This is a genomic window from Pseudomonas sp. CJQ_9 (assembly GCF_043106615.1).
Classification (GTDB): Bacteria; Pseudomonadota; Gammaproteobacteria; order Pseudomonadales; family Pseudomonadaceae; genus Aquipseudomonas; species Aquipseudomonas juntendi.
Genome location: NZ_JBICMS010000056.1, coordinates 1 through 55,364, shown reverse-complemented (window position 1 = coordinate 55,364; position 55,364 = coordinate 1). Strand labels below are relative to the sequence as shown.

Here is a 55,364-nt window from a genome sequence, read left to right as displayed (position 1 = left end):
CCCTGTGGGAGCGGGCATGCCCGCGAACACCGGCGCAGCCGGTGCCAGACACCGCGTCGCCTGCTTCGCGGGCAAGCCCGCTCCCACAATGAATCGCGCAGGCTTTTCAAATTTGCAGAAAGACAGTTGCGCCTACCGGGGTAGGTGAGAGACCTGGTGCTGCAAGGCAGCCCCAGCGCTTTATTTGACCTGGCCCAGATTCGCCTCACTCATGTCCAGCTCGCCCAGCACCTGCCGCACCACTTCATCGCCTACCTCGTGCTGACGATGCAGGTTGTACAGTTCCAGCCGCTGCGCCCTTAGCGCCCGCAGGCGCAAGCGGCGCTCCAGCAAATCCATCTGCTCGGCCAGTGCCTTGGCTTCGGCCGTGTCGTTGTAACTGTCCAGCTCATCCCGGTACTCTGCCATCAGGCGCGCCTTCAGTTCCGTGGCCATGGTTGCCTGGTCTGCATCCTGCGGCGCATTGCTGTCGATCACTTCCTCCGCCTCCAGGGCATGGATCGCAGCTTCTGCCGTGCGCCGCCAGGCTTCCTGCACCTCCTGTTGCAAGCGCTCGTCAGCGCTTTTGGTCACCCCGCGCAGCAACAGCGGCAAGGCGATACAGGCGCTGACCAACGACAGCAGGATCACCCCTGCCGCGATGAAAATCAGCAGGTCCCGTTCCGGGAACGCCTTGCCTGCCCCCATCAGCAACGGGACCGACATCACACCCGCCAGGGTCACTGCACCCCGTACGCTGCCGAAGGTCAGCAGCCAGCAGGAGCGTGCCGTAGGTACCAGCACCAGCGCCGGCTTACCGCGCCAGCGGCGTACCACGCCGATCGCGCGCCAGATACTCTGCACCCAGATGAAACGCAGCAGGATCAGCACGGCAAAAATCGCCAGCACATCCAGGCAGCGGTAGGCTAGGGTAGGCCACACGGTGGTTTCGTGGCTGACCACGGCCTTGATGATGTCCGGTAACTGCAGGCCCAGCAGCAGGAAGATCAGGCCATTGAAGGCGAACTCCAGCAGCGACCAGACGCTGCGGTTGAGCAGGCGGGTGCTGGTCTGGCGTGGCAGCAGGTCGAGCCAGCTCTGCATCATGCCGGCGGCCACTGCCGACAAAATGCCCGACACGCCCAGGCGCTCGGCCAGTACATAAGCCGCGAACGGCAACAGCAGCATGAACACGACATGGGTCGCAGGGTCGTCCCAGCCCCGGGTGATCATCCACATGCGCAGGCGGCCGATCAGCCAGCTCAGGGCCACGCCCACTGCAAGGCCCCCCAGTGCTACCAGCACGAAGCTGAAGCTGGCGTCGGCCAGCGAGAAGACGCCGGTGATTGCCGCCGCCAGGGCGAACTTGAAGGTCACCAGGCCAGACGCGTCGTTCATCAGCGCCTCGCCCTGCAGCATGTGCATCAGCGGGCTGGGCAGGCGGTCCTGGGTAATGGCCGATACGGCAACGGCGTCGGTCGGCGACAACACGGCGGCCAAGGCGAAGGCCACCGGCAGCGGGATACTGGGCATCAGCCAGTGAATGAAGTAGCCGGCCCCGACCACGGTAAACAGCACCAGCCCTACCGCCAGCGCCACCACTGGCCCTCGAAGACGCCACAGCTCGCGCTTGGGAATACGCCAGCCATCGGCGAACAGCAGTGGCGGCAGGAACAGGAACAGGAACAGCTCGGGGTCCAGCGCCACATGCAGGCCCAGGGTAGGCCACGCCAGCAAGGCGCCAGCAGCGATCTGCACCAGCGGCAAGGGCAGCGGAATCAGGCGACCGACCAGTTTCGACAGGCTGACCAAGGTCAACAAGATGAGGACGGTGTAGGCGGACTGCATCCGGTAAGGCTTCCTTTATGAACCAGAAACGACAACAGGGCGAAACATCGCCATTGAAACAATATGTTAGCGGCGATCAGCGAACCGGGACCGCTGCACGATAGTCGCAGGTGGCGGATGAATATGTAACATGATGATACCCAGCAATCATGGCCGGCGTTACCCGAGCAACGTGCAGCGAAGCCCTTGAACTACCGCGATGAGGTCGTATAATCATGCTTAACGAATAACGTTATGCATTCAATCTCATGATTCAAAGCTTTAGCTGTGCCGACACGGAAGCACTCTTTGTTACTGGAAAAACGCGACGTTGGTCAGATATCAAATCAGTCGCGGAGCGCAAACTGGCCATGCTCGACGCCGCAGCAGAGCTGCGAGACCTGCGATCGCCACCTGGCAATCGCCTCGAGGCGTTGAGCGGCAACCGTGCCGGTCAGCACAGCATTCGCGTCAATGACCAATGGCGCTTGTGCTTCACCTGGACCGACAACGGGCCGGCCAACGTTGAAATTATCGATTACCACTGAGGTGCATCATGCTCAAGAACGGTATGCGTCCAATCCATCCCGGTGAAGTCCTGCGTGAGGACTTCCAGAAAGAAATGGGCTTCAGTGCTGCGGCATTGGCCAGGGCGCTGGGCGTCGCCACTCCAACCGTCAACAATATCCTGCGCGAACGGGGCGGTGTTTCCGCCGATATGGCGCTGCGTCTGTCCATTTGCCTGAATACTACCCCCGAGTTCTGGCTCAACCTGCAGACCGCCTTCGATCTGCGCACCGCCGAACAGCGACACGGTGAAGAGATCATCGGGGCGGTACAGCGCCTGGTCGCCTGAACACGCCTTGATCAATAGACATGGACGTCTCAGGCGTGGCGCCGCGAGGTTGCTTCCCGCATAATCCCGCGACTGAAATCGAAAAACGGAGAGGTTGGGGCAACCTGTGATCCCCAATGCACACAATGACCTACACGCTCTACGGCATCAAAGCCTGCGACACCATGAAAAAAGCGCGTACCTGGCTCGAAGACCAGTCCATCGCCTACGAATTCCACGACTACAAGACCCAAGGCATCGACCGTGACAGCCTGAACCGCTGGTGCGACGAACACGGCTGGGAAGTCATCCTCAACCGTGCCGGCACCACGTTCCGCAAGCTGGACGACGCCAGCAAGGCAGACCTCGACCAGGCCAAGGCCGTCGAGCTGATGCTGGCCCAGCCGTCGATGATCAAGCGCCCGGTGCTCGACCTTGGCCCGCGCACGTTGGTCGGCTTCAAGCCTGACCTGTACGCCGCAGCCTTCGCCTGAGCCCCTACCCTATTTCGCACGAGGTAATCACATGTCCAATACCCTGTTCAGCCTGGCCTTCGGTGTCGGCTCCCAGAACCGCCAGGGCGCCTGGCTGGAAGTGTTCTACGCACAACCCCTGCTCAACCCAAGCGCCGAACTGGTCGCCGCAGTCGCGCCTGTTCTTGGTTACCAGGGTGGCAACCAGGCCATCGCCTTCAGCAACGCCCAGGCCGCCCAACTGGCCGAAGCCGTGAAAGGCGTGGATGCCGCCCAGGCCGCGCTGCTGACCCGCCTGGCCGAAAGCCACAAGCCGCTGGTCGCCACCCTGCTGGCCGAAGATGCTGCGCTGGCTTCGACCCCAGAGGCGTACCTCAAGCTGCACCTGCTGTCGCACCGCCTGGTCAAGCCACACGGCGTGAGCCTGGCCGGCATCTTCCCGCTGCTGCCGAACGTGGCCTGGACCAACCAGGGTGCGGTCGACCTGAGCGAACTGGCCGAACTGCAACTCGAAGCACGCCTCAAAGGCGAGTTGCTGGAAGTGTTCTCGGTGGACAAGTTCCCGAAAATGACCGACTACGTGGTTCCCGCCGGCGTGCGTATCGCCGACACCGCTCGTGTGCGCCTGGGCGCCTACATTGGCGAAGGCACCACCATCATGCACGAAGGCTTCGTCAACTTTAACGCTGGCACCGAAGGCCCGGGCATGATCGAAGGCCGGGTTTCCGCTGGCGTATTCGTCGGCAAGGGCTCGGACCTGGGCGGCGGCTGCTCGACCATGGGCACCCTGTCCGGTGGCGGCAACATCGTCATCAAGGTCGGCGAAGGCTGCCTGATCGGCGCCAACGCCGGTATCGGTATCCCGCTGGGTGACCGCAACACCGTCGAAGCGGGCCTGTACATCACTGCCGGCACCAAGGTGAACCTGCTGGACGAGAACAACGAACTGGTCAAGGTGGTCAAGGCGCGTGACCTGGCAGGCCAGACCGACCTGCTGTTCCGCCGCAACTCGCTGAACGGTGCAGTGGAATGCAAGACCCACAAGTCGGCCATCGAGCTGAACGAAGCACTGCACGCCCATAACTGAGAACCTTGCACGGTTTGAGGTGTTAACATCGGGTCTGGCGCCAACACGCCAGACCCGTTTTTCATTCCAGGCCCCGCGATCATGTTCCAGCCCTCCCCCTGGCGTGCCGATTTCCCCGCCATCGACGCCCTGCAACGGCAGCACCAGACCTACCTGGACAGCGCCGCCACCACCCAGAAGCCGCAAGCCTTGCTGGATGCTCTGGGCCATTACTACGCCCATGGCGCAGCCAACGTGCACCGCGCCCAGCACTTGCCCGGTGCACTGGCGACCCAGGCCTTCGAAACCAGCCGCAACAAGGTGGCCGCCTGGCTCAACGCCGCCGATGCCCGGCAGATCGTGTTCACCCATGGCGCCACTTCGGCGTTGAACCTGCTGGCCTATGGGCTGGAACACCGCTTCGAGGCGGGCGACGAAATTGCCGTCAGCGCGCTGGAGCACCATGCCAACCTGCTGCCCTGGCAGCAACTGGCGCAGCGGCACAACCTGCGTCTGGTGGTACTGCCGCTGGACATTCACGGCCACATCGACCTGGACCAGGCCCTGCAGTTGGTTGGCCCACGCACCCGGGTACTGGCCGTTAGCCAGTTGTCCAACGTGCTGGGCACCTGGCAGCCCTTGCCTGCCCTGCTGGCCCATGCCCGTGCGCAAGGTGTGGTGACCGTGGTCGACGGTGCCCAGGGCGTGGTCCATGGGCGCCATGATGTGCAGCAGCTGGGCTGCGACTTCTATGTGTTTTCCAGCCACAAGCTGTATGGCCCGGACGGTGTCGGCGTGCTCTACGGCCGCAGCCAGGCTTTCGAGCTGCTGCACCATTGGCAGTTTGGCGGTGAGATGGTGCAACTGGCCGACTACCATAGCGCCAGCTTCCGCCCGGCGCCGTTGGGTTTCGAAGCGGGTACCCCGCCCATTGCCGGGGTGATCGGCCTGGGCGCGACCCTTGCCTACCTGGCCAGCCTCGATAGCCACGCGGTCGCCGCCCACGAAACCAGCCTGCATCAGCAACTGCTGCGCGGCCTGGCCGACCGCGAAGGTATCCGGGTGCTGGGCACGCCACAGGCGGCGCTGGCCAGCTTCGTCATCGAAGGCGTGCACAATGCCGATATCGCCCACTTGCTCACCGAGCAGGGCATTGCCGTGCGTGCCGGGCACCACTGCGCCATGCCGCTGCTCAAGGGGCTGAGCCTGGAGGGTGCGATCCGTGTGTCGTTGGGCTTGTACAACGACAGCAGCGACCTGCAGCGCTTCTTCGACGCGCTGGACCAAGGCCTGGAGTTGTTGCGATGAGCCTGTCGGAACAGGCGCTGCAGGCGCTGGCCGCGTTTGAACAGGGCAAGGGCTGGGAACAGCGTGCTCGCTTGCTGATGCAATGGGGCGACCAGCTGGAGCCGCTGGCTGCCAGCGAAAAAACCGAGGCCAACCGGGTGCACGGTTGCGAAAGCCTGGTGTGGCTGGTGGCCGAGCAGGCCGATGGCGCATGGCGGTTCAAGGCCGGTAGCGATGCCCGTTTGTTGCGCGGGCTGCTGGCTTTGTTGCTGGTGCGGGTGCAGGGTTTGACCAGCGGTGAACTGCTGGCGCTCGACCTGCGGGGGTGGTTCAGCCAGCTGGGGCTGGAGCGCCAACTGTCGCCATCGCGCAGCAACGGGCTGCATGCGGTGTTGCAGCGCATGGCAGAGCTGGTGGCCAACCGTTAATTGGCGGGGGCGCCAACATCGTCGGGGGCGCTGCGCGCCCCATCGCGACACGAGGCCGCTCCTACAGCGGATTTACACGGGCTTGACCCGCTCCGATGGCCGTCGCGCACCGGCCACCAGTTTCTCTATCGCCTTGCTCGCTGCCACCATGCCAAAGGTGGCGGTCACCATCATCACCGCGCCAAAGCCGCCGGCACAATCCAGCCGCACGCCTTCGCCAACGAAGCTTTTCTGCAGGCACACGCTGCCATCGCCCTTGGGGTAACGCAGCTGCTCACTGGAAAACACGCACGGCACGCCATAGTTGCGGCTGACATTGCGTGAGAAGTTGTAGTCACGCCGCAACGTGGAGCGGACCCGCGAGGCCAGCGGATCGTTGAAGGTCTTGTTGAGGTCGGCGATCTGGATCTGCGTGGGGTCGATCTGCCCGCCCGCCCCCCCGGTGGTGACGATGGCGATCTTGCGCCGGCGGCACCAGGCGATCAGCGCGGCCTTGGCCATGACGCTGTCGATGCAGTCAATCACGCAGTCCAGGTGTTCGGTGATGTACTCGACCATGGTGTCGCGGGTGACGAAATCGGCGACTGCATGCACCGTGCAGGCAGGGTTGATCGCCCGCAGGCGCTCGGCCATGACCTCGACCTTGGGGCGCCCCACCTGCCCTTCCAGGGCGTGGGCCTGGCGGTTGGTGTTGCTGACGCAGACATCGTCCAGGTCGAACAGGGTGATTTCGCCCACGCCACTGCGCGCCAGCGCTTCGGCCACCCACGAACCCACCCCGCCAATCCCGACTACCGCCACATGGGCCTGGCCCAGGCGTTGCAGGCCTTGGTCGCCGTATAGCCGGGCAACGCCGGCGAAGCGTGGATCTTCTGTACTCATGTTCATACCCCAAAAAACCGGCGCGCATTATATGCCAGCGAGCCCAAGGCCTGCACCGTTAGGAAATGGACTACTAACCCTGCTTTAATGTCCTATCACTTCGACAGAAATGGACGACAATGTCTTCACGTAAATTCGGCCTGAACCTGGTTGTGGTGCTGGCCATCGCTGCGTTGTTCACCGGCTTCTGGGCGCTGATCAATCGCCCGGTTTCCGCGCCCGCCTGGCCAGAACAAATCTCCGGCTTCTCGTATTCGCCGTTCCGCCTGGGTGAAAGCCCGCAAAAGGGCCAGTACCCCAGTGACGAAGAAATGCGTCAGGACCTGGAGCAACTGAGCAAACTGACCGACAGCATCCGCATCTACACCGTGGAAGGCACCCAGGCAGACATCCCACGGCTGGCCGAGGAGTTCGGCCTGCGCGTGACACTGGGCATCTGGATCAGCCCCGACCTCGAACGCAACGAACGGGAAATTGCCACCGCCATCGAGTTGGCCAATACCTCGCGCAGCGTGGTGCGCGTAGTGGTCGGTAACGAAGCGCTGTTCCGCGAAGAAGTGACCCCGGAAAACCTCATCAAGTACCTGGACAGGGTGCGTGCCGCGGTCAAGGTCCCGGTAACCACCAGTGAGCAGTGGCATATCTGGAAGGAACACCCGGAGCTGGCCAGGCACGTCGACCTGATTGCCGCGCACATCCTGCCCTACTGGGAATTCGTGCCGATGAAAGACTCGGTGGAGTTCGTGCTCGACCGTGCCCGCGAGCTGAAGCAGCAGTTCCCGCGCAAGCCGCTGTTGCTGTCGGAGGTCGGCTGGCCGAGCAATGGCCGCATGCGCGGGGGGGCCGATGCCACCCAGGCCGATCAGGCCATCTACCTGCGCACTTTGGTCAACACGCTCAACCGCCGCGGCTACAACTATTTTGTCATCGAAGCCTATGACCAGCCCTGGAAGGCCAGTGACGAAGGCTCGGTAGGCGCTTACTGGGGCGTTTACAACGCCGAGCGCCAGCAGAAGTTCAACTTCGAGGGGCCCGTGGTGGCGATTCCGCAGTGGCGCGCCCTGGCGGTCGCTTCGGTGGTGCTGGCCATGATCGCGCTGATGGTGCTGTTCATCGACGGCTCGGCCTTGCGCCAACGCGGCCGGACCTTCCTGACGTTCATCACCTTCCTGTGCGGGTCGGTGCTGGTGTGGATCGCCTACGACTACAGCCAGCAATACAGCACCTGGTTCAGCCTGACCGTCGGCGTGTTGCTGGCGCTCGGCGCATTGGGGGTGTTCATCGTGCTGCTCACCGAAGCGCATGAACTGGCCGAGGCGGTGTGGATCCACAAGCGCCGCCGCGAGTTCCTGCCGGTACAGGCCGACAGCGCCTACCGGCCCAAGGTGTCGGTGCATGTACCGTGCTACAACGAGCCCCCAGAAATGGTCAAGCAGACCCTCGACGCCCTGGCCGCGCTGGATTACCCCGATTATGAAGTGCTGGTGATCGACAACAACACCAAGGACCCGGCCGTATGGGAACCGCTCAAGGCCCATTGCGAAAAGCTCGGCGAACGGTTCAAGTTCTTCCACGTCGCGCCCTTGGCTGGCTTCAAGGGCGGCGCGCTGAACTACCTGATCCCGCACACCGCGCCAGACGCCGAAGTGATCGCGGTGATCGACTCGGACTACTGCGTCGACCGCAACTGGCTCAAGCACATGGTGCCGCACTTCGCCGACCCGAAAATTGCCGTGGTGCAATCGCCGCAGGACTACCGCGACCAACACGAAAGTGCATTCAAGAAGCTGTGCTACAGCGAATACAAAGGCTTCTTCCACATCGGCATGGTCACCCGCAACGACCGTGACGCGATCATTCAGCATGGCACCATGACCATGACCCGGCGCAGCGTGCTGCAAGAACTGGGCTGGGCCGAGTGGTGTATCTGCGAGGACGCCGAACTGGGCCTGCGCGTGTTCGAAAAAGGCCTGTCGGCCGCTTATGCCCACAACAGTTATGGCCAGGGCTTGATGCCCGACACGTTCATCGATTTCAAGAAACAGCGCTTCCGCTGGGCATACGGTGCCATCCAGATCATCAAACACCACGCCGGCGCCCTGCTGCGCGGCACGGGTAGCCAGCTGACGCGCGGCCAGCGCTACCACTTCCTGGCCGGCTGGCTGCCCTGGATCGCCGATGGCATGAACATTTTCTTCACCATCGGCGCGCTGCTGTGGTCGGCCGCGATGATCATCGTGCCGCATCGGGTCGACCCGCCACTGATGATTTTCGCAATCCCGCCGCTGGCGCTGTTCTTCTTCAAGGTCGGCAAGATCCTGTTCCTCTACCGGCGCGCGGTGGGGGTGAATATGAAGGATGCCTTCGCGGCGGCGCTGGCAGGGCTGGCGCTGTCGCATACCATCGCCAAAGCGGTGCTGTACGGGTTCTTCACCAGCAGCATGCCGTTCATCCGCACGCCAAAGCATGCTGACAGCCATGGCTTGCTGGTGGCGATTGCCGAGGCGCGCGAAGAAGTGTTCATCATGCTGCTGTTGTGGGGCGCGGCGCTGGGTATCTACCTGGTGCAGGGGCTGCCGAGTTCGGACATGCGCTTCTGGATGGCCATGCTGCTGGTGCAGTCGTTGCCGTACGTGGCGGCACTGGTGATGGCGCTGCTGTCGTCGCTGCCCAAGCCTGCGCACAAGGCTGCCGAGGCGCAGCAGGCTTGAGATGTTGGGGGCGCGTGGCGCCCCTTTCGCGACTGGTTTGCTATAAGATAACGCCCCTCAGATTTCCCCGCCTTGCCTTGCCCCGGAGTTCCCCATGACGGCCCCTGCCGAGCTCTCGCCTACCCTTCAACTGGCCTGCGACCTGATCCGTCGCCCCTCGGTCACCCCCGTCGACGCCGATTGCCAGGCGCAAATGATGAACCGCCTGGGCGCCGTGGGCTTCCAGCTCGAGCCCATGCGCATCGAAGACGTCGACAATTTCTGGGCGACCCATGGCCAGCAGGAAGGCCCGGTACTGTGCTTCGCCGGCCACACCGACGTGGTGCCCACCGGCCCCGTGCAGCAATGGCAGCATGAACCGTTCGATGCGCTGATCGACGCCGACGGCATGCTCTGCGGCCGCGGCGCAGCTGACATGAAAGGCAGCCTGGCCTGCATGGTGGTTGCCAGCGAACGTTTCGTGCAGGATTACCCCGACCACCGCGGCAAGGTCGCCTTCCTGATCACCAGCGACGAGGAAGGCCCGGCCCACCACGGCACCAAGGCTGTGGTCGAACGCCTGAAAGCACGTAACCAGCGCCTGGACTGGTGCATCGTCGGCGAACCGTCCAGCACCACCCTGCTGGGTGACGTGGTCAAGAACGGCCGCCGTGGCTCGCTGGGCGCCAAGCTGACCGTGCGCGGCAAACAGGGCCATGTGGCCTACCCGCACCTGGCGCGCAACCCCATTCACCTGGCCGCACCGGCCTTGGCGGAACTGGCAGCCGAGCACTGGGACGAAGGCAATGCATTCTTCCCGCCGACCAGCTTCCAGATCTCCAACCTCAACTCCGGCACCGGTGCCACCAACGTGGTCCCGGGCGAGCTGACTGCGCTGTTCAATTTCCGGTTCTCCACCGAGTCCACCGTCGAAGGCCTGCAGGCGCGGGTGTCGGCGATCCTCGACAAGCACGAACTGGACTGGTCGATCGACTGGGCGCTGTCAGGCCTGCCGTTCCTCACCGAGCCGGGCGAACTGCTGGATGCCGTTTCGGCCAGCATCAAAGGTGTCACCGGTCGCGACACCCAGCCGTCGACCAGCGGCGGCACGTCCGATGGCCGCTTCATCGCCACCCTGGGCACCCAGGTGGTTGAGCTGGGCCCGGTCAACGCCACCATCCACCAGGTGGACGAGCGGATTCTGGCCAGCGACCTCGACCTGCTGACCGAAATCTACTACCAGACCCTGGTCCGGTTGCTCGCCTGATGCTTGCCTGCCCCCTTTGCCAGGCGCCGCTGGCGCAAGTCGACAACAGCGTGGTCTGCCCGGCAGGCCACCGCTTCGACCGGGCCCGCCAGGGCTACCTGAACCTGCTGCCGGTGCAGCACAAGAACAGCCGTGACCCAGGTGATAACCAGGCCATGGTCGAGGCGCGTCGCGACTTTCTCGACGGCGGCCACTACGCACCAGTGGCCCGGCGCCTGGCCGAACTGGCCGCCGAGCGCCAGCCCGGTGCCTGGCTGGACATTGGCTGCGGCGAGGGCTACTACACCGCGCAGTTGGCCCAGGCCCTGCCCGCGGCCGACGGTTACGCCCTGGATATCTCCCGCGAGGCGGTCAAGCGTGCCTGCCGCCGCGCACCGGCTGTCACCTGGATGGTCGCCAGCATGGCCCGGGTGCCGCTGGCCGATGCCAGCTGCCAGTTCATCGCCAGCGTATTCAGCCCGCTGGACTGGGCCGAAGCCAAACGCCTGCTCAGCCCCGGCGGTGGCCTGATGCGGGTAGGCCCGACCAGCGGCCACCTGATGGAACTGCGTGAAGTGCTCTACGATGAAGTACGCCCTTACGCCGACGACAAGCACCTGGCCCTGGTCCCCGAGGGCATGGCCCATGCCCACAGCGAAACCCTGGCGTTGCGCCTGAGCCTGGCCGCCCCCAAGGCCCGCGCCGACCTGCTGGCCATGACCCCACACGGCTGGCGCGCCAGCGCCGAAAAACGTGCACGGGTGATCGACCAGCCCGAGCCGTTCGAGGTAACGGTGTCCATGCGTTATGACTATTTTGTGCGCCAAGACTGAGCACACCCGGAGCCCTTATGCGCCAACCTGATATCGAGATCTACCTGAAGGACGCCGACGTCGACCACAACCAGATTGCCGGGTGGCTTGCCCAGGCGATCGGCCCATGCAGCGAATGGAAGCAGAAAGGCCAGACGTTCAAATGCCAGGCCGGTAACATTCCGGTCACTTGGTTACCGAAGGCTGTAGGGAAATGGAACAGCCTGTACCTGGAAAGCGATCAGACCCCCTGGGCCGACGATATTGCCTGCGCCCGCGCTGCATTTGCCGCACTGGGGGTGGAAGTGCGCTGCGCACCGGGTGGCTGGGTCGAGGAAGACGGCGAGGAAGATGCCGACCGTTGGGTCCGCATCAGCGCCGACGGTGAAGAGGAAATCACCTGGCGTACGTCTTGAAACCAAAGCCTTGCTCATTTCTGTAGGAGCGGGTTTACCCGCGAACACGGGCTATGCCCGTGCCAACGATCGCGGTGGCTGCTTTCGCGGGTCAAGCCCGCTCCTACAGGCTCAGAGGCCTACCACGTCTTCGGCTTGCAGGCCCTTCTGGCCCTGCACGCACGCGTATTCCACCCGCTGCCCTTCGACCAGGGTACGATGCCCCTCACCGCGAATCGCCCGATAGTGGACGAATACATCCGCACCACCTTCGCGCTGAATGAAGCCATAACCCTTGGCATCGTTGAACCACTTTACATTCCCAGTCTCACGAGACGACATCTGAACTACTCCGGTTTTTTATTGTGAAGATCGCCGTGCAGGCATGGGCTTACCTGCCCCGTGCCAACGCCGCTTGCCGAAATAACCTGCAAGTGGCAGGCCGAGTATATGCCACAGCACAAAAAAATTTGATGACGGTCCCGTTGTTGGCCGATTTTTGCTGAACTTACGCACATACGGCAGACTAATTAACTGGATACTCATCTGAACATCACACCCAGGGCACACACCCCATGACCCGTTCCCCCCTGCGCCGCCTGATTTTCGGCGCCCTGCGTCGCCTGTTGTACCTGTGGGTGCGCTCCGAAACCATCAACCAGTCGGCCATGTCGTTGAACCTGGACCGCAGCCGGCCAGTGATCTATGCCTTGCCTACGCCAGCGCTCACCGACCTGGTCGTACTCGACCACGAGTGCACCAAGGCAGGGCTGCCGCGCCCGGTGCTGCCGGTAACGGTCGGTCCGCTGCAGGAACCCGCCGCGTTCTTCTACCTGACCCCCGACCCCGACTGGCTGGGCCGCCAGGACAAGCGTGGCGCCCCGCCCACCCTCGAGCGCCTGGTAGCTGCCGTTACCCAGCATGCCGAGGAAGATGCGCAGATCATTCCGGTCAGCGTGTTCTGGGGCCAGACCCCAGCCAGCGAGTCCAGCCCGTGGAAACTGCTGTTTGCCGACAGTTGGGCAGTGACCGGGCGTTTGCGGCGGCTGCTGACCGTACTGATACTCGGGCGCAAGACCCGCGTGCAGTTCTCTGCCCCCATCCACCTACGCGAACTGGTGCAGCACAACAAAGGCCACGAACGCACCGTGCGCATGGCCCAGCGCCTGATGCGCGTGCATTTTCGCAACCTCAAGACCGCGGTCATCGGCCCCGACCTTTCGCACCGCCGCAATCTGGTCAAAGGGCTGGTTCATGCACCGCTGGTGCGCCAGGCCATCGCCGAGGAGGCGCAACGCGAAAACCTGCCGCTGGCCAAGGCCGAAGCCCAGGCTTTGCGCTACGGCAACGAGATTGCCTCTGACTACACCTACACTGCCATCCGCTTCCTGGAGGTGGTGCTCAGCTGGTTCTGGAACAAGATCTACGACGGCATCAAGGTCAACCACATCGAGCAGGTGCAGGGCATCGCGCCCGGCCACGAAGTGATCTACGTGCCCTGCCACCGCAGCCATATCGACTACCTGCTGCTGTCGTACCTGCTGTTCCGCAACGGCCTCACGCCACCGCATGTGGCCGCGGGCATCAACCTCAACATGCCGGTGGTCGGCAACCTGCTGCGCCGTGGCGGGGCATTCTTCATGCGCCGCACCTTCAAGGGCAACCCACTCTATACCGCGGTATTCAACGAATACCTGCACACCCTGTTCACCAAGGGGTTCCCGGTGGAGTACTTCGTCGAAGGCGGCCGTTCCCGTACCGGGCGCATGCTGCAACCGCGCACCGGGATGCTGGCCATTACCCTGCGCAGCTTCCTGCGTTCGTCACGCACGCCCATCGTGTTCGTGCCGGTCTACATCGGCTATGAACGCGTGCTCGAAGGCCGCACCTACCTGGGCGAGCTGCGCGGTGCCAGCAAGAAGAAAGAGTCGGTATTCGATATCTTCAAGGTGTTCGGCGCGCTGAGGCAGCGCTTTGGCCAGGTGTCGGTCAACTTTGGCGAGCCGATCCGCCTGGCCGGCTTCCTCGACCAGCAACAACCCGGCTGGCGTGAGCAGGAGTATGGCCCGCAATACCGCCCGGATTGGCTCAACGCCACAACCCATCGCCTGGGTGAGACCGTGGCCCGCCACCTCAACGAGGCGGCGGCCATCAACCCGGTCAACCTGGTGGCCATGGCATTGCTGTCCACCAGCCGCCTGGCCCTGGATGAACGCGCCCTGGTCCGCGTGCTCGACCTGTACCTGGCCCTGCTGCGCCAGGTGCCCTACTCGCCGCACATCACCCTGCCCGAGGGTGACGGCCAGGCCTTGATCGAACACGTGCGCAGCATGAACCTGGTCGCCGAGCAGAAGGACGCCCTGGGCCGCATCCTGTACCTGGACGAAGGCAATGCGGTGCTGATGACCTACTACCGCAACAACGTGCTGCACATCTTCGCCCTGCCGGCGCTGCTGGCCAGCTTCTTCCTCAGCAGCTCGCGCATGAGCCGCGAACTGTTGGGGCAATATGTGCACGCGCTGTACCCGTATTTGCAGGCCGAACTGTTCCTGCGCTGGGCGCCGCAGCAATTGGACGACGTCATCGACCAGTGGCTGGCGGCGCTGGTCGAGCAAGGCCTGCTGCGCCAGGACAACGACATCTATGTGCGCCCGCCGCCCAGCTCGCGGCAGTTCGTGCTGCTGACCCTGCTCGCCCGTACCATCACCCAGACGCTGCAGCGTTTCTACATGGCCACGTCCTTGCTGCTCAATAGCGGGCAGAACAGCCTCAGCGCCGAAGCGCTGGAAGACCTGTGCGTGATGATGGCCCAGCGCCTGTCGATCCTGCATGGCTTGAACGCCCCGGAGTTTTTCGACAAGACGCTGTTCCGCCACTTCATCCAGACCTTGCTCCAGCAAGGCGTGCTGCATGCCGATGCCCAAGGCAAGCTGGGTTACCACGACAAGCTCGGCGAACTGGCCGAAGGCGTGGCCAAGCGCGTGCTGTCGGCCGAGCTGCGCCTGTCCATCCGCCAGGTGGCGCTGCATCGCGACGAGCCTTCAGACGTGGTGCAAGGGTAGCTTTTCTGTCTGCCGCCAGGCCTTGAGAGGGGACAGCATCGCCATGCTTTCCCCCTCTCAAGGAGTACCACCATGAACCAGATCAAATCGATCGACGTCGAAATCGTTTCTTCCAGCGACAACTACCTGCCAGCCTCCGCCCAGGTGCAACTGAGCCTGCTCGACGTGTCCCATGCCGACGCGCCGGCCGTCAGCCAGGCAGAGCTGCGCCTTCAGTGCGCCGGTGTAATGCCGATCAAGCTGCAACTGGCCTGCGACCTCAGCCAGCTCGACCCGCGCGGCAGCTACGTGCTGGCCGTGCGCATCGAGCAGAACGGGCAACTGCAGTTCATCAACACCACCCACCACGCCGTAAACCCTCACACCTTGTCTGGCACCGAACGCGTGGTGGTCGATAACGTGGCGACGCCCACGGTCGTACTCCATGATTGATTAGGGAAAATCCGCTAAAGTCCCTGGGGTTGGCCACAAGCCGGCTCCAAGGACAACGGAGATTCCATGAAAAAGCTCTTTATGCTGTGTTGCGCATCCCTGCTCGCAGCCTGCTCCAGCCAAACCCCGCCCGCCCAGGCCAGCCTGGATGGCGAAGTCTTCTACCTGCAGCGCATTGCCCTGCCGCCGGCCGCCACCCTGAGCGTCGAACTGCAGGACGTGTCGTTGATGGACGCCCCGGCCGTGACCCTGGCCCGCCAGGCAGGCCCGATCAAAGGCAACGTGCCGCTGCCGTTCCACCTCACCTACGATCCGCGCCAGGTCAAACCCGGCCACCGCTATGCGCTGAGCGCGCGCATCGAGCTGGGCGGCAAACTGCTGTTCATCAATACCGAACACCATGGCGTGCTGCTCGACGGCACCGCCCCGCAACCCCTGCGCGTCAAGCTCGACCAGGTTCGCTGATACCCGTATTCATCTGTTTACAAGGAACGCTTCATGATCCGCACTTCCCTGCGCTTCACCACTCTGTGCGCCGGCCTGCTGCTGTCGGCCAGCGCGCTGGCCCTGTCGCTGGGCGACTTGAGCCAGAAGGACGCCACCGGCGGCCTGAAAGATGCCCTCACCCAAGGCGCGCAACTGGCGGTCAAGCAACTGAGCGCCCCAGGCGGCTTCAGCAATAACCCGGACGTGCGTATCGAACTGCCGGGCAACCTGGGCAAGGCCGCCAAAGCGATGAAGATGTTCGGCAAGGGCGAGCAGGTCGAAACCCTGGAAACCAGCATGAACAAGGCCGCCGAAAAGGCCGTGCCGCAGGCTCAGGCGATTCTGGTAGATGCCGTGAAGAACATGAGCGTGACCGACGCCAAGGGCATTCTCAGCGGCGGTGACGACTCAGCCACCCAGTACCTGAACAAGAGCAGCCGCGAGCAGATTCGGGCCAAGTTCCTGCCGATCGTAAAGCAGGCCACCGACCAGGTTGGCGTGGCTCAGCAGTACAACGCCTTCGCCGCGCAGGCCAAAGGCCTGGGGCTGGTCAAGGATGACGCCAACATCGAGAACTACGTGACCGAGAAGGCGCTGGACGGCCTGTTCGAGATGATCGGCAAGCAAGAGCAGAACATTCGCCAGAACCCGGCCGCCGCAGCTACCAGCCTGGCCAAGAAGGTCTTCGGCACGCTCTGAACGCGTGGTGCCACGCCAGCGGCCTGCGTGAACCCGCGCGGCCGCTGCCTCTGCGTCGTTTTGCCTGTACCGCCTTTCCCCGCTCCCTCGGCCAACAGCAAGGTGCAGGATGGCGGCTCTTTTCGACGAGGAGTTTCCGCTATGCCCTGCACCCCACATTTCCAGATCTTCATCGACTGCGAAAGCCAAGACCGGATTACACCGGACGCTTCGGCGGGTTACGTATTGGTGCTGAGTGAAAAACTGGAGGGCTTCGGCGCTGCCAAAGGCAGTTCCGTCCTGCAGCCCGTGCTGACCATCGAGCAGCAAGGCGAACTGGCGCTGCCCCAGACCTTCAGTTTCATGATCGATGGGGCAACGCTCAAGGAAGGCCATGCTTACCAGGTGAGCCTGCGCTACCAGGCCACCAACGGTAACCCGCACGGCAAGCGCCTGGCCTGGAAAGAGACTTTCGTCGCTCAGGACCAGGCCCGCATTGCACCTGCCGCCGTCAGCGGCCATGGCCCGTGCAAAGGCCGCACCAACAGCTGCCTGAGCTGGTAAGGGCCGGCGCCTTCAACACCCAGGGCGCAAGCTGCCTGCATGCTCGCGCCTGGGTCTTCAACGCTGCTTTACCCTGAACCAGGCCGCGTACAACGCCGGCAGGAACAACAACGTCAGCACCGTGGCCACGATCAGGCCACCCATGATCGCAACCGCCATCGGCCCGTAGAATACGCTACGCGACAGCGGGATCATGGCCAGCACCGCGGCCAGGGCGGTCAGCACGATCGGCCGGAAGCGCCGCACCGTGGCCTCGATGATCGCTTGCCAGCGGTCCATCCCTGCCGCAATGTCCTGCTCGATCTGGTCAACCAGAATTACCGAGTTGCGCATGATCATCCCCGCCAGGGCAATGGTGCCGAGCATGGCGACAAAGCCGAACGGCTGGCCGAACACCAGCAGGAACAGCGTCACGCCGATCAACCCCAGCGGCGCGGTCAGGAACACCATCAGCGTGCGCGAGAAGCTGCGCAGCTGGATCATCAGCAAGCTCAACACCACCACGATGAACAGCGGCATGCCAGCGTTCACCGATTTCTGCCCGCGCTCGGCATCTTCCACTGTGCCGCCCACTTCCAGCAGGTAACCGTCGGGCAGCTTGGCGCGGATGCCCTGCAAAGAAGGCAGAATCTGCTTCACCAGTGTCGCAGGTTGCGCCTTGTCGTAGATGTCTGCCCGCACGGTCACTGTCGGCAAGCGGTTACGGTGCCAGATGATGCCCTCCTCAAAGCCATACTCCAGGGTCGCGACCTGCGACAGCGCCACGCTCTGGCCGTTGTCGGTCGGCAACGCCAGGCTGCCCAGGTTGCCCAGCTCGCTGCGCTCCTGCAGCGTACCGCGCAGCAGTATCTCGATCAGCTCGTTGTCTTCGCGGTACTGGCTGGCGGTGGTGCCGGTCAGCGAACTTTGCAGGAAACTCGCCAGGTGCGCGGTGCTCACGCCCAGCGCACGGGCACGGTCCTGGTCGATGCTCAGAAACACCGCCTTGCTCGGTTCCTCCCAGTCCAGGTGCACATTCACCACATGCGGGTTCTCGCGCACCTTGGCCGCCACCTCACGGGCCAGTGCCCGCGCCTTCTCGATATGCTCGCCCGTGACCCGGAACTGCACCGGGTAACCCACGGGCGGGCCGTTTTCCAGGCGGGTGACCCGGGCGCGCAACTCGGGGAACTGCTGGTCCACCGTGGCGATCAGCCAGTTGCGCAGGCGCTCGCGGTCGTCCATCGACTTGGCCAGTACCACGAACTGGGCGAAGCTGGCGGCCGGCAGCTGCTGGTCCAGTGGCAGGTAGAAGCGCGGCGAACCGGTACCCACGTAGGCCACATAGTTGTCGATGCCATCCTGCTGCGCGAGCAGCGCCTCCAATTGCTTGACGCGCTCGGCGGTATTGGCCAGCGATGCACCTTCGGCCAGCTTCAGGTCGACCATCAGTTCCGGGCGCCCGGACGCCGGGAAGAACTGCTGGGGCACGAAGCGGAACAGCAGGATGCTGCCGATGAAAGCCGCGATGGTCAGCAGGATCACCGTCTTGCGGCGCCGTACACACCACGCCACAACCCGCCGCACCCGCTGGTAGAACGGCGTGGCATAAGGGTCTGGCGCCTGGCCATGACGGGCGGCGTGCAGCCGGGCCAGGTCGGGCAACAGGCGCTCGCCCAGGTAAGGCACGAACACCACGGCGACCAGCCAGGATGCCAGCAAGGCAATGGTCACCACCTGGAAGATCGAGCGGGTGTATTCGCCGGTGCTTGAGGCCGCCGTAGCGATGGGCAAGAAGCCTGCTGCGGTGATCAGGGTGCCGGTGAGCATCGGGAACGCCGTGCTGCTCCAGGCGTAACTGGCCGCCTTGAGGCGGTCGTAGCCCTGCTCCATCTTGATAGCCATCATTTCCACGGCGATGATCGCATCGTCTACCAGCAAGCCCAGGGCCAGTACCAGCGCCCCCAGCGAGATCTTGTGCAGGCCGATGCCAAAGTAATGCATGGCCGCGAAGGTCATGGCCAGCACCAGGGGGATGGCCAGCGCCACCACCAGGCCGGTCCGCAGGCCCAGGGAGAAGAAGCTGACCAGCAGCACGATGACCAGCGCCTCGGCCAGCACCTGAACGAACTCGCCCACACCGGCCTTGACCGCCGCGGGCTGGTCCGAAACCTTGCGCAATTCCATGCCGGCCGGCAGGTTGTGCGCCAGGCGTTCGAACTCGCTTTCCAGCGCCTTGCCGAGCACCAGGATGTCGCCGCCATCCTTCATCGACACCGCCAGGCCAATGGCCTCTTCGCCCATGAAGCGCATGCGCGGTGCGGGTGGGTCATTGAAGCCACGGTACACTTCGGCGACATCGCCTATGCGGAAAGTGCGGTCGCCCACCCGAATCGGGAACTGGCGAATCTGCTCGACGCTGTCGAAGCGACCGCTTACCCGCAGTTGCAGGCGCTCGCTGGGGGTTTCGAAGAAGCCGGCGGTGCTGACTGCATTCTGTTCGCGCAGGGCGTTCTGCACCGCTTGCAGCGGCACCCCCAGGGTGGCCAGCTTGAGGTTGGACAGTTCGATCCAGACTTTCTCGTCCTGCAAGCCGATCAGCTCGACCTTGCCCACGTCCTTGACCCGCTGCAGCTGGATCTGGATCCGGTCGGCATAGTCCTTGAGCACGGCGTAGTCGAAGCCCTTGCCGGTCAGTGCATAGATATTGCCGAAGGTAGTGCCGAATTCGTCGTTGAAGAAGGGGCCCTGGATTTCCGGCGGCAAGGTATGGCGAATGTCCGCGACCTTCTTGCGGATCTGATACCACAGCTCGGGAATGTCCTTGGAGTGCAGCGAGTCGCGGGCCATGAACGTGACCTGCGATTCGCCAGGCCGGGAAAACGAGACAATCCGCTCGTACTCACCGGTTTCCATCAGCTTTTTCTCGATGCGCTCGGTTACCTGGCGCGACACTTCCTCGGCCGTGGCACCGGGCCACAGGGTACGAATGACCATGGCCTTGAAGGTGAACGGCGGGTCTTCACTTTGGCCCAGCTTGGTGTAGGACATGGCGCCAATGGCCGCCAGCAGGATCATCAGGAACAGGACGATCTGGCGGTTGCGCAGCGCCCAGGCAGAAAGGTTGAAACCCATCGGGACTTACTCCTTGGCCGTCAGGTTCACTATGCGGTTGCTGCGGTCGACGGGGCGTACCTGCTGCCCCTCACGCAATACATGACCACCGGCGGCCACCACCCAGTCATCGGCGGCCAGCCCATCGAGCACGGGCACGCTATCGTTGCCGTACGCACCCAGGCGCACCACAGCCCGCTCCAGGCGGCTGTCCTTGTTCAACCGCCACACATAGGCCTGGCCGTCTTCGGCGGTAACCGCCGACAGCGGTACAGACAGTGGGATCAGGCCTTCGGTCGCAATGAATACCCGGGCGCTCTGGCCCAGCTCGGCCGGGGCAGCCGACGTGGTGAAGGCGATGCGGGCGGCGAAGGTGCGCGAGCGCGGATCGGCCGCGGGTGACAGCTCGCGGATGCGCCCCTGGAAGCGCGCCTGCGGGTGCGACCACAGCTCCACACTCACCGGTTGGCCGATGGCGACCCGAGCGAACTGCTGCTCTGGCAGGGCGATGGCCACCTCGCGCTCACCATCGGCGGCGAGGGTGAAGGCGGTTTGCCCAGCGGCAACCACCTGGCCCACTTCCACCTGGCGCTTGGCAATCACCCCGGCCTGGGGCGCGCGCAATACGGCATAGGCTGCCTGGTTCCCGGCCACGTCGAACTGCGCCTTGGCCTGCTTCAGGCGCGCCAGGCCGGCACGGTAGAGGTTTTCGGCATTGTCATATTGAGAATGGCTGACCATCTGCCGGTCCAGCAGCTTCTGGTAGCGATCACGCTCGGTGCGCACCAGTGCCAGGTTGGCTTCGGCGGCGGCCAGTTGTGCGCGGTTAGCTTCCAGTTGCAAGCGTACGTCCTGCGGGTCCAGCTCGGCCAGCGGTTGCTCGGCCTTGACCCGCTGCCCTTCTTCGACCAGCCGCTTGCTGACCTTGCCGGCAATACGGAACGCCAGTTCCGGCTCGAAGCGCGCACGCACCTCACCGGGGTAACTGGCGGCCCCCGCTTCGGCTGGCTGCGGCTGCACCACCAACGCCGGGCGCGGGGCGGCAGGGGCGGCGGCTTCCTGTTCGCACGCCGCCAGAAGCACGGCGACGGCGGCGGGCAACGCGATGGACAAGGCCTGGCGCAACATGATGAATCCTTTCGCAGAGGGTACTTCGAATATTTGTACTGGCGGGTATATTAAGTCAGGGAACTGCTGCCGAGAAGCCAGCGTCGATAAGAAATCACCTGACGATGGCTACGATCACTGCTGGAAACCGCTCCAGCCGGTAATATGGGAGCTTGATCAACCACATGCAGACCACAATGCCCAACGACGCACCCATCGGCCCAGGCCGGCCCAAGGACCTGGCCAAGCGCGAGGCGATTCTCGAAGCTGCCAAGTCGCTGTTCTTAAGCCTTGGCTACGCCAACACCAGCATGGATGCGGTCGCTTCGGCGGCAGGTGTTTCTAAGCTCACCGTGTACAGCCACTTCACCGACAAGCAGACGCTGTTCTGTTCAGCGGTCATGGCCACGTGCCAGATCCAGCTGCCGGACCTGTTGTTCGAGTACCCCGCCGGTGCGCAGGTCGAAGACGTGCTGCTGAACATCGCCCGTGGTTTCCAGGCGCTGATCAGCAGTGACGAAGCGGTCAAGCTCAGCCGCCTGATCATGGCCCAGGGCAGCCTGGATGCAAGCTTTGGCGAGTATTTCTACGAGGCCGGGCCCAAGCGCGTGCTGGCAGGGATGGAAGCGCTGCTGCGCGAGGCGGATGAGCGTGGGCTGCTGCGTATCGACAACCCGCTGCGGGCAGCGGAGCACTTCTTCTGCCTGGTCAAGGGGGCGCCGGATTACCGGCTATTGCTCGGCTGTGCGGGGCCGCTGGAAGGTGATGCGGCAGAAGCGCATGTGCGCGAGGTGGTTGGGGTGTTCTTGCGCGCGTTTCAGCCTTGAAACAGACGCTGGCATTCGGCGGCAGCCATGTTGTCTCGAGTGCTGAATCTTGCTCAATGCCTGTGGGAGCGGGCAGGCCCGCGAACACGGGCGCAGCCCGTGCCAACCACTGCGGTGCCTGCTTCGCGGGCTCGCCCGCTCCCACATCGGCCGCACTAGCCGGTCAGATAAAGGTCAGGCTTTAAGCGCTTTCTTCGGGTAGATGTCGTACCGGCTCGACTTGCCCTCAAGGCTATGGCTCGGTTTCGGCCCGTCAATGATCGGCGCCTTGCGTGGGCGCTTCACCACCACCCGGTGGCTGGCCAACGCCAGGGCGGCTTCAAGCAGGGCCGGGGCATCCAGGTCATCGCCGACCAAGGGCCGGAACACGCGCATCTCCTTTTTCACCAGGGCGCTCTTGTCGCGGTGCGGGAACATTGGGTCGAGGTAGATCACCTGCGGCGCCTCGCCTTCCCAACTGCGCATGCGCTCGATGGCATTACCGGTCAGCAGGCGCATGCGCCCGACAATCGGCCCCACTTCTTCATCCAGCCGGGCGCGCGCCAGGCCATCTTCCAGCAGCGCGGCTATCAGCGGCTGGCGTTCGATCAAGGTCATCTGGCAGCCCAGGCTGGCCAGCACGAACGCGTCCTTGCCCAGCCCCGCCGTGGCATCCAGCACCTGCGGTCGCACGCCTTGGGCGATGCCCACGGCCTTGGCGATCATCTGCCCGTTGCCACCGCCAAACTGGCGCCGGTGCGCGGCCTGGCCTTCGACAAAGTCCACCCGCACCGGCCCCGGTGCCTGCGGGCCCAATTGCTGGATCTGCAAGCCATCAACGCCCACCTGCACGGCAAACCCGGCATCATCGTCCTGCAACGGCAGCGCCAGGCGCTCGGCCCATGCAGCGGCCTGCGCTGCGAATTCGGCCGTTAGCGCCTCGACCCGGATACCTGCGCCCTGCTCTTCCATCTTCAACACCTAGAAATTGAACCCGGCCCTTAAGGTATCGGCCGCCACGGCCGATACAGGCAATATCCCGCTATTCTGCCAGAGCACAACGCGCGCGACTGCCATGTCAGATACTCTTCCCATCGGCTTGACCTATTTGTCGCCTGTCGGCAACTACAGTCAGCACAACACCCAGGCACTCGGGGGCGTCAGCCACCTGTGGCAGGATTTTTTCGCCCGGGCCATGGCCGAGCGCCAGGAAGAGCCCGTAGACAGCATCAGCCAGTCGTTCGTGCAATACGACCAGGACAGCGGCGAACCGATCGGCGGCGCCCGCGCGCTGGCCATGATCGACGCCCAGCGCGCCTGCCCGGTGCAGGATACGCGCGTTGTCCCACCCGAGCCGCTGTTTCTGCCCAAGGCCGAGCTGGAAGCCAGCCTCTTGCCGCCGGCCCCCGAGCCTTTCAGTGCCATGGAACTGATCGAGCAGCAGCGCCAGCTCGACATCAACAACAGCTGGCTGCGCCCGGTGGTGATGAGCCAGGGTCAGCCGCTGCCCGACCCCGGACCGGGCCCTAGCCCGCGCCCGCTGTTCCTGCCCATCGCCGAACTGGAAAGCGACTTGTTGCCACCCGCCGCCGAACCGTTCGACGATGCCACGCTGAGCAAGCAGCAGACCGACCTGGCGTTCGACATCCACTGGGCGCGCCCAGTGGTGCTGAACAACGTGCGCGCCTACGCCTGACCTTAGCGGCAGACCTGCCAGCGGCCCATGTCCAGGTGGAAGTGATTGTGGTGCGCGGCGTTGTAGTCGGGCCCCAACACAGTGCTGAAGCTTTGGCAGGCAGCCTGCTGCACCTCGCGCAGGAATTGCGCCTTGGCCCCACCCGCCTGCCAGTCACGCGCCAGAACGATGCGCTGACCGTCCTGCAGGCGAAAGCCGCTGATGTCCAGGGCGTTGGCCGTCGCGTGCTGGCTCAGGCGGCCCTGCTTGCGGTGGTAGACGTTGCGGCAGGCAAAGCTGCCCAAATGGTCGACCTGGGTCACCGGCTGGCCCAACACCCGTTGCGCGACAGGCTGCAACGCGTGGTGTTCGAACAGCGCATACGCCACCGCCAGTGGGCAGCTGGCCAGAAAGCTGCTGCTCAGGCGCGCCTTGCCGGCTTCGATACGCCACACATTTTCCAGCGGGCAGTTGGCCGAGGCCGGGCTGTCGGCCTGTGCCCGGTAGCGCAGTTGGCTGGTGGCCAGTGCCTGGCGGCACAGCGCGGGGTCATCCCGCAGCCGCGACAGCTTGTAAGGGGTCAACCAATTGGGTGGTTGGCGCACATCCAACGGCGACCAGGGGTTCCAAGGCGCGGGCAAGCGCCAGCCCAGTTGCCAGGCAAGCACGGCCAACAACAGCAGGCCGGCCAGCAGCATCAGGGCCCGCATCAACGGCGGAACAGGTCGTTGAGCTGAGCGAACGGCAAAGCCTGGTCTGCGTAGCCGAAGGTGCCGTGGTCATGGACTTCCAGCGCGGCCCGCTGCAACGCACCCAGGGCCGCGCGGGCCAGCGACGAGCCCAGGCTGATGCGACGCACACCAAGGTCCTGCAACTGGTTGACGCTCAACGCCACGCCGGCCATGCCCATCAGCACGTTGACCGGCCGCGGGGCCACGGCCTGCACCACCGCGCGCACTTCTTCCGCCGTTCGCAGGCCAGGCGCATACAGCACATCGGCCCCCGCTTCGGCGTAGGCTTGAAGGCGCAGGATGGTGTCGTCCAGGTCCATGCGCCCGTGCAGCAGGTTTTCTGCACGGGCGCACAGGGTGAACGGGAACGGCAGGCTCCGGGCAGCCTGCACTGCGGCGCGTACACGCTCCACCGCCAGGCCGATATCATAGATGGGCGCATCATGGCGGCCGCTGGCGTCTTCGATAGACCCACCCACCAGGCCAACCTCGGCGGCACGCAGAATGGTCTGCGCGCAGTCCTCGGGCAGGTCGCCGAAGCCGTTTTCCAGGTCGGCCGCAACCGGCAACGCGGTGGCGTCGACGATTTCGCCGGCGTTGTCCAATGTGTCGTCCAGGCTCAAGGCCCCTTCGGCATCCGGGCGGCCCAGGCTGAAGGCCAGGCCGGCGCTGGTAGTGGCCAGCGCTTCGAAGCCCAGGCTCGCCAACAGCCTGGCCGACCCGGCATCCCACGGGTTGGGGATGACGAATGCACCGTCACGCTGGTGCAAGGCCTTGAAGGCTTCGGCTCGCAGGGTTTGCACATCCATGGTGGAACCTCCGGCAGTCAGGGAAGGGTCACAGTAGCCCCAGTTGTTCGACCTCGGGGGCGCGCGGCAATTCCGGCAGCGCGGCAAGGCCCGGCAAACGCAACATCAGGCGCTGGTGAAAATGCCGGGCAAGTGCCGCCGCCAGGCGGTTGTCCGAGGTATGCAGGAAGATATAGGGGTTGCGGCCTTCTTCGATCCAGCTGGCCACCTTGTCTACCCACGGGGTGAGAAACACGTCGTTGGCTTGCAGTTCCGGGTGGCCGATGAAGCGTACCTGCGGGTGTTGGGTAAAGGCGGCCGGGCGCGGCGGCACCTTGGGCTTTTTCGACTGCGCATGCAGCACGGCAGGGTCACGCGAAGTGCAGCTGAACAGCGCGCGCGGGTCGAGGCAGATACGCTCGACGCCGCGCTCGTGCAGCACCCGGTTGAGCATGCGCTCCTCTTCACCCTTGGCAAAAAACGCCTGGTTACGCACTTCAACTGCCACGGGCACCGCCAGCTCATCCAGAAAATGGCACAGCTCGCCCAGGCGCGCAGGGCCGAACTGGGCCGGCAATTGCAACCAGTAGGGGGACACACGCCCGCCCAATGGCGCCATCAACCGGGTGAAATCGAAGGCAGGCTCCAGCTGGTCGCGCAGGTCACCAGCGTGGCTGATGTCGCGGGGGAACTTGGCGGTGAACCGGAAATGTGCGGGCATTACCTGTGCCCAGCGGGCAAGGGTGCCAGGGGCAGGCCGGGCATAGAAGGTGGTGTTGCCCTCTACCGCGTTGAACACCTGGCTGTAGAAGCCCAGCATCTGGCCGCTGCTGGCGTCGGCGGGGTACAGGTAGTCGCGCCAGGCGTTTTCACTCCATGACGGGCAACCGAGAAAGTAAGGCAGGGGTGATGGACTCATCCATCAAATGTACAGGTCGAGCCCTAGTACTTCCATGTCCCAGTCGGTAAAACCGGCGGTGCTCAGGTAACTGGCCAAGGCATTGGCGGTACGCCGGTCACGGGCGCGAGGGAAAACCATGTCCTGCTGGCGGGCTGGCAGACCAGCGCCAAGGCGGCGAGCGGCGGGCTCGGGTGGCGCGGCTTCAAGGCCATCGACGACCTCTGCATCATCGACCGCATCCTCGCGCACCGCGGCCTTGCGCGGCGTGCGCTTGATCGGGTACTGCGATGAGAAACCGTCGATACGCATGGCATGGCACTCGGGATCAATGATGGCAATTTAGCAGCATCCGAGCTGCGTCGCTAATGCTTCATTGATAACTGGACCACAGAATGCGAAAAAGGTTTTAGCGTGATCGGCAATAACCGACGGACAGCAGTTATTGCTTCTTCGGAGTAGCTACATTGTCGCGCAGATAGACCGGCTGCGCCTGCTCGGCGGTGACTGCCTCGCCACGCGCCCAGGCAAAACCGGCCAGGGCAAGTACGTCCACAGCGCTGGGCAGGGCCTGGGCATCACTGGCCGCGACTGTCACTGCCAGGCGTTCGCCATAACCCCAACCCGTGCCGGCACCGAACCAGGCACCGGTACTCTCTACCGGCAGCGCCACCTGCTCGGGTGGCAACACGGCCTCCCTGCCGACCAGGCGCATTTCCCCCGCCGTGGCCTGGTAGCACCCCCAGTACACCTCCTCCATACGCGCATCGATGGCCGCGGCGACCTGCTGCACGCCCTGTTCGCGCAACGCGCCCTGGGCCAGCGCGGCAAGGTTGGAGACCGGCAGCACCGGGCGCTCGAGGGCGAACGCCAAACCCTGGACCACACCGATGGCGATACGCACACCGGTGAACGCACCCGGGCCCCGGCCAAAGGCGATGGCATCGAGCGCATTCAGTGCCACACCGGAATCGGCCAGCAACTGCTTGATCATCGGCAGCAGCTTCTGGGCATGCATGCGCGGGATCACCTCGTAATGGCTGGTTACCTTGCCGTTATGCAGCAGCGCGACGGAACAGGCTTCGGTGGCGGTATCCAGGGCCAACAGGGTGGTCATCGAACGGGTATCCAGGTGCGAAGAAAAAGAGCGGCATTATAGAGCAGCTGCGCCGTTGTGTCCCCAAGGGGCCGCTGTGTGGGCCCTGTGGGAGCGGCCTTGCGTCGCGAAAGGGCCGCAAAGCGGCCCCAGGGTGTCAGCGACGTGGCAAAAATTGATGGGGCTGCTGCGCAGCCCTTTCGCGACGCAAGGCCGCTCCCACGAAAAGCGGACCGTGCGCCAGGTGCTGGATCAGCTCAGGGCTGCCAGGACCTTGGCCGTGATGGCTTCAACCGAGCCTACGCCTTCGATGTGGCTGTACTTCGGCTTGCCAGCATTGGCCGCCGACAGCTTCTGGTAGAAGTCCACCAGCGGCTTGGTCTGGCTGTGGTAGACCGACAGGCGATGGCGAACGGTTTCTTCCTTGTCGTCGTCGCGCTGGATCAGGTCTTCGCCAGTGACGTCGTCCTTGCCTTCCACTTTCGGCGGGTTGTACTGAATGTGGTAGGTACGGCCCGAGGCCAGGTGCACACGGCGCCCCGCCATGCGGCCCACGATTTCTTCATCGTCTACGGCAATTTCAACCACGGCGTCGATATCGACACCGGCCGCAACCATGGCTTCGGCCTGTGGAATGGTCCGTGGGAAGCCGTCGAACAGGCAGCCGTTGGCGCAATCCGGCTGGGCGATGCGCTCCTTGACCAGGCTGATGATCAGCTCGTCGGACACCAGCTGGCCGGCATCCATGACTTTCTTCAGTTCCAGGCCCAGCGGGGTGCCGGCCTTTACGGCAGCACGCAGCATGTCACCGGTGGAGATTTGGGGGATACCGAACTTTTCGGTGATGAACTTTGCCTGAGTACCTTTACCGGCCCCGGGAGCTCCCAGCAGAATAACGCGCATCTTGTGCTCCTCAAATTTTTTTATGAACTTCAATGGATTCGGCGACCAGGGCCAAGTCCGGAAAATCGGGTATGACCATAATTCGGTCAGAGGGCTGCTCAAGATACACAGCGCCCGGCAGCCAGACAAGCGTCCCAAAGTTGCAGGAATGCGCCACTTGCGGCCAAGCAGGCAGGTGGTTGCGCCTGGCGCAACCACCCTTTCGCTGCTGCCGTACAGCCGCTACGGCATGCCGACTGCCGCACCCGGCCCTGCGCTCAACCGGTGTTGCGCAAGCCGGCGGCGATGCCCGCCACCGTTACCAGCAAGGCCTGCTCCAACGGGCTGTCCAGAGCGGCTTCGCGGCTGCGCGAGCGCGCCAGCAATTCGGCCTGCAGGCGGTGCAGCGGGTCCAGGTAGGTGTTACGCAAGCTGATGAATTCCAGTGTCTCGGGGCTGTGCGCGAGTAGCACCGGCTGCCCGGTAAGGCCCAGCACTACCTGGCACGACTGCGACAATAGGTCGCGCAGGTGCGCCCCCAAAGGCAGCAGCTGCGGTTGCACCAGACGTTCGTCGTAGGCCTCGGCAATTTGCGCATCTGCCTTGGCCAGTACCATTTCCAGCATGTCGATGCGGGTGCGGAAGAACGGCCAGTGTTCGCGCATCTGCGCCAGCAGTTGGCCTTGGCCACGCGCCAGGGCATTGCTCAGCGCGGTTTCCCAGCCCAGCCAGGCCGGCAGCATCAGCCGCGTCTGGGTCCAGCCGAAGATCCATGGGATGGCCCGCAGGCTTTCGATGCCACCGGCGCGGCGTTTCGCCGGGCGGCTGCCCAGTGGCAGGCGCCCCAGTTCCTGTTCCGGCGTCGACTGGCGGAAATACTCGACGAAGTCCGGGTTGTCCCGCACCACACTGCGGTACGCCTTGACGCCATCGGCGGCCAGCTGGTCCATGACTTCGCGCCAGGCCGGCTGCGGCGGCGGCGGTGGCAACAGCGTGGCTTCGAGTACGGCAGCCAGGTACAGGTTGAGGTTTTGCTCGGCAATGCCCGGTAAACCGAACTTGAAGCGGATCATCTCGCCCTGCTCGGTGGTACGGAAACGCCCGGCCACCGAGCCCGGTGGCTGTGACAGGATCGCCGCATGGGCAGGCCCACCGCCACGGCCCACAGTGCCGCCGCGGCCATGGAACAGCAGCAATTCGACCTGATGTTCGGCACAGATACGCACCAGGTTTTCCTGGGCACGGTACTGCGCCCAGGCCGCTGCCGTGGTCCCGGCGTCCTTGGCGGAGTCGGAGTAGCCGATCATGACCTCCTGCGGGCCGCGCAGCCCTGCACGGTAACCTGGCAGGCCCAGCAGGCGCTGCATCACCGGCCCGGCGTTATCCAGGTCAGCGAGGGTTTCGAACAATGGCACCACGCGCATCGGCCGGGTCAGGCCAGCTTCCTTGAGCAGCAGTTGTACAGCCAGCACGTCCGAGGCAGCCCCGGCCATGGAGATGACGTAAGAGCCCAACGAGGCAGCAGGTGCACCCGCCACTACCCGGCAGGTGGCCAGCACCTCGGCAGTATCCGCCTGCGGCTTGAAGTGTGCCGGCAGCAGCGGCCGGCGGTTTTTCAGCTCGGCCTGGAGGAATTCGATGCGCTGCTCTTCATCCCAGTCGGCGTAGCGGCCCAGGCCCAGGTAATCGGTGATTTCGGTCAGGGCGTCACGGTGCCGGGCCGCGTCCTGGCGCACGTCCAGCCGGCCAAGGAACAGGCCGAATGTGACCGCGCGGCGCAAGCAGTCCAGCAGAGGCCCCTCGGCGATAACGCCCATGCCGCACTCGTGCAGGGACTGGTAGCACAGTTCCAGTGGGGCAATCAGGTCACGATTGTCGACCAGCACCTCGGCGCTGGGCGGCTGGCTGCTGTTCAACGCCGAGTGCGCCCAGGCACGCGTTGCGCGCAAGCGGTCGCGCAACTGCTTGAGCACCGCCCGGTAGGGTTCAGCGCTGTCGCCGGCCTGCTGGCGCAGGGCGGCGTTGGCCTGCTGCATGGACAACTCGGCGGCCAACGCATCTATGTCGCGCAGGAACAGGTCAGCAGCCATCCAGCGGGCCAGCAGCAGCACCTCGCGGGTCACCACGGCGGTCACGTTCGGGTTGCCGTCGCGGTCCCCGCCCATCCACGAGGCAAAGCGGATGGGGGCGGCCTCCAGCGGCAGGCGCAGCCCGGTAGCGTCCAACAAGGCCTTGTCGACCTTGCGCAGGTGGCTGGGGATGGCGTGCCATAGCGAATGCTCGATCACGGCGAAGCCCCACTTGGCCTCGTCGACCGGGGTTGGCCGGGTGCGTCGGATTTCCTCGGTGTGCCAGGCCTCGGCGATCAACCGGCGCAGGCGTTCACGCACGTGCTCGCGTTCTGCCGGGGTCAGGTCGCGGTGGTCCTGTGCAGCCAGCTGGCCGGCAATGGCATCGTACTTTTGGATCAGCGTGCGCCGCGCCACTTCGGTGGGGTGTGCCGTGAGCACCAGCTGGATATCCAGCTTGGCCAGCTGCCGGGCCAGGGCATCGTTGCTGTGCCCGGCCTGCTTCAGCCGCGCCAGCAACTCAGGCAGCACCCGCGCTTCGAACGGCTCGGGCTGGTCGGCATCGCGTCGGCGGATCAACTGGTACTGCTCGGCCATGTTGGCCAGGTTGAGAAACTGGTTGAAGGCCCTGGCCACGGGTAGCAGGTCTTCTTCGGCAAGGTCTGCCAGGGTCGAACTCAGTTGCTCCCCGGGGCCGCGGCGGTCGGCCTTGGCGCTGTGGCGAATGGCTTCGATCTTCTGCAGGAATGCATCGCCATGCTGTTGGCGGATGGTTTCGCCCAGCAGTTCACCCAACACATGCACATCTTCACGCAAGCGCACATCGATATCGGTCATTGGCCCCTCTCTCCGTTGCATCCCTTCCAGGCTCCACGCCCTTCCTGTGGGGGGGCATGCCCGCGAAAAATCCAACCCGGTGGCTGGCACCGGCTTCGCCGGTGTTCGCGGGCATGTCCGCTCCCACATTGGGGCGGTGACATTCACCCAAGAGTGCCCCCAGCCAAGCAGCGATGGCAAGCAGGGATCGGCCAAAGCAAACTAAAGTGAAGGTTGAGCACTCCCATGCCATGCAGCCTTCGAGGCGTAACCAGAGGTCATCATGAAAATCCGTGAACTCGCCCAGCACTGGGAACAGAATGCCGCCGGCACCTTGAGCCGTACCGGCCATGTCCTGCATCTGGACCTGGAGTCCGAAGCGCGCCTGGCCGCGCTGATCGACATGTACCCCAAACGCACCGCCGAGGAACTGCTCGGCGAACTGGTCGCGGCCGCGCTTGAAGAAGTGGAAGCCAGTTTTCCCTATGTGCCCGGTCGCCAGGTCATCGCCACCGATGAAGAAGGTGACCCGATGTATGAGGATGTGGGGCCGACACCGCGGTTTTTGTCGCTGTCGAAGCAGCATCTGCACAGCCTTACCACCGAGGGCAGTGAAGAGCCAGGGGCGTAGGCCTTGCGCAGCCTTGAGCGATCTGGCGCCGCCCGCGCGGCGCCTGACCTCGGGCAGCAAACGCGCCGAGAAGAACATTGGCCGCGCCGTCCGCCACCCGCTTCAATTGCCTCGGGCACTCTGCAAAAACCCTCCGCCGGGTCAGAAATTTTTCGGAACTATCCAAAAAAACTCTTAGTCACAGCTAATAGCCATCACGCTAAAACCCTGCACACCTGCCGTTGTGCACCGTTGATCCCAAGCGCGCGGACTTGTCAGGGAATGAGCGATGGACTGCTACGGACATCGTTATCAGGAGTGATCCAATGGAGCTGACCACCATGAAAACCCGCACTAGCAAACCGTCATCCACTCATGTGCGCGGGTTCAAGCTGGCCGCGCTGGCCCTGGGCAGTAGCCTGGTCCTGGCCGGCTGTGCGGGTAACCCGCCTACCGAGCAATATGCGGTTACCCAGTCCGCCGTGAATTCCGCTGTCAGCGCTGGCGGCACCGAGTTCGCCGCCGTGGAAATGAAAGCCGCGCAAGACAAGTTCAAGCAGGCTGAAATCGCCATGCACGACAAGAAGTACGACGAAGCCAAGCGCCTGGCCGAACAGGCCGAATGGGACGCACGCCTGGCCGAACGCAAGGCCCAGGCGGCCAAGGCTCAGAAGGCCGTGCAGGATGCCCGCCAGGGCGTTCAGGACGTACGTGAGGAAGGCCTGCGCAGCGCTCAGTGAGCCCTGCCCCGCCAACCTTAGCCTTCGCACACGATCAAAGGATGAACACTATGCGCAATTACGTCATGATTCCCGCCCTGCTGGCCCTGAGCGTCGGTCTTGCTGCGTGCTCGCACGACCCTAACGCCAACCTGGAAGCCGCCCGCACCAACTTCTCGGCCCTGCAGAGCGATCCACAGGCGAGCAAAGTCGCCGCGCTGGAAACCAAGGATGCCCAGGATTGGCTGAACAAGGCCGACAAGGCCTACATGGACCGTGAAGACGAGAAGAAAGTCGACCAACTGGCCTACCTGACCAACCAGCGCGTCGAAGTGGCCAAGCAGACCATTGCCCTGCGCACTGCCGAGGGTGAGCTGAAGAACGCAGCCGCCCAGCGTGCCCAGGCCAAGCTGGATGCCCGCGATGCCCAGATCGCCAAGCTGCAGAACAGCCTGAACGCCAAGCAGACCGACCGCGGTACGCTGGTGACCTTCGGTGACGTGCTGTTCGACTTCAACAAGGCCGAGCTGAAAAGCAACGCCTACCCGAACATCACCAAACTGGCCCAGTTCCTTCAGGAAAACCCTGAGCGCAAGGTGATCGTAGAGGGCTACACCGACAGCGTCGGCTCGGCCAGCTACAACCAGAGCCTGTCCGAGCGCCGCGCCAACAGCGTACGCATGGCCCTGGTGCGCGCCGGCGTAGACCCAGCGCGCATCGTGGCCCAAGGCTACGGCAAGGAGTACCCGGTTGCGGACAACTCCAGCAACTCCGGGCGTGCACAGAACCGTCGTGTGGAGGTGACCATCTCCAACGACAATCAGCCGGTGCAGCCACGCTCCATGAGCCAGGCCCAGCAGTAATACTGGCCAGCTGACAGAGAAAGCCCCGCGATCGACGCGGGGCTTTTTTTTGCTTCGCTGCCGCTCACTGTACCTGCTGCGGCGTTTCCTCACCCATGCAGCGCACTGCACGCTTGCGGTTGTCCACCAGCACGCCCGTCAGGCCTTTCTGCTGGGTATCGAACAGCACCAATACACCGTCCACGCACTGCGCCACTTGCGGTGCCGGGTCCAGCGAAACCTTGTAATCCTCGCCGGGGACGGTCTTGAGCATGGTGTAATCCTGCAACAACAGGGCATCCTCGGGTTTGGCGAAATGCAGGTAGCCGTAGTACCACAAGGCGCCCACCGTCACGATGATGCTGCCCACACCCGTCAGGATCAGCGGGATGGCGTTGCGTTCTTCACTCATTGGGTGTTCTTCTCGTCAGGGTAATCAGGCACTTCGGCGAGCCGCCGCAGGCCGTTGAAATGGCTAGGGTCATCGAGGAAGCGCAACATCATCTGGCGCCATGTAGGGTCGGCGAAGGTCTGCACATGGCCACCTCGAGTCAGTTGCAGCACCCGTGGCGGTGGCGCGTGCTGATACAGGCGGATACCGTTTTCCAGCGGCACCAGGTCGTCATCGATGCTCTGGAAAAACAGCTTGGGCGGGCTGCGCAGTTGCTCGATCGAGCGGATCGCGCTGTCGCCGTCGGGCACCAGCCACGACAGTGGCACCTGCAATGGCCAGGTCATCCACGAGGTGCTGAGGGCATAGCGCCCCACCGCCCGGTAGCTGGCCGGCACCCCGTCGAAAACCAGGGCAGCGAAGCGCTGGCGCTGCTCCGGGTGGCCTGCCAGGTAATGAATCGCCATGGCGCCGCCCAGGCTCTGCCCCAGCAACACCAGCGGCTTGCCCTTGGCCTCGGGCGCCTGGTCCAGCCAGGTCATGGCCGCGGCGATGTCGTGGTATACCTCTGGCAGGCTCGGTTTGCCCTCAGACAGGCCATAGCCGCGGTAGTCGACCATCAGCACCTGGTAACCCTGCTCCGGCAGCCAATAGCTACCACCCAAGTGCCCGGGCAGGTTGCCGCCGTTGCCGTGCAGGTGCAGCACCGTACCCTTGACCTCGACACCCGGCTTGGCCGGCAGCCACCAGCCGTGCAGGCGAACGCCATCGGCAGTGGTCAGGGTGACATCACGGTACGCCAGCTTGGCCCGTTCAGGGGTGAACGCCTGCCCACGCTCGGGGTAGAACAGCAGGCTGCTGCAGCCGCCCAGGGCCAGCAGCACCAGCCCCAGCAGCAGCGGGCGGCAGTACTCAGAGAATATTCGCGTAGTCGGCTTCAATGCGATCCAGGCTCAGGTGGTTGAGGAAGTTGGAGAAGCACATCCAGGCCGACAGCGCGTTGAGGTCACGGAACTGTTCGGGCAAGTACTTGGGCGGCTCGACCAGCCCCTCCTCGACCAGTTGACGCAAAGTGCGCATGTCTTCCAGGGTGGTCTTGCCACAGAACAGCAGCGGTATCTGCTCGAGCTTGCCCTTCTTCACAGCCAACTGAATGTAGTTGTAAACCATGATGAAGCCCTTGAGGTAGGACAAGTCCTTGGTAAATGGCAGGCCGTTGGGCACCGAGCCGCGGAATACCCGGCTGGCGTTGCTGTAGCTTTGCCCCATCTCGAAGCCCTGCTCGCGGAAGAAGCCGTACACCTGCATGAAGTCGGCGCCCTCCTCGACCATGTGGATGGCACGGGTGCGGTTGGTAAGCTTGCGCAGGCGGCTGGGGTAGGAGGCAAAGGCAATCACCTCCATGAGGATGGCCAGGCCTTCCTGGGTCACCGTCGACGAGGGCGGGCCCTTGGCCAGGAAGGTGCAGATCGGCTGGTTCAGGCCATTGAGCGTGGTGCCGACGTGCACCAGCCCTTCGTGCACTTCCAGCGCCCGCACGTCACGGGCATTGAACATGGCATCGGCGCGCACCTTGATATAGTCGGCGCCGGCGGCGGCGTCAGCGACAATGCCGTCGGACTCGAACACACGGATGGTGCCTTCGGCTTCACCGAACACCGTGTTCAAGCGCCGCTGAAGGGTATCGACAGCCTCTTTGGCGGTCAGGTTCTTCGGTTCGTCCTTCAGGTCGCCGCGGCCATCGATGTTGTTCAGATAGTCCGACAGCATCAGGCCGAGGTCGGCCAAGGTCGGGTCACCGGCATGAAAGGCGTCGGAAGCGGCGCCATACAACTCCTGGGAGATCAGGCCGAACTCCTCGGTGCCGCGGGCTTCGAGCATGCGCACTACCATGCGGTACTCGCGGCACATGCGCTTCATGATCTGCCCCACAGGGTTGAACTGGCCCAGCTGGCGAATGATGTCGCGCTCGATCCCCTGGAACTCGGCCTTGACGGCGCTGGAGTCGAACGACAAGGGCCGCGACTGGTAATAGGCGCGGTCGACCGCTGGCGGCTCCTTGCCCTTGCCCTGCAGGAAGCCCTGGCGAATGCTGTCGTCCCACTTCACCGCATCCAGCACCCGAATCGGTGTTTGTGCCGCGACGATGCGGTCGGACAGGGCGCGGATGGTCTGCTGGTATTCGTCCACCGGGGACTCCTTTCTAGTACAGAAAACCTGTACCGGCCTCATCGCCGGCAAGCCAGCTCCCACAGGTACAGCACAGGGCTCCAAGGAAGTGTGGGAGCTGGCTTGCCGGCGATGAAGCCAGCACGGTCATTTGCCGGACCGCTGGAACCGGGCCACTTCAACGAACAGGTCCGAGTTGGCCGGGTCGTCCAGGTACGCCAGCACCCGCGCTGGCGGGCTGTCGATCAACACACCGTCGCCGTTGTCTTCCGGCACCTCGGTACTGCGCCCGGTCAGTTCCTTATTCTCCACCGCCTGCTGCACCTGCTCGACATCCAGGTTGTACAGCACCAGTTCCTTGCCATCGACGATGTCAAAGCCGCCAATCAGGAAATTGCCGCCCAGGCGCTTAGGCACACCGGCCGACAGGTACCAGCGGTTACCGTGGCGCGACACCGTGAACATGTAGGTTTCCGGTGCCTTGCCTTTGGCCGTGGCAACTGCCTTGTAGGCATCGCCACTGCTGCGGGTGATGGTGAGCTTCAACGGCTCACCCCAGGCGTCCTTGCTGCTCCACTTGCCGAGCAAGGCCTTGGGCGCGGCCTGATTGCTGGGCAATGGCTCATGGAAGGTCACCAGACAACCGCCCAGCAGCAGGAATGACAAAGTCAACAACACCACACGCCAGGCTTTCATCAGGCTCTCCTCGAAAAGTCGGTCTCGCTCAGGCCGATGCAAGCACCAATTGCAGGTATCGGGTAAGCATAGCGAGCATCTGCCCATCGGCTTGCGCATTGGCATCCTTGAGCAGGCCCTGATATTCCATCTGCTCGATAATCGCCGTCAACATTTGGGCGTCCTGCTCCGGTTGCCGCGAGCCGACTACCTGCAGCAATTGACGGGTGCCGTGCAGCAGGATCTGCTCGTGCGCACAGACCAGTTCCGCCAGGCGCGGGCACAGCAGCGCCTCTTGGCGGAACGCCTGTTCGGCCATCAGGAAGTCGCGGCGGTTCAGCAACTGGCGCTGCACGTAGTCGGCGGTCATGCGTGCCACTTCGTCAGCCAGCCGTGCCCGCGCCTGCGGGCTGCCATCCCCTTGGGCCAGCAATTGGCGCAGCACCACCTCGGTGTTGGCCCACAGTTTGGCCATGTAGGCGGCGCTACGTTCGACGTACTGGGCGAAGGTATCGGTGAGCAGGTCTTCGATGTCCTTGAAATAGTAGGTGGTGGCCGATAAAGGCACACCGGCCTCGGCAGCCACCGCCCGGTGACGCACGCCGCGAACGCCATCGCGCACGACGATGCGCATGGCGGCATCGAGAATCTGCTGGCGACGCTGTTCGCTGCCTTGGCGGGCAGCTTTGCGGCCTTGGTATTGCACGCTTTCGGCGACGGCGGTGGCGATGCCGGCGGCGCCTTGGTGAGGGGTGGCGGGTGTCATGGGGACCTCTGTGAAGAAGCGGCAAGCTACAAGCGGCAAGCCACCAGAAAAAGCGGAACGCACGCGGACTGCCGTTTCTTGTAGCTTGCCGCTTATGGCCTGCCGCTCGCAAAGAAAAGCCGCCTGGAAAGGCGGCTCGTTCTGCTCACTCAGGCCTGCGGGCGCATGTGCGGGAACAGGATCACATCGCGGATCGACGGCGAGTTGGTCAGCAGCATCACCAGGCGGTCGATACCAATGCCTTCACCCGCGGTCGGCGGCATGCCGTACTCCAGCGCGCGAACGAAGTCGGCGTCGTAGTGCATGGCTTCGTCGTCACCGGCGTCTTTCTCGGCTACCTGGGCCAGGAAGCGCTCGGCCTGGTCTTCGGCATCGTTGAGCTCGGAGTAGGCGTTGGCGATTTCGCGGCCACCGATGAACAGCTCGAAACGGTCGGTCACGGCCGGGTTGTCGTCGTTGCGACGGGCCAGCGGCGACACCTCGAACGGGTACTCGGTGATGAAGTGTGGCTGCTCCAGCTTGTGCTCGACCAGCTCTTCGAAAATCATCACCTGCAGCTTGCCCAGGCCTTCGTGGCCCAGCACCTTGGCACCGGCCTTGCGGGCGATGTCACGGGCGCGGTCGACGTCCTGCAGGTCGGCAGCGGTCAGCTCCGGGTTGTACTTGAGGATCGAGTCGAACACCGACAGGCGGGCGAACGGCTCGCCGAAGTGGAACACCTTGTCGCCGTACGGTACGTCGGTGCTGCCCAGAACCAGCTGCGCCAGCTCGCGGAACAGTTCCTCGGTGAGGTCCATGTTGTCGCGGTAGTCGGCATAGGCCTGGTAGAACTCGAGCATGGTGAATTCCGGGTTGTGCCGGGTCGAAACACCTTCGTTACGGAAGTTGCGGTTGATCTCGAACACTTTCTCGAACCCGCCAACGACAAGACGCTTGAGGTACAGCTCCGGCGCAATGCGCAGGAACATGGCCATGTCCAGGGCGTTGTGGTGGGTTTCGAACGGTTTGGCCGCAGCACCACCCGGGATGGTTTGCAGCATGGGCGTTTCGACTTCGAGGAAGTCACGCTCGATGAGGAACTTGCGAATGTGCGAGATCACCTGCGAGCGCACACGGAAGGTGTGGCGGGTTTCTTCGTTGACCATCAGGTCGACGTAGCGCTGGCGGTAGCGCTGCTCGGTATCGGTCAGGCCGTGGTGCTTGTCGGGCAGCGGGCGCAGCGACTTGGTCAGCAGGCGCACGTTGGTCATTTCAACGTACAGGTCGCCTTTGCCAGAGCGTGCCAGGGTGCCTTCGGCGCTGATGATGTCGCCCAGGTCCCAGGTTTTGACTGCGGCCAGGGTTTCTTCCGGCAGGGTCTTGCGGTTGACGTAGACCTGAATGCGGCCGGTCATGTCCTGGATCACCATGAACGAGCCACGGTTGAGCATGATGCGGCCCGCCACCTTGACCGGAATCGCGGCTGCTTCCAGCTCTTCCTTGGTCTTGTCCGCGTACTGCTTCTGCAGGTCGTTGCAGTAGCTGTCGCGACGGAAGTCATTGGGGAAGGCATTGCCCTTGGCACGCTCGGCGGCAAGCTTTTCCTTGCGCAGGGCGATCAGGGCATTCTCTTCCTGTTGCAGGTCTTGCGATTCGGTCTTGAGGTCGCTCATCTGGTCATTTTTTCCATCAGGTATTCGTTGCCCTTTTCGGGCAGGGCACGCGCCAGCGGCGGTTGGCCGATGGCGCGGCGGTGGAGTGCGGCTTACAGGCCCTGCTTCAGGCTTGCTTCCAGGTACTGGTCGAGGTCGCCGTCCAGCACCTTCTGGCAGTCGCTGCGTTCCACGCCGGTACGCAGGTCCTTGATACGCGAGTCATCCAGCACGTAGGAACGGATCTGGTGGCCCCAGCCGATGTCCGACTTGCTGTCTTCCAACGCCTGCGAGGCGGCGTTGCGCTTTTGCATTTCCAGCTCGTACAACTTGGCCCGCAGCATTTTCATGGCGGTGTCCTTGTTGGCGTGCTGCGAACGTTCGTTCTGGCACGCCACCACGGTATTGGTCGGTACGTGGGTGATACGCACCGCCGAGTCGGTGGTGTTGACGTGCTGGCCACCGGCACCGGAGGAACGGTAGGTGTCGATGCGCAGGTCGGACGGGTTGATCTCGATTTCGACCTTGTCGTCGATTTCTGGCGAAACGAACACCGCCGAGAACGAGGTGTGGCGACGGGCGCCGGAGTCGAACGGGCTTTTGCGCACCAGGCGGTGCACGCCGATTTCGGTGCGCAGCCAGCCAAAGGCGTACTCGCCCTTGATGTGCACGGTGGCGCCCTTGATACCGGCTACTTCACCTTCGGACAGTTCGATGATGGTGGCGTCAAAACCACGCTTGTCGGCCCAGCGCAGGTACATGCGCAGCAGGATGTTGGCCCAGTCCTGCGCCTCGGTGCCGCCAGAGCCGGCCTGGATATCCAGGTAGGCGTTGTTCATGTCCATCTCGCCGCTGAACATGCGACGGAACTCAAGCTGGGCGAGGTTTTCTTCCAGGCCTTCCAGCTCGGTCACAACGTCGCCGACGGCGCCTTCGTCATTTTCCTCGACAGCCATGTCGAGCAAGTCCTGGCAGTCGCCCAGGCCGTTGGACAGCTTGTCCAGGGTCTCGACCACCTGTGCCAGCATGGCACGCTCGCGGCCCAGGGCCTGGGCGTACTCGGGCTTGTTCCAGACGTTGGGGTCTTCCAGCTCGCGGTTGACTTCGATCAGGCGGTCATGCTTGTGATCGTAGTCAAAGATACCCCCGAATTGACTGGGAACGCTCGGTGAGGTCCTTGATGGTGTTCAGGATCGGTTGGATTTCCATGGGCTGGCTACTCGCACGAATTCGGTGAAAAGCCTGCGAGTATAACCGAGTCCGCCGCAGGGCGGCAGACCCGCCGGGCGGTAGCCTGTACATGAGCTACCACGAGGGCCGGCGCTGTTATCGGCACGTCAGGCAATGCCGACCTGGTTGCGCCCGCCATTCTTGGCCAGGTACAGGCCCTTGTCGGCCGCCGAGATCAGTTGCCGGCAATGGCTGCCGATACTCGGGGTCTGGGTGGCCAGGCCAATGCTCACGGTCAGGAACGCATCAGCCGCCGGTGCAGTGTGCGGGATCCCCAGGCCATGTACGGTCTGGCGCAGCTTTTCGGCCACCAGCCGTGCCCCGCCAGGCGAGGTGTTGGGCAGCACCAGGGCGAATTCCTCGCCACCGTAACGCGCGGGCAGGTCACTGGGCCGCGAGCACGAGCCGCGGATCGACTCGGCCACCTGGCGCAGCGCCTCGTCACCGGCCAGGTGGCCGAAGCTGTCGTTGAAGGCCTTGAAGTAGTCCACGTCGATCATCAGCAGCGACAGTTGTTGCTGCTCGCGCATGGCCCGGCGCCACTCCAGTTCCAGGTATTCGTCGAAGTGCCGGCGGTTGGACAGCCCGGTCAGGCCGTCGGAGTTCATCAGCCGCTGCAGCATCAGGTTTGAATCCAGCAGCTGCTGCTGGCTGACGCGCAGGGCGCGGTAGGCCTCGTCGCGCTGCAGCAGGGTCAGGTAGGAACGCGAGTGGTAGCGAATGCGCGCCACCAGTTCGATGGTGTCCGGCAGCTTGACCAAGTAATCATTGGCCCCGGCCGCAAACGCCGCACTCTTGACCAGAGGGTCTTCCTTGGTGGAGAGCACGATGATCGGAATGTCCTGGGTCACCGGGTTGTTGCGGTACTCACGCACCAGGGTCAAACCGTCCAGGCCCGGCATGATCAGGTCCTGAAGGATGACCGTGGGCTTGATGCGCATGGCCTGGGCCACCGCCTGGTGGGGGTCGGCACAGAAGTGGAAGTCGATGTTGTCCTGGTTGGCCAACCCTCGCCTCACGGCCTCGCCGATCATGGCCTGATCGTCGACCAGCAGTACCATCGCCGCGTTTTCGTTGGCGGTCGCAAAACCTTCGATCGGTAAATCATCCATACATGGTCACCCGATCACTACCGGCGTGGCGGCGTGATTCAATACGTGTCGTCATTTTCCAAAAATTTCCGTCAAGCGCCCGGCGATGTGGTCCAGCGGGCGAATTTCCACGGCAGCATCAATGGCTGCGGCGGCCTTGGGCATGCCGTACACCGCACAGCTGGCCTGGTCCTGGGCAATGGTCAGGAAACCCTGCTGACGCATCAGCTTCAGGCCTTGGGCACCGTCGCGGCCCATGCCGGTGAGCAATACCCCCACCGCATCGCCGTGCCAGTGTTGGGCCACGCTCTCGAAAAACACATTGATCGACGGCCGGTAGATTTCATTCACCGGCTCGGCAGTGTAGGCCAGCTGGCCGTTCTTTAGCAGGCGGATATGGTGATTGGTGCCGGCCAGCAGCACCACGCCCGGCTGCGGCGGCTCGCCTTCACGGGCCAGCCGCACCTCGCGTTTGGCGGCGGTGTCGAGCCACTCGGCCATGCCTGCGGCAAATACCTGGTCCACATGCTGGACCAGCACGATGGCCGCCGGAAACGCCGGCGGCAAGCCCTTGAGCAACACTTCCAGGGCTGCCGGGCCACCGGCCGACGAACCAATCGCCACCAGGCCGCGACGCTGTGAAGCTTCGCGCAGCGGCAGCTCAACCGGGCGTGCAACCGGTGCTCGCTGCTGGCCAATCAGCCAGCCGATATTGAGGATCTTGCGCAGCAGCGGGGCCGCCGCTTCGCGGGGATCACCCGCGCCCAGTGCCGGGGTGTCCACCACATCGAGCGCGCCATGGCCCATGGCTTCGAACACCTGGTGCACGTTCTGCTTGCGGTCGACCGTGACGATGACGATGGCACACGGGGTTTCGGCCATGATCCGCCGGGTCGCCTCCACGCCATCCATCACCGGCATGATAAGGTCCATGAGGATCAGGTCCGGAAGCTGCTCGGTACAACGCTGCACTGCCTCGGCGCCATTGCTGGCCACCCACACCAGCTCATGCGCTGGCTCAAGGGCGACTGCACGGCGTAGGGCCTCGACCGCCATGGGCATGTCATTGACGATAGCGATCTTCATCCCTGAGCCCCTCCGATCAGTTCCACCACAGCATCCAGCAACGCGTCGTCGTGGAAACTGGCCTTTGCCAAATAGTAGTCGGCGCCAGCATCCAGGCCACGCCGCCGGTCTTCCTCACGGTCTTTGTAGGACACCACCATCACTGGCAGGCCTTGCAGGCGCTGGTCGCGCCGCACCAGGGTGACCAGTTCGATACCGTCCATGCGGGGCATGTCGATATCGGTGATCAGCAAATCGAAGTCTTCACTGCGCAAGGCGTTCCAGCCGTCCATGCCGTCTACCGCTACCGCCACGTCGTAGCCACGGTGGCTGAGCAGCTTGCGCTGCAGTTCGCGCACGGTCAATGAATCGTCGACCACCAGGATGCGTTTGTGCGCCACCCCACGGGTGCCGCCACTGCCGCGTTCGATACGCTCCAGGCTCCCGGTGCTCAGCAGTTTATCCACCGAGCGCAGCAGGTCTTCGACATCGACGATCAGCACCACTGAACCATCATCGAGCAAGGCACCCGAAGAAATGTCCTGCACCTTGCCCAGCCGTGGGTCGAGCGGCATCACCACCAGCACGCGTTCGCCTACCAGGCGTTCCACGGCCACACCGTAGAGTTGCTCGCGCTCACGGATCACCACGACGCGCAGGCTGCTGCCGTCGCTTTGCCCCAGCGGGCGGTTAAGCAACTGGCTGGCCGCAACCAGGCCGATGTGCCGGCCCTCGTGCCAGAAGTGCTGGCGGCCTTCGATCTGCACGATCTGCTCGGCGGTGACGTCCAGGGTGCGTTCGATATGCGCCAGTGGAAAAGCGTAAGCCTCGCCACCGACTTCGACGACCAGGCTACGCACCACGGACAGGGTCAACGGCACCTGCAGATGGAAGCGGCAGCCCTGCCCTGGCTGCTGGCTCAGCTCGATCGAGCCGCGCAGTTCGCGAATCATGTGTTGCACCGCATCCAGCCCAACGCCGCGCCCGGACACTTCGGTCACCTTGTCGCGCAGGCTGAAGCCGGGCAGGAACAGGAATGTCAGCAGTTCCGCTTCGCTCATGCGCGCCACGGTGTCGGCCGGCGACAGGGCGCGCTCGACGATGCTGGCGCGCAGGCGCTCCAGGTCGATACCGGCGCCATCGTCGATCAGTTCCAAGCTGAGCATGCCAGCCTGGTGCGAGGCACGCAGGCGCACCTGCCCTTCCGCTGGCTTGCCCGCCAGCAGGCGCCGTTCCGGAAGTTCGATGCCGTGGTCCACGGCATTGCGCAACAGGTGGGTCAATGGCGCCTCAAGCTTTTCCAGCACATCACGGTCGACCTGGGTCTTTTCGCCCTCCACCACCAGCCGTACCGGCTTGCCCAGCGAGCGGCCGAGGTCTCGGACCATGCGACTCTGCCCTGCCAGCACATCGGCGAATGGCCGCATGCGGCAGGCCAGGGCCGTGTCGTACAGCAACTGCGCACGCTGACTGGCCTGCCAGCCGAACTCATCAAGGTCGGCGGCCTGCTGTTGCAGGATCTGCTGGGTCTCGACCAGCAGGCGCTGGGTTTGCGCCAAGGCTTCGAGCACTTCACTGTTCTGGCCGCTGTCTTCCAGCTGCATGCGCACGCCGTCGAGCGCCTGCATCCCTTGGCCGTGCATGCGTTTGAGGCGCTGCAGGGTGGCCAGGTAAGGCTTCAGGCGCTGGGTCTCCACCAGCGACTTGCTGGACAGGTCGAGCAGGCTGTTCAGACGGTCGGCAGTGACCCGTAACACCCGTTCGCCGGCATCACCGACGCGCTTGCCCGCTTTGCGCCGCAGCGCTGGCTCGGGCTCGGGCTCGGACAGCTCACTTGGCAGCACCAACGGTGCCGGGGGCTGGCTGACCGGCGGCGACGACGGCAATGCTGCGCCTGCCGCCAGGGGCAGCGGGGGCACGCCGGCGCCGCCTGGGTCGAGCAGGCTGGCCATCTGCGCAAGAAACACCGGCAGGGTCGCCTGCGCCGCGCTGTCGCCCGGTGTGGCAATGCGCATCAGCAAGTCGGTCCCCTGCAACAGCGCATCGATATGCTCGGCATTCAACCGCAGGCGCCCCTCCTGGGCGGCTACCAGGCAATCCTCCATGACATGCGCGACGCTGACGCCCGCGTCCACGCCAACGATACGGGCGGCACCCTTGAGCGAGTGGGCCGCGCGCATGCACGCCTCGAGCTGGTCAGCCTGGGTAGGGTTGCGCTCGAGCGCCATCAGGCCAGCGCTGAGCACCTGGGTCTGCGCTTCGGCCTCCAGGCTGAACAGCTCGAGCAACGAGGCGTCGCGCATTTGCTCTGGGGTCATGACAAGCTCCGCTGCACGGCAGCCAGTAAGTGTTGATCGTCCAGTACCCGCACGCTGCGCCCGCGCCATTGCAGCACCGCCGCGGTATAGCGGGTGGCGTCCTGGCCACTGCCCAGCAGCAGCGGGTCGAGCCGGTGGATGCCGTCGATTTCCTCGACCGCCACCACCACCGGGCCGCCCTCGCTGGCCAGGATCAGCATGCGCGGCATCGCCCGGCCGCTACGCTGCTCGGCAGCACCCGCCTGAACCCCCAGCAAGTCAGCCAATGACAGGCACGGGACCAGCGCCCCACGCACGTTGGCGACCCCCTGCAACACCCGCGATCGCTGGTGCGGCAACGAATGCACGGCCTGCAACGGGGCTATTTCGGCCAGGCAGGCGGTCGCCAGCGCCAGCCATTCCTCACCCAGACGGAACAGCAACATGGAGCGACCGGTGTGCTCTTGCAGCGGCGCCTGCTCGGCCCCCGAGTGCTCCTGCGTCAATGCATAGCGATCAAGCAGGCGGCTAGCCGCAGCGGCGTAGACTTCGCAGTTGCGGCAATGCACATGCCGCTCCAGGAGCGGGCATTGCTTGTTGCCATGCACACCAATGCGGTTCCAGCAGTCGTCGATGAGCGCCTCGTCATCGGCCAGCAGTTGCATCGCGGATTCACCGTTCACCGTTCAGACTCCCGCCCAGCCCGCGCTGCCCGTTCCTGCAGGCGCCGGGCCCCGGCCAGGTCACCCTGGGCCGCAAGCAGGGCCGCCAGGTGCAGCAACGCCTCGGGGTGTTGTGGCTCTAGATACAGCGCTTTGCGGTAGTGGGTCAGCGCTTGCTGCGCATCGCCCTCGGTATCGCTGAGCAGCCCCAGCCAGTAATACACCTGCGCCGACGGCGGGTACTGGCCCAGGTAGCGCTGACATTCGTGGCGAGCCTGTGCGCTGGCGCCGGCATTGGCCAGCCGGGCGATGCCGGCCAGCAGTTCGCTGGGGCCCTCGCCCCCAAGCTCGCGGGCCGGCGCTGGCCGGGCCACCACCGGCAGCGCACGCTGCGGCCGCGGCACTGGCAAGGCCGGCTGCGAATACCCGGCAGGCCCCGGCGCCGGCCAACTGCGCCTGGCAGGTGCTGCCGCTGCCGCCGGCGCAGGTGTGCTGCTGCCTGGGTCTCGTACGTAGGCAAACGACTGGGCGATCCCCAGCGGGCGCATGCCCAGGCGCGCCAACAGGCTGCCCTCGGCCGGACCGATGAACAGCACCCCCTGTGGGTGCAGCAGGCGCTTGAGCACTTCAAAGACGCGTTGCTGGGTCGGCACGTCGAAGTAGATCAGCAGGTTGCGACAGAACACGAAGTCATACAGGCCATCGCGGCTGGCCAGCAGCGGGTCGAGCACATTGCCTACCTGCAGGCTGACTTGCTGGCGTACCCGCTCGTGCAGGCGATGGCCTTCGTCGACCACATCGAAGTAACGCTCGCGAAAACCCAGCTCGCTGCCGCGAAAGGCATTGCGGCCATACACGGCCTGCCCGGCCTTGGCCACCGAGCTGGGGCTGATGTCCATGCCATCGACCAGGAACGCCCCCGGCGCCATGCCGGCATCAAACAGGGCCATGGCCAGCGAGTACGGCTCCTCCCCCGTCGAGCACGGCAGGCTGAGCAACCGCAGCGGGCGCGCGCCGTCCAGTTCGGCACGGCGCTTGTGCGCCAGGCCCGCCAGCGCGGTGAAGGACTCGGGGTACCGGAAGAACCACGTCTCTGGCACGATCACCGCTTCGATCAATGCCTGCTGCTCTTCGCCGCACTGCTGCAGGCGCAGCCAGTAGTCGTCCAGGTCGGCGGCGCCCACCGCTACGCAACGTTGGCGCAGTGCACGCTCGACCATCGGCGTGCCGACAGACTCCACATCCAGGCCAATACGCTCACGCAAGAAGCGGAAAAAACGCTGTTCGGTCATGTCGGCCCCCCGGTCGGGTACTGCGTGTACAGCAATGCGTGCACGGCGTCGGGCAGCAGGTCATTGACTTCGATACGCTGCAGCATGCCAAGGGCATCCTGACGCACCGGCCCCAGGTAAGGGGCTTCGCCCGTGTCTACACCATAGGGCTGGAACTCATCGGGCCGGCAGCGCAGGGTCTCGGTTGCCTGCTCCAGCACCAGCCCCAACTGCAGCCCACCCCGGTAGTGCACCAGTACCAGGCGGGTGCTGGTGCGCTTCAGCGCCGGCTGGCCGAAGCTGAGCGCGGCCAGGTCGATGACGGGTATGAGCAGGCCACGGTGGGCCAGAATACCCTCCACCCAGGCTGGCGCCCGGGCAATGGGCTTGAGTGGCCGAAGTGGCAGCACTTCGATCACCTCGTGCACACTCAGGGCAAACCGTTGGTCCCTGATACGAAACTGCAGGTACAGCGCCCCTTTGGCGTTACCCGGCTGTGCGGCCGGCGCTTGCAAGTCGGTCATCGCGGTCAGACTTTGAAACGCGACACGCCGCCACGCAAGCCTGCGGCCACCTGGCTAAGCTCATCGATGGCAAAGCTGGCCTGGCGCAGCGACTCGACCGTCTGGGTACTGGCATCACTGAGCTGGGCCAGCGCCTGGTTGATCTGCTCGGCACCGGTGGCCTGGGCCTGCATGCCTTCGTTGACCATCAGCACGCGCGGTGCCAAGGCCTGTACCTGGTGAATGATCTGGCTCAGTTGCTCACCGACCTGTTGCACTTCGAACATGCCCCGGCGCACTTCTTCGGAAAACTTGTCCATGCCCATGACCCCGGCCGACACCGCCGACTGGATCTCGCGCACCATCTGCTCGATATCGTAGGTGGCCACGGCGGTCTGGTCGGCCAGGCGCCGCACTTCGGTGGCCACCACGGCAAAGCCACGGCCATACTCGCCAGCCTTTTCCGCCTCGATGGCGGCGTTGAGCGACAACAAGTTGGTCTGGTCGGCCACCTTGACGATCGTCACGACCATCTGGGTAATGTTGCTGGCCTTCTCGTTGAGGATGCCCAGCTTGGCGTTGACCAGGTCGGCGGCGCCCATCACCTGGTGCATGGTCTCTTCCATGCGGGCCAGGCCCTGCTGGCCGGAGCCGGCCAGGCTGGACGCCTGGTCGGCGGCCGAAGTGACTTCAGTCATGGTGCGCACCAGGTCACGCGAAGTGGCGGCAATTTCCCGCGAGGTGGCGCCGATTTCCGTGGTGGTGGCTGCGGTTTCAGTGGCAGTGGCCTGCTGCTGCTTGGACGTGGCGGCGATCTCGGTAACCGACGTGGTGACCTGCACCGACGAGCGCTGGGCCTGGGCCACCAGGTTCGCCAGCGCTTCGGCCATTTCGTTGAAGCCGCTCTCGATGGCGCCGAACTCATCCTTGCGTTCCAGGCTCAGGCGCACGCTCAGGTCACCCGAACGCAGCTTGTCCAGGGCGTGGACGATACGCTGCATGGGCGCTGTGATCGCGCGCATCAGCAACAGGCCGCACACCCCGGCCGCGACGATGGCCAGCAACAGCGAGACGATCATGCTGCCTTTGGCGGTGGTCACGGCACTGACGATATCGCGGGTGGCGGCATCAGCGGAGGCGCGGTTGTTCTCGATGACGTCGTTCAGGTGCGTGCGACCGTCGACCCAGGCGGGTGTGAGTACGTCGTTGATCAGGCGCTGGGCTTCGGCGTAGTTGCGCTGACGGTAGGCATCGAGCACCTGGCCGACGATCTTCATGTAGTTTTCTTCAAGCTGCACGAAGCTGTCGAAGCGGACCTGGTCGTCATTGTCCTGGATGGTGCTCTGGTAGCTGGCCATGTATTGCTTCAGCCGGCCTTCGAAACTTTTGAACAGTTCCATGTCGGCCGAGGTGATTTCCCGGTGGTTGGACAGCCCGACCAGCTGTTGGCTGGTGACGTAGCTGTCGACCCAGGCGCTGCGGATCATCGAGCTGTAGTAGACCCCGGGAATGCTGTCTGTACCGACGGCCTCTTCGGCGGTTTCGATGGCGGCCAACCGCGAGTAGGCGGCCACGATCATCAGCAGCATGATGGCGATGATCACGGCGAAACTTGCCAGGATCCGTTGGCGCAACGTCCAATTCTTCACATTCAGCCCTCAGGAATTCACAACGAGCGGGGAAAATCGCCGAAGTATAGCCTAGAGGGCGCGTGCTTATGCGGTGCTTGCCGCCTGGAATTTTGCGCCTGCCAGTTCGAGCACCGCACGCCCGGCGCGCGAACTGGCAGGCGCTGAACATTGCGGCTAGCCCTGTGCCAGCTTCACCTGGCTTTCCAGCTCCTGACGCAAGCCTGGGTCCAGACGCAACTGGCGAGCCAGCTCATCGAGGTAGGCGCGCTCCATGAAGTTTTCCTGGTCGACCATCATCATGCTGGCCAGGTACATCTCGGCAGCCATCTCTGGCGTCTGCGCGGCGCGGGCGACCTCAGCAGGGTCCAACGGCTTGTTCAGTTCGGCATGCAGCCAATGCTGCAACTCGCGGTCGCTGTCCAGGCGGGTGAACTCACCTTCGATCAGCGCCCGTTCGCGTTCGTCGATATGGCCGTCGGACTTGGCCGCAGCCACCAGCGCCCGCAGCACCGCCTGGCTGTGCTGCTCGGCCTGGGCTGGCGGCAAGCGGTCGAGCGTCTGCGGCTCGCTGGCAGCCACCTGCTGGCGCGCCTGCCAGTTGCCGTAGGCCTTGTAGGCCAGCACCCCGAGCGCCGCGAGGCCACCATAGGTCAGGGCCTTGCCCCCATATTTGCGCGCCTTCTTGTTGCCCAGCAGCACGCCCAGTGCGCCACCGCCCAGCAAGCCACCACCGGCCCCGGACAACAGGCCGCCAAGCCCGCTGGCGCCAGCACCTGGCTTGCCGGAAGCAGAGGATTTGTTCAGCAACTCCTGGCCAGATTTGAGCAGTTGGTCCAGCAAGCCACGGGTGTTCATGTGCAAGTCTCCAGGCATGGGAAGTCATCCACCAGAGTAAGGCCTGCCCGGTAAACGACCATGCGCGGATTTGCTTCTGGATGTTGCATTGACGGGCAAAAAGCCAACTAGACTCGACCACTGCCGCGACCACAATCTCCAACAAGAGGGAACACCCATGTCCGTGCACAAGACCGCATTGCTCGGCGCCACCACCTGTGCCGTGCTGGCCAGTACCGGCCTGCTGGCCGCCGAAACGCCCAAGGCACTGGGGCCTGGCGAGGGGCGCCTGGATATCGTCGCCTGGCCCGGCTACATCGAGCGCGGTGAAAGCGACAAGGCCTATGACTGGGTGACCGGCTTCGAACAGCAAACCGGCTGCAAGGTCAGCGTGAAAACCGCTGCCACCTCGGACGAAATGGTCAGCCTGATGGCCAAGGGGGGCTACGACCTGGTTACCGCCTCGGGCGATGCCTCGTTACGGCTGATCGCCGGCAAACGGGTGCAGCCGATCAACACCGCCTTGATCCCCAACTGGAAAAACATTGACCCGCGCCTGCAGAACGGTGGCTGGTATGTGGTCGACAAACAGGTCTATGGCACCCCGTACCAGTGGGGGCCGAACGTGCTGCTGTACAACACCAACACGTTCAAGCAGGCACCGGCCAGTTGGGGCGTGGTGTTCGTGCCGCAGGACCTGCCCGATGGCAAGCCGAACAAAGGCCGCGTACAGGCGTATGACGGGCCGATCTACATCGCGGACGCGGCGCTGTACCTGAAGTCGGCCAAGCCCGAGCTGGGCATCCAGGACCCGTATGAACTGACCGAAACGCAATACCAGGCGGTGCTCGAACTGCTGCGCCAGCAGCAACCGCTGATCCACCGCTACTGGCACGACGCCACAGTGCAGATGAGCGACGTAAAGAACGAGGGCGTGGTTGCCTCCAGTTCATGGGGCTACATGGTCAATGGCCTGAAGGCCGAGAACCAGCCCGTGGCGTCGACCATTCCCAAGGAGGGCGCTACCGGCTGGGCCGATACCACCATGCTGCACGCCGACGCCAAGCACCCCAACTGCGCCTACCAATGGATGGACTGGTCGCTGCAGCCGAAGGTCCAGGGTGACGTGGCCGCCTGGTTCGGTTCGTTGCCCGCGGTGCCTGCAGCTTGCAGTGGCAGCGAATTGCTCGGCGCCGAGGGTTGCAAGACCAACGGCTTCGACAACTTCGACAAGATCGCCTTCTGGAAAACCCCGCAGGCCCAGGGTGGCAAGTTCGTGCCCTACAGCCGCTGGACTCAAGATTACACGCCATCATGGGTGGGCGCTGAGGGTATCTTCGCCTGTTCCGGCCCTGTGGTGTGATCCCTGTGGGGTCGGCTTGCCGGGGCCAGGGCCGATACAGGCAACACAAGAACAACAGAGAACCGCGTATGTCCCTAGCCGTCCAGTTCACCCAGGTTTCCCGTAGCTTCGGCGAGGTCCAGGCCGTCGACCGGGTCAGCATCGACATCAGCGATGGGGAGTTCTTCTCCATGCTCGGCCCGTCCGGCTCCGGCAAGACCACCTGCCTGCGCCTGATCGCCGGCTTCGAGCAGCCAAGCAGCGGCTCGATCCGTATCCACGGCCTGGAAGCTGCCGGCGTGCCGCCCTACCAGCGTGACGTCAATACCGTGTTCCAGGACTACGCGTTGTTCCCGCACATGAACGTGCTCGACAACATCGCCTATGGCTTGAAAGTCAAAGGCGTGGGCAAGGCCGAGCGCCACAGCCGTGCCGAGCAAGCCCTGGCCATGGTTGCCCTGGCCGGCTACGGCGCGCGCAAGCCGGCGCAGCTTTCGGGTGGCCAGCGCCAGCGTGTGGCCCTGGCGCGGGCACTGGTCAACCGGCCCCGCGTGTTGCTGCTGGACGAGCCATTGGGCGCGCTGGACCTCAAGCTGCGCGAACAGATGCAGGGCGAGCTGAAGAAGCTGCAACGCCAGCTAGGCATCACTTTCATCTTCGTCACCCATGACCAGACCGAGGCGCTGTCGATGTCGGACCGGGTCGCGGTGTTCAACCGCGGCCGCATCGAACAGGTCGACACCCCGCGCAACCTGTACATGAAACCCGCCACCACCTTCGTCGCCGAATTCGTCGGAACGTCCAACGTGATGCGTGGCGAATTGGCGCTGGCGCTCAACGGCCACCCGGCGCCGTTTTCCATCCGCCCTGAGCATATCCGCCTGGGCGACCTGGTGGTCACCAGCCACGAAGTCCAGGTCAGCGGCCTGCTGCGCGATGTGCAGTACCAGGGCAGCGCCACCCGTTACGAGTTGCAACTGGACAATGGCCAACTGTTGGCGGTAACCCAGGCCAACGACCGCTGGCAGGCACAGCCCCAGGCCTGGCAACCCGGGCAGCGGGTGCAGGCGCACTGGCCGCGCGAGGCGATGACCGTGCTGCAGGAAAGCGCAGGGCCATTGCCATGAGCGCGCTCCGAGGCCTGGCCGATGTGCTGTACCGGCGCCCCAACCTGTACCTGGCCCTGCTGCTGATCCCGCCGCTGACCTGGTTTGGCGCCATCTACCTGGGCTCGTTGCTGAACCTGTTGTGGCAGGGTTTCTACACCTTCGACGACTTCACCATGGCGGTCACCCCGGACCTGACCCTGGGCAACTTCGCCGCGCTGTTCAACCCGTCGAACTTCGACATCATCCTGCGGACCCTGGGCATGGCGGCGGCGGTGTCACTGGCCAGCGCGGTACTGGCGTTTCCCATCGCCTACTACATGGCGCGCTACACTCGCGGCAAGACCAAGGCATTTTTCTATATCGCCGTGATGATGCCGATGTGGGCCAGCTACATCGTCAAGACCTACGCCTGGACCCTGCTGCTGGCCAAGGGAGGGGTGGCCCAGTGGTTCGTCCACCAGTTGCACCTGGATGCGCTGCTGCAAGCCGTGCTGACGGTGCCGGGCGTGGGCGGCAGCACGCTGTCGACCTCGCACCTGGGGCGCTTCATGGTGTTCGTGTACATCTGGCTACCGTTCATGATCCTGCCGATCCAAGCCTCGCTGGAGCGCTTGCCGCCGTCGCTGTTACAGGCCTCGGCAGACCTTGGCGCACGCCCCGGGCAAACCTTCATGCAGGTGATACTGCCGCTGTCGATCCCCGGTATCGCCGCCGGCTCGATCTTCACCTTCTCGCTTACCCTTGGCGACTTCATCGTGCCGCAGTTGGTTGGCCCACCCGGCTACTTCATCGGCAGCATGGTCTATGCCCAGCAAGGAGCGATCGGCAACATGCCGATGGCGGCGGCATTTACCTTGGTGCCGATCGTGCTGATTGCGCTGTACCTGTCGATCGTCAAGCGCCTGGGGGCCTTCGATGCACTCTGAACAAGCCTCTACAGGGTTGCGCCTGGCGGCCTGGGGCGGGCTATTGTTCCTGCATTTCCCGATCCTGATCATCTTCCTGTACGCCTTCAACACCGAAGACGCAGCGTTCAGCTTCCCGCCCACGGGTTTTACCCTTAAGTGGTTTGCCGTGGCCTTTGCCCGCACCGATGTGCTGGAAGCGATCAAGCTGTCGTTGCAGGTCGCCTGCCTGGCGACCTTGATCGCCCTGGTGCTCGGCACACTGGCATCGGCCGCACTGTACCGGCGCAGCTTTTTCGGCAAAGAGGCCATATCGCTGATGCTGATCCTGCCCATCGCCCTGCCCGGCATCATCACCGGCATCGCCCTGCTCTCGGCGTTCAAGACCTTGGGCGTGGAGCCCGGGGTGTTCACCATCGTGGTCGGCCACGCCACATTCTGCGTGGTGATCGTCTACAACAATGTGATCGCCCGCCTGCGGCGCACCTCACACAGCCTGATCGAGGCCTCCATGGACCTGGGTGCCGATGGCTGGCAGACCTTTCGCTACATCATCCTGCCGAACCTCGGCTCGGCACTGCTGGCCGGCGGTATGCTGGCCTTTGCCCTGTCGTTCGATGAAATCATTGTCACGACCTTCACCGCCGGCCACGAACGCACTTTGCCGATCTGGTTGCTCAACCAGCTCAGCCGGCCGCGCGACGTACCGGTGACCAATGTGGTTGCCATGCTGGTGATGCTGGTGACCATGTTGCCGATCCTTGGCGCCTATTACCTGACCCGTGGCGGCGACAGCGTTGCGGGCAGTGGCAAATGACCCTGGAGGAGTACCCGATGCAAACGCAGATGCTGATCAATGGCCAACTGGTCGCCGGCCAAGGCCCGACCTGGACCGTGCTCGACCCGGCGCTGGGCACCGCCCTGGCGCAGATCAATGAAGCCAGCGAAGCCCAGGTGGACAGCGCCGTGCGTGCCGCCGACCATGCGTTCGACAGTTGGTCGCAAACCAGCCCCAAGGACCGCGCCCAGGCGTTGTTGAGCCTGGCAGACACCATTGAGGCGCATGGCGATGAACTGGCTCGGCTGGAATCGCAGAATTGCGGCAAACCCTTGAGTGCCGCGCGCAACGACGAGATTCCGGCGATTGCCGACGTGTTTCGTTTTTTCGCCGGTGCCGCGCGTTGCCTGGGCGGCTCGGCGGCAGGTGAATACCTGCCGGGCCACACGTCGATGATCCGTCGCGACCCCTTGGGCGTGGTGGCATCGATCGCGCCGTGGAACTACCCGCTGATGATGCTGGCCTGGAAGATCGCCCCGGCCCTGGCGGCCGGCAACACGGTGGTGATCAAACCCTCCGAGCTGACCCCGTTGACCGCTTTGCGCCTGGGGGAACTGGCTCAGGACCTGCTGCCGGCCGGGGTGCTGAACATTCTGTTTGGCCGTGGCCAGACGGTCGGCAACCCACTGGTTACGCACCCCAAGGTCCGCATGGTGTCGCTGACTGGCTCGATCCCCACCGGCGCCCATATCATCAGCGCCACCGCCGACAGTGTGAAGCGCATGCACATGGAGCTGGGCGGCAAGGCGCCAGTCCTGGTGTTCGATGATGCCGACATCGATGCCGCGATCGAGGGTATTCGCACCTTCGGTTTCTACAACGCCGGCCAGGACTGCACCGCGGCTTGCCGCCTGTATGTGCAGGCCGGTATCTATGAGCGCTTCGTCGAGCGCCTGGGGGAAGCGGTAGCCAGCATCAAACCCGGCCTGCAGGAGGCCGAGGGCACCGAGCTGGGGCCGCTGATCAGCGCCCAGCACCGCGACAAAGTCGCCGGCCTGGTACAGCGCGCCATCGCCCAGCCGCACATTCGCCTGGTGACCGGTGGCAAGGCAATCGAGGGCGATGGGTACTTTTTCGAGCCGACGGTGCTGGCCGACGCCCTGCAGGATGATGAGATCGTGCGCAACGAAGTGTTCGGCCCGGTGGTGACGGTAACCCGTTTCAGCGACGAAGCGCAGGCGCTGGAATGGGCCAACGACTCCAACTATGGCTTGGCCTCCTCGGTCTGGACCCGCGACACCGGCCGCGCCCACCGCCTGGCAGCCCGCCTGCAATATGGCTGCACCTGGGTGAATACCCATTTCATGCTGGTCAGTGAAATGCCCCATGGCGGGCAGAAACACTCGGGGTACGGCAAGGACATGTCGATGTATGGGCTGGAGGACTACACCTGTGTGCGGCATGTGATGATCAAGCATTGATTATCATGCTCGGTCACGCTGGGTCCGCTCAACCGCGTTCAAGATAGGGAGCAACTGTCTTTCTCAAAATTTGAAAAGCCTGCGCGATTCATTGTAGGAGCGGGTTCACCCGCGAAAGGGCCAGGCCTGCGGACCGATTTCTGCCAGGCATTGTGCGTTGCTGGCACCACCGTATTCGCGGGTGAACCCGCTCCTACATCGATCGATGATACCGGCCCGGCCCCGCAGGGCTGCCGGCCACCCCCGCCCGTCGTAGGAG

Annotated in this window: 52 protein-coding genes and 1 pseudogene; 25 read left to right on the top strand and 28 right to left on the bottom strand. The window is 64.2% G+C overall.

What is annotated here, in order from left to right:
• Nucleotides 1-180: 180 nt before the first annotated feature.
• Nucleotides 181-1,827 carry a Na+/H+ antiporter gene (locus ACF8SD_RS11035; RefSeq protein ID WP_392485205.1) on the bottom strand — a complete coding sequence of 549 codons (1,647 nt, stop codon included), beginning with the start codon at nucleotides 1,825-1,827 and terminating at the stop codon, nucleotides 181-183.
• Between the two features lie 248 nt (nucleotides 1,828-2,075).
• On the opposite strand from ACF8SD_RS11035, the gene ACF8SD_RS11030 reads away from it, so the two are divergent.
• The 6 genes from ACF8SD_RS11030 to ACF8SD_RS11005 all read left to right on the top strand — a co-directional run bounded on the left by ACF8SD_RS11030 (nucleotide 2,076) and on the right by ACF8SD_RS11005 (nucleotide 5,895).
• Nucleotides 2,076-2,354, top strand: coding sequence for a type II toxin-antitoxin system RelE/ParE family toxin (locus tag ACF8SD_RS11030; RefSeq protein ID WP_392485204.1), 279 nt, complete (start codon nucleotides 2,076-2,078; stop codon nucleotides 2,352-2,354).
• 8 nt (nucleotides 2,355-2,362) lie between these two features.
• Nucleotides 2,363-2,662: a HigA family addiction module antitoxin gene (locus tag ACF8SD_RS11025; RefSeq protein WP_182365416.1), complete on the top strand. Its 300-nt coding sequence runs from the start codon at nucleotides 2,363-2,365 to the stop codon at nucleotides 2,660-2,662.
• 125 nt (nucleotides 2,663-2,787) lie between these two features.
• The gene (locus ACF8SD_RS11020; RefSeq protein WP_392485206.1) at nucleotides 2,788-3,135 is read left to right on the top strand and encodes an ArsC family reductase; all 348 of its coding nucleotides are present in this window, start codon (nucleotides 2,788-2,790) and stop codon (nucleotides 3,133-3,135) included.
• A gap of 31 nt (nucleotides 3,136-3,166) precedes the next feature.
• Entirely contained in the window at nucleotides 3,167-4,201 is a 1,035-nt protein-coding gene (gene dapD, locus ACF8SD_RS11015) for a 2,3,4,5-tetrahydropyridine-2,6-dicarboxylate N-succinyltransferase (RefSeq protein WP_009686960.1), read from the top strand.
• 81 nt (nucleotides 4,202-4,282) lie between these two features.
• On the top strand, nucleotides 4,283-5,488 hold the full coding sequence (locus ACF8SD_RS11010; protein WP_392485203.1) for a cysteine desulfurase: 1,206 nt from the start codon (nucleotides 4,283-4,285) through the stop codon (nucleotides 5,486-5,488).
• Nucleotides 5,485-5,895: a SufE family protein gene (locus ACF8SD_RS11005; RefSeq protein ID WP_173887782.1), complete on the top strand. Its 411-nt coding sequence runs from the start codon at nucleotides 5,485-5,487 to the stop codon at nucleotides 5,893-5,895. Before ACF8SD_RS11010 ends, ACF8SD_RS11005 begins: the two co-directional genes overlap by 4 nt.
• Nucleotides 5,896-5,967: 72 nt before the next feature.
• On the opposite strand, the gene tcdA is transcribed toward ACF8SD_RS11005, so the two are convergent.
• A complete protein-coding gene (gene tcdA / locus ACF8SD_RS11000) occupies nucleotides 5,968-6,777 on the bottom strand; it encodes a tRNA cyclic N6-threonylcarbamoyladenosine(37) synthase TcdA (protein ID WP_009686964.1) in 810 nt (269 codons plus the stop codon).
• Between the two features lie 119 nt (nucleotides 6,778-6,896).
• Here tcdA and ACF8SD_RS10995 point away from each other — a divergent pair, with 119 nt between their 5' ends.
• From ACF8SD_RS10995 to ACF8SD_RS10980, 4 genes are all read left to right on the top strand, one after another.
• Nucleotides 6,897-9,488, top strand: coding sequence for a glycosyltransferase (locus tag ACF8SD_RS10995; RefSeq protein WP_173887781.1), 2,592 nt, complete (start codon nucleotides 6,897-6,899; stop codon nucleotides 9,486-9,488).
• A gap of 94 nt (nucleotides 9,489-9,582) precedes the next feature.
• Nucleotides 9,583-10,734 (top strand): succinyl-diaminopimelate desuccinylase, encoded by a 1,152-nt coding sequence (gene dapE, locus ACF8SD_RS10990; protein ID WP_392485202.1) that lies wholly within the window; start codon nucleotides 9,583-9,585, stop codon nucleotides 10,732-10,734.
• Nucleotides 10,734-11,546, top strand: coding sequence for a putative RNA methyltransferase (locus ACF8SD_RS10985; RefSeq protein WP_392485201.1), 813 nt, complete (start codon nucleotides 10,734-10,736; stop codon nucleotides 11,544-11,546). Before dapE ends, ACF8SD_RS10985 begins: the two co-directional genes overlap by 1 nt.
• 17 nt (nucleotides 11,547-11,563) lie before the next feature.
• Nucleotides 11,564-11,941 (top strand): hypothetical protein, encoded by a 378-nt coding sequence (locus ACF8SD_RS10980; RefSeq protein WP_392485200.1) that lies wholly within the window; start codon nucleotides 11,564-11,566, stop codon nucleotides 11,939-11,941.
• A 111-nt stretch (nucleotides 11,942-12,052) separates the two neighbouring features.
• Here ACF8SD_RS10980 and ACF8SD_RS10975 read toward each other — a convergent pair whose 3' ends face one another.
• Nucleotides 12,053-12,262: a cold-shock protein gene (locus ACF8SD_RS10975; protein ID WP_003252255.1), complete on the bottom strand. Its 210-nt coding sequence runs from the start codon at nucleotides 12,260-12,262 to the stop codon at nucleotides 12,053-12,055.
• Nucleotides 12,263-12,495: 233 nt separating this feature from the next.
• Here ACF8SD_RS10975 and plsB point away from each other — a divergent pair, with 233 nt between their 5' ends.
• The 5 genes from plsB (at nucleotide 12,496) to ACF8SD_RS10950 (ending at nucleotide 17,142) form a co-directional block, all read left to right on the top strand.
• Nucleotides 12,496-14,982, top strand: a complete 2,487-nt coding sequence (gene plsB, locus ACF8SD_RS10970; protein ID WP_392485199.1) for a glycerol-3-phosphate 1-O-acyltransferase PlsB — start codon at nucleotides 12,496-12,498, stop codon at nucleotides 14,980-14,982.
• A gap of 72 nt (nucleotides 14,983-15,054) precedes the next feature.
• A complete protein-coding gene (locus ACF8SD_RS10965; RefSeq protein WP_173887779.1) occupies nucleotides 15,055-15,414 on the top strand; it encodes a YbaY family lipoprotein in 360 nt (119 codons plus the stop codon).
• Nucleotides 15,415-15,480: 66 nt separating this feature from the next.
• A complete protein-coding gene (locus ACF8SD_RS10960; RefSeq protein ID WP_173887778.1) occupies nucleotides 15,481-15,879 on the top strand; it encodes a YbaY family lipoprotein in 399 nt (132 codons plus the stop codon).
• A gap of 33 nt (nucleotides 15,880-15,912) precedes the next feature.
• Nucleotides 15,913-16,599, top strand: coding sequence for a DUF4197 domain-containing protein (locus ACF8SD_RS10955; protein WP_173887777.1), 687 nt, complete (start codon nucleotides 15,913-15,915; stop codon nucleotides 16,597-16,599).
• Between the two features lie 141 nt (nucleotides 16,600-16,740).
• Nucleotides 16,741-17,142 (top strand): hypothetical protein, encoded by a 402-nt coding sequence (locus ACF8SD_RS10950; RefSeq protein ID WP_173887776.1) that lies wholly within the window; start codon nucleotides 16,741-16,743, stop codon nucleotides 17,140-17,142.
• A 57-nt stretch (nucleotides 17,143-17,199) separates the two neighbouring features.
• On the opposite strand, the gene ACF8SD_RS10945 is transcribed toward ACF8SD_RS10950, so the two are convergent.
• A complete protein-coding gene (locus tag ACF8SD_RS10945; RefSeq protein WP_392485198.1) occupies nucleotides 17,200-20,256 on the bottom strand; it encodes an efflux RND transporter permease subunit in 3,057 nt (1,018 codons plus the stop codon).
• A 6-nt stretch (nucleotides 20,257-20,262) separates the two neighbouring features.
• Nucleotides 20,263-21,363: an efflux RND transporter periplasmic adaptor subunit gene (locus ACF8SD_RS10940; protein WP_392485197.1), complete on the bottom strand. Its 1,101-nt coding sequence runs from the start codon at nucleotides 21,361-21,363 to the stop codon at nucleotides 20,263-20,265.
• A 164-nt stretch (nucleotides 21,364-21,527) separates the two neighbouring features.
• Between ACF8SD_RS10940 and ACF8SD_RS10935 the strand changes: the two genes are divergently transcribed.
• On the top strand, nucleotides 21,528-22,169 hold the full coding sequence (locus tag ACF8SD_RS10935) for a TetR/AcrR family transcriptional regulator (RefSeq protein WP_173887773.1): 642 nt from the start codon (nucleotides 21,528-21,530) through the stop codon (nucleotides 22,167-22,169).
• Between the two features lie 174 nt (nucleotides 22,170-22,343).
• On the opposite strand, the gene ACF8SD_RS10930 is transcribed toward ACF8SD_RS10935, so the two are convergent.
• Nucleotides 22,344-23,120 carry a class I SAM-dependent methyltransferase gene (locus ACF8SD_RS10930; RefSeq protein ID WP_392485196.1) on the bottom strand — a complete coding sequence of 259 codons (777 nt, stop codon included), beginning with the start codon at nucleotides 23,118-23,120 and terminating at the stop codon, nucleotides 22,344-22,346.
• 103 nt (nucleotides 23,121-23,223) lie between these two features.
• Here ACF8SD_RS10930 and ACF8SD_RS10925 point away from each other — a divergent pair, with 103 nt between their 5' ends.
• Nucleotides 23,224-23,844, top strand: coding sequence for an energy transducer TonB (locus ACF8SD_RS10925; RefSeq protein WP_173887771.1), 621 nt, complete (start codon nucleotides 23,224-23,226; stop codon nucleotides 23,842-23,844).
• 2 nt (nucleotides 23,845-23,846) lie between these two features.
• Here the strand turns inward: ACF8SD_RS10925 and ACF8SD_RS10920 are convergent, their stop codons facing one another.
• From ACF8SD_RS10920 to ppc, 7 genes are all read right to left on the bottom strand, one after another.
• Entirely contained in the window at nucleotides 23,847-24,533 is a 687-nt protein-coding gene (locus ACF8SD_RS10920; protein WP_173887770.1) for an extensin family protein, read from the bottom strand.
• Nucleotides 24,533-25,363, bottom strand: coding sequence for an oxaloacetate decarboxylase (locus ACF8SD_RS10915; RefSeq protein WP_173887769.1), 831 nt, complete (start codon nucleotides 25,361-25,363; stop codon nucleotides 24,533-24,535). Before ACF8SD_RS10915 ends, ACF8SD_RS10920 begins: the two co-directional genes overlap by 1 nt.
• Before the next feature lie 28 nt (nucleotides 25,364-25,391).
• Complete coding sequence (locus ACF8SD_RS10910) at nucleotides 25,392-26,261, bottom strand: DUF72 domain-containing protein (RefSeq protein ID WP_173887768.1); 870 nt, start codon at nucleotides 26,259-26,261, stop codon at nucleotides 25,392-25,394.
• Between the two features lie 3 nt (nucleotides 26,262-26,264).
• Nucleotides 26,265-26,552: a hypothetical protein gene (locus ACF8SD_RS10905; RefSeq protein ID WP_173887767.1), complete on the bottom strand. Its 288-nt coding sequence runs from the start codon at nucleotides 26,550-26,552 to the stop codon at nucleotides 26,265-26,267.
• 130 nt (nucleotides 26,553-26,682) lie between these two features.
• The gene (tsaB, locus tag ACF8SD_RS10900; protein ID WP_173887766.1) at nucleotides 26,683-27,357 is read right to left on the bottom strand and encodes a tRNA (adenosine(37)-N6)-threonylcarbamoyltransferase complex dimerization subunit type 1 TsaB; all 675 of its coding nucleotides are present in this window, start codon (nucleotides 27,355-27,357) and stop codon (nucleotides 26,683-26,685) included.
• Nucleotides 27,358-27,588: 231 nt separating this feature from the next.
• Nucleotides 27,589-28,239: an adenylate kinase gene (adk, locus tag ACF8SD_RS10895; protein ID WP_029885102.1), complete on the bottom strand. Its 651-nt coding sequence runs from the start codon at nucleotides 28,237-28,239 to the stop codon at nucleotides 27,589-27,591.
• A 257-nt stretch (nucleotides 28,240-28,496) separates the two neighbouring features.
• A complete protein-coding gene (gene ppc, locus ACF8SD_RS10890) occupies nucleotides 28,497-31,124 on the bottom strand; it encodes a phosphoenolpyruvate carboxylase (protein ID WP_392485195.1) in 2,628 nt (875 codons plus the stop codon).
• 262 nt (nucleotides 31,125-31,386) lie between these two features.
• Between ppc and ACF8SD_RS10885 the strand changes: the two genes are divergently transcribed.
• The 3 genes from ACF8SD_RS10885 to ACF8SD_RS10875 all read left to right on the top strand — a co-directional run bounded on the left by ACF8SD_RS10885 (nucleotide 31,387) and on the right by ACF8SD_RS10875 (nucleotide 33,295).
• A complete protein-coding gene (locus ACF8SD_RS10885; RefSeq protein ID WP_009686990.1) occupies nucleotides 31,387-31,734 on the top strand; it encodes a hypothetical protein in 348 nt (115 codons plus the stop codon).
• Between the two features lie 305 nt (nucleotides 31,735-32,039).
• Nucleotides 32,040-32,453 carry a DUF4398 domain-containing protein gene (locus tag ACF8SD_RS10880; RefSeq protein ID WP_009686991.1) on the top strand — a complete coding sequence of 138 codons (414 nt, stop codon included), beginning with the start codon at nucleotides 32,040-32,042 and terminating at the stop codon, nucleotides 32,451-32,453.
• Nucleotides 32,454-32,503: 50 nt separating this feature from the next.
• Nucleotides 32,504-33,295, top strand: a complete 792-nt coding sequence (locus ACF8SD_RS10875; RefSeq protein WP_054890346.1) for an OmpA family protein — start codon at nucleotides 32,504-32,506, stop codon at nucleotides 33,293-33,295.
• A gap of 64 nt (nucleotides 33,296-33,359) precedes the next feature.
• Here the strand turns inward: ACF8SD_RS10875 and ACF8SD_RS10870 are convergent, their stop codons facing one another.
• The 15 genes from ACF8SD_RS10870 to ACF8SD_RS10800 form a co-directional block, all read right to left on the bottom strand.
• Nucleotides 33,360-33,686, bottom strand: a complete 327-nt coding sequence (locus ACF8SD_RS10870; protein ID WP_009686993.1) for a hypothetical protein — start codon at nucleotides 33,684-33,686, stop codon at nucleotides 33,360-33,362.
• Nucleotides 33,683-34,606, bottom strand: coding sequence for an alpha/beta hydrolase (locus ACF8SD_RS10865; RefSeq protein ID WP_392485194.1), 924 nt, complete (start codon nucleotides 34,604-34,606; stop codon nucleotides 33,683-33,685). Before ACF8SD_RS10865 ends, ACF8SD_RS10870 begins: the two co-directional genes overlap by 4 nt.
• Nucleotides 34,578-35,897 carry a flavohemoglobin expression-modulating QEGLA motif protein gene (locus ACF8SD_RS10860; RefSeq protein WP_154211460.1) on the bottom strand — a complete coding sequence of 440 codons (1,320 nt, stop codon included), beginning with the start codon at nucleotides 35,895-35,897 and terminating at the stop codon, nucleotides 34,578-34,580. The genes ACF8SD_RS10865 and ACF8SD_RS10860 overlap by 29 nt, the downstream gene beginning before the upstream one ends.
• Nucleotides 35,898-35,981: 84 nt before the next feature.
• Nucleotides 35,982-36,530 (bottom strand): hypothetical protein, encoded by a 549-nt coding sequence (locus ACF8SD_RS10855; RefSeq protein WP_173887763.1) that lies wholly within the window; start codon nucleotides 36,528-36,530, stop codon nucleotides 35,982-35,984.
• Nucleotides 36,531-36,558: 28 nt separating this feature from the next.
• Nucleotides 36,559-37,275: a TetR/AcrR family transcriptional regulator gene (locus ACF8SD_RS10850; RefSeq protein WP_029888049.1), complete on the bottom strand. Its 717-nt coding sequence runs from the start codon at nucleotides 37,273-37,275 to the stop codon at nucleotides 36,559-36,561.
• A 149-nt stretch (nucleotides 37,276-37,424) separates the two neighbouring features.
• On the bottom strand, nucleotides 37,425-38,927 hold the full coding sequence (gene lysS / locus ACF8SD_RS10845) for a lysine--tRNA ligase (protein WP_173887762.1): 1,503 nt from the start codon (nucleotides 38,925-38,927) through the stop codon (nucleotides 37,425-37,427).
• 92 nt (nucleotides 38,928-39,019) lie between these two features.
• Nucleotides 39,020-40,115 (bottom strand): peptide chain release factor 2 gene (prfB, locus tag ACF8SD_RS10840; RefSeq protein ID WP_110678858.1). Its coding sequence is split into 2 segments (ribosomal slippage): nucleotides 39,020-40,042 and nucleotides 40,044-40,115, totalling 1,095 coding nucleotides; the frame shifts between segments, so codons are not numbered across the junction.
• A gap of 128 nt (nucleotides 40,116-40,243) precedes the next feature.
• Entirely contained in the window at nucleotides 40,244-41,248 is a 1,005-nt protein-coding gene (wspR, locus tag ACF8SD_RS10835; protein ID WP_392485216.1) for a Wsp signal transduction system regulator diguanylate cyclase WspR, read from the bottom strand.
• Between the two features lie 51 nt (nucleotides 41,249-41,299).
• Nucleotides 41,300-42,313 (bottom strand): chemotaxis response regulator protein-glutamate methylesterase, encoded by a 1,014-nt coding sequence (locus ACF8SD_RS10830; RefSeq protein ID WP_392485215.1) that lies wholly within the window; start codon nucleotides 42,311-42,313, stop codon nucleotides 41,300-41,302.
• Nucleotides 42,310-44,610: a hybrid sensor histidine kinase/response regulator gene (locus tag ACF8SD_RS10825; protein WP_392485214.1), complete on the bottom strand. Its 2,301-nt coding sequence runs from the start codon at nucleotides 44,608-44,610 to the stop codon at nucleotides 42,310-42,312. The genes ACF8SD_RS10830 and ACF8SD_RS10825 overlap by 4 nt, the downstream gene beginning before the upstream one ends.
• Nucleotides 44,607-45,272 (bottom strand): chemotaxis protein CheW, encoded by a 666-nt coding sequence (locus ACF8SD_RS10820; RefSeq protein WP_392485213.1) that lies wholly within the window; start codon nucleotides 45,270-45,272, stop codon nucleotides 44,607-44,609. The genes ACF8SD_RS10825 and ACF8SD_RS10820 overlap by 4 nt, the downstream gene beginning before the upstream one ends.
• Complete coding sequence (locus ACF8SD_RS10815; RefSeq protein ID WP_392485212.1) at nucleotides 45,269-46,543, bottom strand: CheR family methyltransferase; 1,275 nt, start codon at nucleotides 46,541-46,543, stop codon at nucleotides 45,269-45,271. Before ACF8SD_RS10815 ends, ACF8SD_RS10820 begins: the two co-directional genes overlap by 4 nt.
• Nucleotides 46,540-47,046, bottom strand: coding sequence for a chemotaxis protein CheW (locus ACF8SD_RS10810; RefSeq protein WP_392485211.1), 507 nt, complete (start codon nucleotides 47,044-47,046; stop codon nucleotides 46,540-46,542). The genes ACF8SD_RS10815 and ACF8SD_RS10810 overlap by 4 nt, the downstream gene beginning before the upstream one ends.
• 5 nt (nucleotides 47,047-47,051) lie before the next feature.
• A complete protein-coding gene (locus ACF8SD_RS10805; protein WP_173887757.1) occupies nucleotides 47,052-48,674 on the bottom strand; it encodes a methyl-accepting chemotaxis protein in 1,623 nt (540 codons plus the stop codon).
• Nucleotides 48,675-48,830: 156 nt separating this feature from the next.
• Nucleotides 48,831-49,511, bottom strand: a complete 681-nt coding sequence (locus ACF8SD_RS10800) for a tellurite resistance TerB family protein (RefSeq protein WP_392485210.1) — start codon at nucleotides 49,509-49,511, stop codon at nucleotides 48,831-48,833.
• Between the two features lie 157 nt (nucleotides 49,512-49,668).
• Between ACF8SD_RS10800 and ydcS the strand changes: the two are divergent.
• The 5 genes and pseudogenes from ydcS to ACF8SD_RS10775 all read left to right on the top strand — a co-directional run bounded on the left by ydcS (nucleotide 49,669) and on the right by ACF8SD_RS10775 (nucleotide 55,105).
• Nucleotides 49,669-50,819 (top strand): annotated as a pseudogene (gene ydcS / locus ACF8SD_RS10795) (putative ABC transporter substrate-binding protein YdcS).
• 102 nt (nucleotides 50,820-50,921) lie between these two features.
• Complete coding sequence (locus ACF8SD_RS10790; RefSeq protein ID WP_173887754.1) at nucleotides 50,922-51,959, top strand: ABC transporter ATP-binding protein; 1,038 nt, start codon at nucleotides 50,922-50,924, stop codon at nucleotides 51,957-51,959.
• The gene (locus ACF8SD_RS10785; RefSeq protein ID WP_392485209.1) at nucleotides 51,956-52,867 is read left to right on the top strand and encodes an ABC transporter permease; all 912 of its coding nucleotides are present in this window, start codon (nucleotides 51,956-51,958) and stop codon (nucleotides 52,865-52,867) included. Before ACF8SD_RS10790 ends, ACF8SD_RS10785 begins: the two co-directional genes overlap by 4 nt.
• Nucleotides 52,857-53,663 carry an ABC transporter permease gene (locus tag ACF8SD_RS10780; RefSeq protein WP_392485208.1) on the top strand — a complete coding sequence of 269 codons (807 nt, stop codon included), beginning with the start codon at nucleotides 52,857-52,859 and terminating at the stop codon, nucleotides 53,661-53,663. The genes ACF8SD_RS10785 and ACF8SD_RS10780 overlap by 11 nt, the downstream gene beginning before the upstream one ends.
• A 17-nt stretch (nucleotides 53,664-53,680) precedes the next feature.
• The gene (locus tag ACF8SD_RS10775) at nucleotides 53,681-55,105 is read left to right on the top strand and encodes a gamma-aminobutyraldehyde dehydrogenase (RefSeq protein WP_392485207.1); all 1,425 of its coding nucleotides are present in this window, start codon (nucleotides 53,681-53,683) and stop codon (nucleotides 55,103-55,105) included.
• The last annotated feature ends 259 nt before the right edge of the window (nucleotides 55,106-55,364 follow it).

Coding starts and splice junctions, on each gene's coding strand:
- ACF8SD_RS10810 (WP_392485211.1), bottom strand. CDS start 47,046: ATGACCGACTTGCAAGCGCCGGCCGCACAGCCGGGTAACGCCAAAGGG.
- wspR (WP_392485216.1), bottom strand. CDS start 41,248: ATGGATGATTTACCGATCGAAGGTTTTGCGACCGCCAACGAAAACGCG.
- ACF8SD_RS11035 (WP_392485205.1), bottom strand. CDS start 1,827: ATGCAGTCCGCCTACACCGTCCTCATCTTGTTGACCTTGGTCAGCCTG.
- ACF8SD_RS11025 (WP_182365416.1), top strand. CDS start 2,363: ATGCTCAAGAACGGTATGCGTCCAATCCATCCCGGTGAAGTCCTGCGT.
- ACF8SD_RS10875 (WP_054890346.1), top strand. CDS start 32,504: ATGCGCAATTACGTCATGATTCCCGCCCTGCTGGCCCTGAGCGTCGGT.
- ACF8SD_RS10925 (WP_173887771.1), top strand. CDS start 23,224: ATGTCAGATACTCTTCCCATCGGCTTGACCTATTTGTCGCCTGTCGGC.
- ACF8SD_RS10960 (WP_173887778.1), top strand. CDS start 15,481: ATGAAAAAGCTCTTTATGCTGTGTTGCGCATCCCTGCTCGCAGCCTGC.
- ACF8SD_RS10950 (WP_173887776.1), top strand. CDS start 16,741: ATGCCCTGCACCCCACATTTCCAGATCTTCATCGACTGCGAAAGCCAA.
- dapD (WP_009686960.1), top strand. CDS start 3,167: ATGTCCAATACCCTGTTCAGCCTGGCCTTCGGTGTCGGCTCCCAGAAC.
- lysS (WP_173887762.1), bottom strand. CDS start 38,927: ATGAGCGACCTCAAGACCGAATCGCAAGACCTGCAACAGGAAGAGAAT.
- ACF8SD_RS10920 (WP_173887770.1), bottom strand. CDS start 24,533: ATGCGGGCCCTGATGCTGCTGGCCGGCCTGCTGTTGTTGGCCGTGCTT.
- ACF8SD_RS10975 (WP_003252255.1), bottom strand. CDS start 12,262: ATGTCGTCTCGTGAGACTGGGAATGTAAAGTGGTTCAACGATGCCAAG.
- ACF8SD_RS10945 (WP_392485198.1), bottom strand. CDS start 20,256: ATGGGTTTCAACCTTTCTGCCTGGGCGCTGCGCAACCGCCAGATCGTC.
- ACF8SD_RS10940 (WP_392485197.1), bottom strand. CDS start 21,363: ATGTTGCGCCAGGCCTTGTCCATCGCGTTGCCCGCCGCCGTCGCCGTG.
- ACF8SD_RS10850 (WP_029888049.1), bottom strand. CDS start 37,275: ATGACACCCGCCACCCCTCACCAAGGCGCCGCCGGCATCGCCACCGCC.
- ACF8SD_RS10980 (WP_392485200.1), top strand. CDS start 11,564: ATGCGCCAACCTGATATCGAGATCTACCTGAAGGACGCCGACGTCGAC.
- ACF8SD_RS10790 (WP_173887754.1), top strand. CDS start 50,922: ATGTCCCTAGCCGTCCAGTTCACCCAGGTTTCCCGTAGCTTCGGCGAG.
- ACF8SD_RS10885 (WP_009686990.1), top strand. CDS start 31,387: ATGAAAATCCGTGAACTCGCCCAGCACTGGGAACAGAATGCCGCCGGC.
- ACF8SD_RS10910 (WP_173887768.1), bottom strand. CDS start 26,261: ATGAGTCCATCACCCCTGCCTTACTTTCTCGGTTGCCCGTCATGGAGT.
- ACF8SD_RS10860 (WP_154211460.1), bottom strand. CDS start 35,897: ATGAGGCCGGTACAGGTTTTCTGTACTAGAAAGGAGTCCCCGGTGGAC.
- dapE (WP_392485202.1), top strand. CDS start 9,583: ATGACGGCCCCTGCCGAGCTCTCGCCTACCCTTCAACTGGCCTGCGAC.
- ACF8SD_RS10965 (WP_173887779.1), top strand. CDS start 15,055: ATGAACCAGATCAAATCGATCGACGTCGAAATCGTTTCTTCCAGCGAC.
- tsaB (WP_173887766.1), bottom strand. CDS start 27,357: ATGACCACCCTGTTGGCCCTGGATACCGCCACCGAAGCCTGTTCCGTC.
- ACF8SD_RS10780 (WP_392485208.1), top strand. CDS start 52,857: ATGCACTCTGAACAAGCCTCTACAGGGTTGCGCCTGGCGGCCTGGGGC.
- ACF8SD_RS10815 (WP_392485212.1), bottom strand. CDS start 46,543: ATGACCGAACAGCGTTTTTTCCGCTTCTTGCGTGAGCGTATTGGCCTG.
- ACF8SD_RS10775 (WP_392485207.1), top strand. CDS start 53,681: ATGCAAACGCAGATGCTGATCAATGGCCAACTGGTCGCCGGCCAAGGC.
- ACF8SD_RS10855 (WP_173887763.1), bottom strand. CDS start 36,530: ATGAAAGCCTGGCGTGTGGTGTTGTTGACTTTGTCATTCCTGCTGCTG.
- ACF8SD_RS10825 (WP_392485214.1), bottom strand. CDS start 44,610: ATGACCCCAGAGCAAATGCGCGACGCCTCGTTGCTCGAGCTGTTCAGC.
- ACF8SD_RS10870 (WP_009686993.1), bottom strand. CDS start 33,686: ATGAGTGAAGAACGCAACGCCATCCCGCTGATCCTGACGGGTGTGGGC.
- ppc (WP_392485195.1), bottom strand. CDS start 31,124: ATGACCGATATCGATGTGCGCTTGCGTGAAGATGTGCATGTGTTGGGT.
- ACF8SD_RS10785 (WP_392485209.1), top strand. CDS start 51,956: ATGAGCGCGCTCCGAGGCCTGGCCGATGTGCTGTACCGGCGCCCCAAC.
- adk (WP_029885102.1), bottom strand. CDS start 28,239: ATGCGCGTTATTCTGCTGGGAGCTCCCGGGGCCGGTAAAGGTACTCAG.
- ACF8SD_RS10880 (WP_009686991.1), top strand. CDS start 32,040: ATGGAGCTGACCACCATGAAAACCCGCACTAGCAAACCGTCATCCACT.
- ACF8SD_RS11030 (WP_392485204.1), top strand. CDS start 2,076: ATGATTCAAAGCTTTAGCTGTGCCGACACGGAAGCACTCTTTGTTACT.
- ACF8SD_RS10800 (WP_392485210.1), bottom strand. CDS start 49,511: ATGAACACCCGTGGCTTGCTGGACCAACTGCTCAAATCTGGCCAGGAG.
- ACF8SD_RS10985 (WP_392485201.1), top strand. CDS start 10,734: ATGCTTGCCTGCCCCCTTTGCCAGGCGCCGCTGGCGCAAGTCGACAAC.
- plsB (WP_392485199.1), top strand. CDS start 12,496: ATGACCCGTTCCCCCCTGCGCCGCCTGATTTTCGGCGCCCTGCGTCGC.
- ACF8SD_RS11005 (WP_173887782.1), top strand. CDS start 5,485: ATGAGCCTGTCGGAACAGGCGCTGCAGGCGCTGGCCGCGTTTGAACAG.
- ACF8SD_RS11020 (WP_392485206.1), top strand. CDS start 2,788: ATGACCTACACGCTCTACGGCATCAAAGCCTGCGACACCATGAAAAAA.
- ACF8SD_RS10955 (WP_173887777.1), top strand. CDS start 15,913: ATGATCCGCACTTCCCTGCGCTTCACCACTCTGTGCGCCGGCCTGCTG.
- ACF8SD_RS10905 (WP_173887767.1), bottom strand. CDS start 26,552: ATGCGTATCGACGGTTTCTCATCGCAGTACCCGATCAAGCGCACGCCG.
- ACF8SD_RS10930 (WP_392485196.1), bottom strand. CDS start 23,120: ATGGAAGAGCAGGGCGCAGGTATCCGGGTCGAGGCGCTAACGGCCGAA.
- ACF8SD_RS11010 (WP_392485203.1), top strand. CDS start 4,283: ATGTTCCAGCCCTCCCCCTGGCGTGCCGATTTCCCCGCCATCGACGCC.
- ACF8SD_RS10915 (WP_173887769.1), bottom strand. CDS start 25,363: ATGGATGTGCAAACCCTGCGAGCCGAAGCCTTCAAGGCCTTGCACCAG.
- ACF8SD_RS10995 (WP_173887781.1), top strand. CDS start 6,897: ATGTCTTCACGTAAATTCGGCCTGAACCTGGTTGTGGTGCTGGCCATC.
- ACF8SD_RS10935 (WP_173887773.1), top strand. CDS start 21,528: ATGCAGACCACAATGCCCAACGACGCACCCATCGGCCCAGGCCGGCCC.
- ACF8SD_RS10830 (WP_392485215.1), bottom strand. CDS start 42,313: ATGAAGATCGCTATCGTCAATGACATGCCCATGGCGGTCGAGGCCCTA.
- tcdA (WP_009686964.1), bottom strand. CDS start 6,777: ATGAGTACAGAAGATCCACGCTTCGCCGGCGTTGCCCGGCTATACGGC.